General features: G+C 41.5%; 56 protein-coding genes (2 of these 56 only partly in view). 27 read left to right on the top strand and 29 right to left on the bottom strand.

All coding sequences use genetic code 11. The features are described from left to right. Positions 1-1,361: the 3' portion of a bacillithiol biosynthesis cysteine-adding enzyme BshC gene (bshC, locus tag ACXAFK_RS11950; protein ID WP_474957910.1), read on the top strand. Its footprint begins 244 nt before the window's first position; the window shows 1,361 of its 1,605 coding nt (coding positions 245-1,605); its start codon lies off the left edge, out of view; its stop codon occupies positions 1,359-1,361. A gap of 225 nt (positions 1,362-1,586) precedes the next feature. Here the strand turns inward: bshC and pgmB are convergent, their stop codons facing one another. Beyond that, positions 1,587-2,246, bottom strand: coding sequence for a beta-phosphoglucomutase (gene pgmB, locus ACXAFK_RS11945; RefSeq protein ID WP_252080115.1), 660 nt, complete (start codon positions 2,244-2,246; stop codon positions 1,587-1,589). A gap of 208 nt (positions 2,247-2,454) precedes the next feature. On the opposite strand from pgmB, the gene guaA reads away from it, so the two are divergent. Genes guaA through ACXAFK_RS11925 form a run of 4 tightly spaced genes read left to right on the top strand, consistent with a single transcriptional unit; the run spans position 2,455 to position 7,073 of the window. Next, positions 2,455-3,987 (top strand): glutamine-hydrolyzing GMP synthase, encoded by a 1,533-nt coding sequence (guaA, locus tag ACXAFK_RS11940; protein WP_224836467.1) that lies wholly within the window; start codon positions 2,455-2,457, stop codon positions 3,985-3,987. Further along, positions 3,984-6,167, top strand: coding sequence for an amino acid ABC transporter substrate-binding protein (locus tag ACXAFK_RS11935; protein ID WP_474957909.1), 2,184 nt, complete (start codon positions 3,984-3,986; stop codon positions 6,165-6,167). Before guaA ends, ACXAFK_RS11935 begins: the two co-directional genes overlap by 4 nt. Next, a complete protein-coding gene (locus tag ACXAFK_RS11930; protein WP_224836469.1) occupies positions 6,145-6,549 on the top strand; it encodes an OsmC family protein in 405 nt (134 codons plus the stop codon). The genes ACXAFK_RS11935 and ACXAFK_RS11930 overlap by 23 nt, the downstream gene beginning before the upstream one ends. Beyond that, entirely contained in the window at positions 6,537-7,073 is a 537-nt protein-coding gene (locus ACXAFK_RS11925; protein ID WP_293296004.1) for a DUF922 domain-containing protein, read from the top strand. Before ACXAFK_RS11930 ends, ACXAFK_RS11925 begins: the two co-directional genes overlap by 13 nt. Positions 7,074-7,138: 65 nt before the next feature. Here ACXAFK_RS11925 and ACXAFK_RS11920 read toward each other — a convergent pair whose 3' ends face one another. Beyond that, complete coding sequence (locus tag ACXAFK_RS11920) at positions 7,139-8,002, bottom strand: hydroxypyruvate isomerase family protein (RefSeq protein WP_474957908.1); 864 nt, start codon at positions 8,000-8,002, stop codon at positions 7,139-7,141. A 43-nt stretch (positions 8,003-8,045) separates the two neighbouring features. Here ACXAFK_RS11920 and ACXAFK_RS11915 point away from each other — a divergent pair, with 43 nt between their 5' ends. From ACXAFK_RS11915 to yidC, 3 genes are all read left to right on the top strand, one after another. Further along, on the top strand, positions 8,046-8,288 hold the full coding sequence (locus ACXAFK_RS11915; RefSeq protein WP_474957907.1) for a DUF3820 family protein: 243 nt from the start codon (positions 8,046-8,048) through the stop codon (positions 8,286-8,288). A gap of 49 nt (positions 8,289-8,337) precedes the next feature. After that, positions 8,338-9,972: a CTP synthase gene (locus ACXAFK_RS11910; RefSeq protein ID WP_474957906.1), complete on the top strand. Its 1,635-nt coding sequence runs from the start codon at positions 8,338-8,340 to the stop codon at positions 9,970-9,972. A gap of 66 nt (positions 9,973-10,038) precedes the next feature. Further along, a complete protein-coding gene (gene yidC / locus ACXAFK_RS11905; RefSeq protein WP_474957905.1) occupies positions 10,039-11,907 on the top strand; it encodes a membrane protein insertase YidC in 1,869 nt (622 codons plus the stop codon). A gap of 280 nt (positions 11,908-12,187) precedes the next feature. Here the strand turns inward: yidC and ACXAFK_RS11900 are convergent, their stop codons facing one another. Beyond that, complete coding sequence (locus tag ACXAFK_RS11900; protein ID WP_338195893.1) at positions 12,188-14,068, bottom strand: fasciclin domain-containing protein; 1,881 nt, start codon at positions 14,066-14,068, stop codon at positions 12,188-12,190. Between the two features lie 201 nt (positions 14,069-14,269). On the opposite strand from ACXAFK_RS11900, the gene mnmA reads away from it, so the two are divergent. Genes mnmA through ACXAFK_RS11885 form a run of 3 tightly spaced genes read left to right on the top strand, consistent with a single transcriptional unit; the run spans position 14,270 to position 16,978 of the window. Beyond that, positions 14,270-15,460: a tRNA 2-thiouridine(34) synthase MnmA gene (gene mnmA / locus ACXAFK_RS11895; protein ID WP_474957904.1), complete on the top strand. Its 1,191-nt coding sequence runs from the start codon at positions 14,270-14,272 to the stop codon at positions 15,458-15,460. A 50-nt stretch (positions 15,461-15,510) separates the two neighbouring features. Further along, entirely contained in the window at positions 15,511-16,452 is a 942-nt protein-coding gene (locus ACXAFK_RS11890; protein ID WP_474957903.1) for an NAD(P)H-dependent flavin oxidoreductase, read from the top strand. A gap of 49 nt (positions 16,453-16,501) precedes the next feature. Next, on the top strand, positions 16,502-16,978 hold the full coding sequence (locus ACXAFK_RS11885; protein ID WP_474957902.1) for a hypothetical protein: 477 nt from the start codon (positions 16,502-16,504) through the stop codon (positions 16,976-16,978). Here the strand turns inward: ACXAFK_RS11885 and ACXAFK_RS11880 are convergent. From ACXAFK_RS11880 to ACXAFK_RS11855, 6 genes are read right to left on the bottom strand one after another with little or no spacing between them, the layout of a single operon-like run. Further along, entirely contained in the window at positions 16,971-18,302 is a 1,332-nt protein-coding gene (locus ACXAFK_RS11880) for a DUF58 domain-containing protein (protein WP_474957901.1), read from the bottom strand. The genes ACXAFK_RS11885 and ACXAFK_RS11880 overlap by 8 nt on opposite strands. Before the next feature lie 2 nt (positions 18,303-18,304). After that, entirely contained in the window at positions 18,305-19,297 is a 993-nt protein-coding gene (locus ACXAFK_RS11875; RefSeq protein WP_474957900.1) for an AAA family ATPase, read from the bottom strand. Continuing rightward, positions 19,287-20,504, bottom strand: a complete 1,218-nt coding sequence (locus tag ACXAFK_RS11870) for a DUF4350 domain-containing protein (protein WP_474957899.1) — start codon at positions 20,502-20,504, stop codon at positions 19,287-19,289. Before ACXAFK_RS11870 ends, ACXAFK_RS11875 begins: the two co-directional genes overlap by 11 nt. Beyond that, on the bottom strand, positions 20,497-21,228 hold the full coding sequence (locus tag ACXAFK_RS11865) for a DUF4129 domain-containing protein (RefSeq protein WP_474957898.1): 732 nt from the start codon (positions 21,226-21,228) through the stop codon (positions 20,497-20,499). The genes ACXAFK_RS11870 and ACXAFK_RS11865 overlap by 8 nt, the downstream gene beginning before the upstream one ends. Further along, the gene (locus ACXAFK_RS11860; RefSeq protein WP_224836484.1) at positions 21,229-22,119 is read right to left on the bottom strand and encodes a hypothetical protein; all 891 of its coding nucleotides are present in this window, start codon (positions 22,117-22,119) and stop codon (positions 21,229-21,231) included. After that, entirely contained in the window at positions 22,103-23,074 is a 972-nt protein-coding gene (locus tag ACXAFK_RS11855) for a stage II sporulation protein M (protein ID WP_224836485.1), read from the bottom strand. The genes ACXAFK_RS11860 and ACXAFK_RS11855 overlap by 17 nt, the downstream gene beginning before the upstream one ends. Positions 23,075-23,109: 35 nt before the next feature. On the opposite strand from ACXAFK_RS11855, the gene ACXAFK_RS11850 reads away from it, so the two are divergent. The 4 genes from ACXAFK_RS11850 (at position 23,110) to ACXAFK_RS11835 (ending at position 26,232) form a co-directional block, all read left to right on the top strand. Beyond that, positions 23,110-23,826 carry an RDD family protein gene (locus ACXAFK_RS11850; protein ID WP_224836486.1) on the top strand — a complete coding sequence of 239 codons (717 nt, stop codon included), beginning with the start codon at positions 23,110-23,112 and terminating at the stop codon, positions 23,824-23,826. Between the two features lie 2 nt (positions 23,827-23,828). Further along, a complete protein-coding gene (locus tag ACXAFK_RS11845) occupies positions 23,829-24,440 on the top strand; it encodes a trimeric intracellular cation channel family protein (protein ID WP_474957897.1) in 612 nt (203 codons plus the stop codon). A 179-nt stretch (positions 24,441-24,619) separates the two neighbouring features. Then, positions 24,620-25,735 (top strand): hypothetical protein, encoded by a 1,116-nt coding sequence (locus ACXAFK_RS11840; RefSeq protein ID WP_474957896.1) that lies wholly within the window; start codon positions 24,620-24,622, stop codon positions 25,733-25,735. Positions 25,736-25,746: 11 nt separating this feature from the next. Further along, entirely contained in the window at positions 25,747-26,232 is a 486-nt protein-coding gene (locus ACXAFK_RS11835; protein WP_474957895.1) for a hypothetical protein, read from the top strand. A gap of 2 nt (positions 26,233-26,234) precedes the next feature. Here the strand turns inward: ACXAFK_RS11835 and ACXAFK_RS11830 are convergent, their stop codons facing one another. After that, positions 26,235-26,954 carry a peptidylprolyl isomerase gene (locus tag ACXAFK_RS11830; protein ID WP_474957894.1) on the bottom strand — a complete coding sequence of 240 codons (720 nt, stop codon included), beginning with the start codon at positions 26,952-26,954 and terminating at the stop codon, positions 26,235-26,237. Between ACXAFK_RS11830 and ACXAFK_RS11825 the strand changes: the two genes are divergently transcribed. Beyond that, complete coding sequence (locus ACXAFK_RS11825; protein WP_474957893.1) at positions 26,953-27,594, top strand: NUDIX hydrolase; 642 nt, start codon at positions 26,953-26,955, stop codon at positions 27,592-27,594. The two genes, ACXAFK_RS11830 and ACXAFK_RS11825, sit on opposite strands and share 2 nt — an antisense overlap. A gap of 39 nt (positions 27,595-27,633) precedes the next feature. After that, complete coding sequence (locus ACXAFK_RS11820; RefSeq protein WP_224836492.1) at positions 27,634-28,455, top strand: lysophospholipid acyltransferase family protein; 822 nt, start codon at positions 27,634-27,636, stop codon at positions 28,453-28,455. On the opposite strand, the gene ACXAFK_RS11815 is transcribed toward ACXAFK_RS11820, so the two are convergent. The 3 genes from ACXAFK_RS11815 to ACXAFK_RS11805 form a co-directional block, all read right to left on the bottom strand. Then, a complete protein-coding gene (locus ACXAFK_RS11815) occupies positions 28,452-29,096 on the bottom strand; it encodes a hypothetical protein (protein ID WP_224836493.1) in 645 nt (214 codons plus the stop codon). The genes ACXAFK_RS11820 and ACXAFK_RS11815 overlap by 4 nt on opposite strands. A 2-nt stretch (positions 29,097-29,098) precedes the next feature. Continuing rightward, positions 29,099-29,593, bottom strand: coding sequence for an RNA polymerase sigma factor (locus ACXAFK_RS11810; RefSeq protein ID WP_224836494.1), 495 nt, complete (start codon positions 29,591-29,593; stop codon positions 29,099-29,101). 74 nt (positions 29,594-29,667) lie between these two features. Next, positions 29,668-31,095, bottom strand: a complete 1,428-nt coding sequence (locus ACXAFK_RS11805; protein WP_224836495.1) for an amidohydrolase — start codon at positions 31,093-31,095, stop codon at positions 29,668-29,670. A 99-nt stretch (positions 31,096-31,194) separates the two neighbouring features. Between ACXAFK_RS11805 and ACXAFK_RS11800 the strand changes: the two genes are divergently transcribed. Next, on the top strand, positions 31,195-32,502 hold the full coding sequence (locus tag ACXAFK_RS11800; RefSeq protein WP_224837037.1) for an NAD(P)/FAD-dependent oxidoreductase: 1,308 nt from the start codon (positions 31,195-31,197) through the stop codon (positions 32,500-32,502). Here ACXAFK_RS11800 and xerD read toward each other — a convergent pair. After that, entirely contained in the window at positions 32,499-33,404 is a 906-nt protein-coding gene (gene xerD, locus ACXAFK_RS11795) for a site-specific tyrosine recombinase XerD (protein ID WP_474957892.1), read from the bottom strand. The two genes, ACXAFK_RS11800 and xerD, sit on opposite strands and share 4 nt — an antisense overlap. Before the next feature lie 232 nt (positions 33,405-33,636). Between xerD and ACXAFK_RS11790 the strand changes: the two genes are divergently transcribed. From ACXAFK_RS11790 to aroQ, 3 genes are all read left to right on the top strand, one after another. Beyond that, the gene (locus tag ACXAFK_RS11790; RefSeq protein ID WP_474957891.1) at positions 33,637-34,161 is read left to right on the top strand and encodes a hypothetical protein; all 525 of its coding nucleotides are present in this window, start codon (positions 33,637-33,639) and stop codon (positions 34,159-34,161) included. 75 nt (positions 34,162-34,236) lie between these two features. Further along, complete coding sequence (locus tag ACXAFK_RS11785) at positions 34,237-34,701, top strand: hypothetical protein (RefSeq protein WP_224836498.1); 465 nt, start codon at positions 34,237-34,239, stop codon at positions 34,699-34,701. Positions 34,702-34,772: 71 nt separating this feature from the next. After that, positions 34,773-35,189: a type II 3-dehydroquinate dehydratase gene (aroQ, locus tag ACXAFK_RS11780; protein ID WP_293295964.1), complete on the top strand. Its 417-nt coding sequence runs from the start codon at positions 34,773-34,775 to the stop codon at positions 35,187-35,189. On the opposite strand, the gene ACXAFK_RS11775 is transcribed toward aroQ, so the two are convergent. The 6 genes from ACXAFK_RS11775 to ACXAFK_RS11750 form a co-directional block, all read right to left on the bottom strand. Next, on the bottom strand, positions 35,181-35,462 hold the full coding sequence (locus ACXAFK_RS11775) for a DUF3817 domain-containing protein (RefSeq protein ID WP_252080078.1): 282 nt from the start codon (positions 35,460-35,462) through the stop codon (positions 35,181-35,183). The two genes, aroQ and ACXAFK_RS11775, sit on opposite strands and share 9 nt — an antisense overlap. A 3-nt stretch (positions 35,463-35,465) precedes the next feature. Further along, positions 35,466-36,857, bottom strand: a complete 1,392-nt coding sequence (lpdA, locus tag ACXAFK_RS11770) for a dihydrolipoyl dehydrogenase (RefSeq protein WP_293295960.1) — start codon at positions 36,855-36,857, stop codon at positions 35,466-35,468. 120 nt (positions 36,858-36,977) lie between these two features. After that, positions 36,978-37,514: a DUF1572 family protein gene (locus ACXAFK_RS11765; RefSeq protein ID WP_474957890.1), complete on the bottom strand. Its 537-nt coding sequence runs from the start codon at positions 37,512-37,514 to the stop codon at positions 36,978-36,980. After that, entirely contained in the window at positions 37,515-37,919 is a 405-nt protein-coding gene (msrB, locus tag ACXAFK_RS11760) for a peptide-methionine (R)-S-oxide reductase MsrB (protein WP_474957889.1), read from the bottom strand. A 20-nt stretch (positions 37,920-37,939) separates the two neighbouring features. Beyond that, positions 37,940-38,431, bottom strand: a complete 492-nt coding sequence (gene msrB / locus ACXAFK_RS11755; RefSeq protein ID WP_474957888.1) for a peptide-methionine (R)-S-oxide reductase MsrB — start codon at positions 38,429-38,431, stop codon at positions 37,940-37,942. Between the two features lie 107 nt (positions 38,432-38,538). Further along, positions 38,539-39,117 carry a collagen-like triple helix repeat-containing protein gene (locus ACXAFK_RS11750; protein WP_224836504.1) on the bottom strand — a complete coding sequence of 193 codons (579 nt, stop codon included), beginning with the start codon at positions 39,115-39,117 and terminating at the stop codon, positions 38,539-38,541. A 163-nt stretch (positions 39,118-39,280) separates the two neighbouring features. On the opposite strand from ACXAFK_RS11750, the gene glgB reads away from it, so the two are divergent. The 4 genes from glgB to ACXAFK_RS11730 all read left to right on the top strand — a co-directional run bounded on the left by glgB (position 39,281) and on the right by ACXAFK_RS11730 (position 45,935). After that, positions 39,281-41,176 carry a 1,4-alpha-glucan branching protein GlgB gene (gene glgB, locus ACXAFK_RS11745; RefSeq protein ID WP_474957887.1) on the top strand — a complete coding sequence of 632 codons (1,896 nt, stop codon included), beginning with the start codon at positions 39,281-39,283 and terminating at the stop codon, positions 41,174-41,176. A gap of 96 nt (positions 41,177-41,272) precedes the next feature. Beyond that, positions 41,273-43,672, top strand: a complete 2,400-nt coding sequence (locus ACXAFK_RS11740; RefSeq protein ID WP_252080073.1) for a glycoside hydrolase family 31 protein — start codon at positions 41,273-41,275, stop codon at positions 43,670-43,672. A 36-nt stretch (positions 43,673-43,708) separates the two neighbouring features. Continuing rightward, positions 43,709-44,524, top strand: a complete 816-nt coding sequence (locus ACXAFK_RS11735) for a M48 family metallopeptidase (RefSeq protein WP_224836507.1) — start codon at positions 43,709-43,711, stop codon at positions 44,522-44,524. A gap of 79 nt (positions 44,525-44,603) precedes the next feature. After that, positions 44,604-45,935, top strand: a complete 1,332-nt coding sequence (locus tag ACXAFK_RS11730; RefSeq protein WP_474957886.1) for an MFS transporter — start codon at positions 44,604-44,606, stop codon at positions 45,933-45,935. A 65-nt stretch (positions 45,936-46,000) separates the two neighbouring features. On the opposite strand, the gene ACXAFK_RS11725 is transcribed toward ACXAFK_RS11730, so the two are convergent. From ACXAFK_RS11725 to ACXAFK_RS11710, 4 genes are read right to left on the bottom strand one after another with little or no spacing between them, the layout of a single operon-like run. Further along, positions 46,001-46,726, bottom strand: coding sequence for a head GIN domain-containing protein (locus ACXAFK_RS11725; protein WP_224836510.1), 726 nt, complete (start codon positions 46,724-46,726; stop codon positions 46,001-46,003). Positions 46,727-46,758: 32 nt separating this feature from the next. Continuing rightward, positions 46,759-47,856, bottom strand: a complete 1,098-nt coding sequence (locus ACXAFK_RS11720) for a DUF4097 family beta strand repeat-containing protein (RefSeq protein WP_474958168.1) — start codon at positions 47,854-47,856, stop codon at positions 46,759-46,761. After that, entirely contained in the window at positions 47,837-48,397 is a 561-nt protein-coding gene (locus tag ACXAFK_RS11715; RefSeq protein ID WP_224836511.1) for a DUF3379 domain-containing protein, read from the bottom strand. The genes ACXAFK_RS11720 and ACXAFK_RS11715 overlap by 20 nt, the downstream gene beginning before the upstream one ends. A 2-nt stretch (positions 48,398-48,399) precedes the next feature. Then, entirely contained in the window at positions 48,400-48,957 is a 558-nt protein-coding gene (locus ACXAFK_RS11710) for an RNA polymerase sigma factor (RefSeq protein ID WP_224836512.1), read from the bottom strand. A 217-nt stretch (positions 48,958-49,174) separates the two neighbouring features. Here ACXAFK_RS11710 and lon point away from each other — a divergent pair, with 217 nt between their 5' ends. Both lon and cmk read left to right on the top strand, forming a co-directional pair. After that, the gene (gene lon, locus ACXAFK_RS11705; RefSeq protein WP_252080068.1) at positions 49,175-51,625 is read left to right on the top strand and encodes an endopeptidase La; all 2,451 of its coding nucleotides are present in this window, start codon (positions 49,175-49,177) and stop codon (positions 51,623-51,625) included. A 55-nt stretch (positions 51,626-51,680) separates the two neighbouring features. Then, the gene (gene cmk, locus ACXAFK_RS11700; RefSeq protein WP_474957885.1) at positions 51,681-52,379 is read left to right on the top strand and encodes a (d)CMP kinase; all 699 of its coding nucleotides are present in this window, start codon (positions 51,681-51,683) and stop codon (positions 52,377-52,379) included. Positions 52,380-52,467: 88 nt separating this feature from the next. Here the strand turns inward: cmk and ACXAFK_RS11695 are convergent, their stop codons facing one another. From ACXAFK_RS11695 to ACXAFK_RS11675, 5 genes are all read right to left on the bottom strand, one after another. Continuing rightward, positions 52,468-52,920, bottom strand: coding sequence for a DoxX family protein (locus tag ACXAFK_RS11695; protein ID WP_474957884.1), 453 nt, complete (start codon positions 52,918-52,920; stop codon positions 52,468-52,470). 62 nt (positions 52,921-52,982) lie between these two features. Continuing rightward, positions 52,983-53,549, bottom strand: a complete 567-nt coding sequence (locus ACXAFK_RS11690) for a Crp/Fnr family transcriptional regulator (RefSeq protein ID WP_293295942.1) — start codon at positions 53,547-53,549, stop codon at positions 52,983-52,985. A 217-nt stretch (positions 53,550-53,766) separates the two neighbouring features. Beyond that, positions 53,767-55,722, bottom strand: a complete 1,956-nt coding sequence (locus ACXAFK_RS11685; protein WP_474957883.1) for a GNAT family N-acetyltransferase — start codon at positions 55,720-55,722, stop codon at positions 53,767-53,769. A gap of 144 nt (positions 55,723-55,866) precedes the next feature. Then, positions 55,867-56,970, bottom strand: a complete 1,104-nt coding sequence (locus tag ACXAFK_RS11680; RefSeq protein ID WP_474957882.1) for a serine hydrolase domain-containing protein — start codon at positions 56,968-56,970, stop codon at positions 55,867-55,869. 233 nt (positions 56,971-57,203) lie between these two features. After that, positions 57,204-57,671, bottom strand: the 3' portion of a protein-coding gene (locus ACXAFK_RS11675; protein ID WP_474957881.1) for a porin family protein. Its footprint extends 156 nt past the window's final position; only the last 468 of its 624 coding nucleotides appear in the window; its start codon lies off the right edge, out of view — the gene reads right to left on this strand; its stop codon occupies positions 57,204-57,206.

Genomic DNA, 57,671 nt, shown 5'->3' with positions numbered 1-57,671 from the left:
TAGCTCTTGAAAAGGAAAATTCCTTTACCGTGGTAACCGGTCACCAGTTAAATTTATTTACTGGTCCTTTGTACTTCCTGTATAAAATTGTATCGACGATAAATCTGGCCAAAAAGCTAAAGGCACAGTTTCCCGATCATCAATTTGTGCCGGTGTATTGGATGGCAACGGAGGATCACGATTTTGATGAGATCAATTATTTTAATCTACACGGGAAAAAGGTGCTTTGGAACAAGAATGTTTCCGGTGGGGTAGGTAGATTGTCCACAGATGGTCTGGATGAGGTATTCGGGATATTTGCTTCCGAACTTGGTAATTTAGGTTATACGGATAAATTAAAAGAGCTATTCCAAAAGGCCTACCTCGAAAACCAAACCCTGGCCCAAGCTACAAGATACCTCGCCAATGCCTTGTTCGGAGATGAAGGTCTTGTAATTGTGGATGGTGACGATAAGCATTTGAAAAGGTTATTGGTGCCTTATGTCCAAAAGGACATTTTTCAGCATACGCCCTACAAAAAAGTTACCAAGACGATAAAAAACTTGGAGAAAATTTCAACGGACTACACAATTCAAGTAAACCCGAGGGAAATCAACTATTTTTATCTAAAGGACGATTTTCGGGAACGAATTGTTCTAAAAAAAGGGAAATACCATGTGCTCAATACCCAGTTGGATTTTACCCCAGAGGAGATTTTAAAAGAACTTGAAGAATATCCAGAGCGTTTTTCGCCCAACGTGGTCACTCGCCCATTATATCAGGAGGTTATCCTACCCAACCTTTGTTATATCGGAGGAGGGGGAGAATTGGCTTATTGGTTGGAATTTAAATCCTTTTTTGATGAACTGGGAGTGACCTTTCCTATTTTGATGCTGCGGAATTCAGCATTGTTGATAAAAGAAAAACAGTCGGACAAGATTGAAAAGATGGGACTCACGGTAGCTCATTTATTTATGAAACAGCACAGCCTTATCAACAAAAAAATACGAGATATCTCCAATATCGATGTTGATTTTTCGCCGCAAAAAAAGGTGCTAGAGGAACAATTTAAACAAATGTACGAGCTTGCCAACAAAACGGACAAGAGCTTTTTGGGAGCCGTAAAAGCACAGGAGGTAAAACAAAAAAAGGGTTTGGACAAGCTGGAAAAGCGACTTTTACGCGCCCAAAAACGAAAATTAAAAGATCACGTAACGCGATTAACGGAGTTGCAGAATGAGTTATTTCCAAATCAATCGTTGCAAGAAAGGCAGCTCAATTTTTCCGAGATCTATTTAGAAATGGGAGAGGAGCTCATTCCGATGCTACTGAATACTTTAGATCCTTTTTCTCAGAATTTTACCATAATTAAAAACAAATAATAGCCCTAAAAATCTCCCGCAGTAGAAAAAAAGCCAATCTTATTCAAAAAAAGTTTTACGGATCAGGTAGGGTATTTGTCCGGTAGGTTGTTCCTTACATATAAATAGCTATGAAAATTTAAATTTTGAGTTGGTTAACTCATATGTTTAGGTTGGTTTTGATTTTATTGAAAAGCCCCGGAGTGGTTCCCGGGGCTTTTTGCATTCTTTATGTTTGGTTCCGATTCAGAACAAATCTTTGAAATGTGATTTTACCTCAAAAAGAGTGGCCTCTTTCATGGTGTCGAATCGAACGTCCGCATGTCCGACACGCTCTTCGGGACCAATGCCAACGCTATAAAAATTACCGGCTTTTGCTGCATCGATACCCTTTTCGGCATCTTCAAAAACAATACACCTTTCCGGCGATAGGCCCATTTTTTCGGAGGCGTACAAGAAAATGTCGGGAGCTGGTTTGCTTCTGGATACACTATTGCCATCACCGATCACATCAAAATAATGGGTAGCATTTAGTTGTTTCAATACCTTTTCTGCATTTTTACTTGCACTGCCGAGGGCAACGCTAAACCCTTCGGACCTAAGGTGCGTTAAAAGTTCTTTGGCACCCGGTAGATAATCCTCGGGGGTCATGTGATCCAAACTTTGCACGTAAATATCGTTCTTTTGGGTAGCTAGTTCCACGATAGTTTCTTCTTTGAGCGAAACATTGTTGTGGTCCATGATCACTTTAATGGAATCCATTCTGGATATCCCTCTCAATTTTTCGTTGAGATCGCGATCAAATTGCCAATCCATGTCGTCCGACAATTTTTTCCAAGCGGCAAAATGCAGTTCTGCTGTATCCGTGATTACGCCATCCAAATCAAAAATGAATCCCTTAATCATAATCAGTTCTTTTTTACATCGCAAAGAAATAATGAAATCAATTAAGAAAAAAACTATATAAGACTTTGTTTTGTGCAGGGAAAAGCTGGACTGGCACTCAAAGCAGACGGGGTGTTGATAACCCGTTGGAATTACTTCTTTAAAAAACTTGTGGCAAATATCCATTAAAAGATACTTTTGCAACTAAAGCAAATTGCTATTTTTGCCCATGCATAACAACGTACTCATCCTAGACTTTGGTTCCCAGTACACACAATTGATCGCAAGACGCGTCAGGGAACTCAACATTTACTCAGAAATTAAACCGTATAACAAGGTGCCCGAAGATCTGTCGGATTACAAAGCGGTAATATTGTCCGGTTCACCGTCCTCGGTTCGCTCCGAACAGGCCCCTCATCCCGATCTATCCGGAATTAAAGGAAAAAAACCTCTTTTGGGCATTTGCTACGGCGCACAATATCTGTCCCATTTTCATGGGGGTAACGTGGCCCCTTCCGCTACCCGTGAATATGGGCGGGCCAATTTGTCCTTTATTAAATCCGACGATGATTTTTTGAAAGGAATTGAAGAAGGTAGCCAAGTATGGATGAGCCACTCGGATACCATTAAGGAACTGCCCGAGGGAGCAGTACTTTTGGCCAGCACCCACGATGTGGAAAATGCGGCTTACAAGATTGGAGGGGAGAGCACTTACGGGATACAGTTTCACCCGGAAGTGTACCATTCAACAGATGGAAAAAAGCTATTGGAAAACTTTTTGGTAAATATAGCTGGTCTAAAACAGGACTGGACTCCCGATGCCTTTGTGGAAACCACTGTGGATGAACTAAAGGAGGAAATCGGGGACGAAAAAGTAATATTGGGACTATCCGGCGGTGTGGATTCCAGTGTGGCGGCCATGTTGCTCCACAAGGCCATCGGAGATCATCTATACTGTATATTCGTGAACAATGGCCTCTTGCGTAAAAATGAGTTCGAAAGTGTTTTGGACCAGTACAAGCACATGGGCTTAAATGTAAAGGGCGTGGATGCTTCGGCACGTTTTTTGGATGCTCTTAAGGGCGAGTCGGACCCTGAAAAGAAGAGAAAGATCATCGGAAGGGTCTTTATCGAGGTCTTTGATGATGAATCCCACAAAGTGGAAAATGCAAAATGGTTGGCCCAGGGTACTATTTATCCTGACAGAATTGAATCTGTTTCGGCAAGTGGAGGCCCATCAGCTGTGATCAAAAGCCACCACAATGTTGGAGGATTGCCCGATTATATGAAATTAAAAGTAGTTGAACCCTTAAAAATGTTGTTCAAGGACGAAGTGAGAAGAGTTGGGGCGAGTATGGGAATGTCCAAAGAAATTTTGGGAAGACACCCTTTCCCAGGTCCTGGCTTGGGAATACGTATCTTGGGGGATATTACACCGGAGAAAGTGGCTATTTTACAAGAGGTCGACGCAATTTTTATCGATGGATTAAAAAAATGGGGACTTTATGACAAGGTTTGGCAGGCCGGAGCCATGCTTTTGCCCGTAGATAGTGTAGGGGTCATGGGAGATGAGCGTACCTACGAAAAATGTGTGGCGCTCAGAGCGGTGGAAAGCACCGATGGGATGACCGCCGATTGGGTAAATTTGCCCTACGAATTTTTGCAAAAGACCTCTAACGATATAATAAACAAGGTTAAAGGCGTTAATAGAGTGGTGTACGACATTAGTTCCAAACCACCTGCAACTATAGAATGGGAATGAAAAAATATATGTTACAACTGGTTTTTACCATGGTCCTTTTGTTGGCCATGGTGCCGGTTTCTGCACAAAATTATACCACGCACACTGTAAAGGATGGAGAGACTCTAAAGAGCATTTCCCAAAAATATCGGGTAACGCCCTATAGTATTTTACAGGCCAATAAAGAAATCAAGAATGCTTCCGATGTTAAGGAAAACACGATTCTTATTATACCCTTGAACGGAAAAGCGGAAGACACTAAAAACGAGGCCAAACCAGATAAGCCAAAACAAGAAGAGCTGAAGCCGATTCGATTTACACGACACAGGGTAAGAAGAAAGGAAACCCTTTTTGGTCTGACCCAAAAGTATGAGATCACCGAAGAACAATTAAAAAGATATAACACAAGGCTGTATTCGGAAACATTGGACAAGGGAATGGTGCTTCAAATTCCTGTTTTTCCAGAAGTGGACCCCAATGAGGAAAAAGAACTGGATTTCGAAATATACACCGTTCAACCTAAAGAGACACGTTGGAGCATTGCCCACAAATACGGAATTAGTGTCGATAGTTTGTTGGTCTTAAACCCGGAATTGGATAAGAACACCAATTATTTGGCAGCAGGAGAAGAGTTGAAACTGCCACGCCCCAAAGGGGATAGCCTAAAGGAACAGAAAACAGAGGTTTTTACTTCTTACACGGTACCTCCAAAAATGACACTTTATAGTCTTGGAAGGGAATATGGTATCCCAACGGATTCTATTGTACGCTTGAATCCGGAAATAATGAAAGCCGGAGGCCTAAAAGAGGGAATGGTGGTACGTTTGCCCAAAAAGAAGTCTCAGGCCGGTATAGTGAACACCGACAACTTTGTTTTTTATGAGGTAAAACCCAAACAGAATATATTTAGAATTACCCAGAACCTTAAGATTACCAGAGAAGAACTGTTCCGTTTGAACCCAGCTTTAGAAAATGGACTTAAAGCGGGAATGGTACTAAAGTTGCCTAAAGAAAAAGCAGAAGGACTAGAAGTGAAAAATGCCCTAGTGCTGGATAAGATCAATTTGGTGGACAGCATAAATGTGGAAAATAAACCACAGCTGGTTTTTATGCTTCCCTTTCGTTTGGACAAGGTAAACTTGAACGACACCCAAAGAGCGGAAGAATTGATCAAAAACCGAAGGGACCTGGCATTGAGCCTTGGTTTTTACACAGGGGCCATGGTCGCTTTGGATTCCATTAAAAAACTTGGAGTATCGGTCAACGTAAAAACTTACGATACCCAGTTGGACCAAGCTAAAGTAAAAGAAATACTTTTCCGTGAATCCTTAACAGGGGTAGATGCTGTGATAGGACCACTGGCCGCCGGACCTTTGGACGAGGTTGCCGTGCAGGCAAAAACCAAGAATATTCCCGTAGTGGCCCCTATTGCATCGGACAGTAAACTCAGTCACAGCAATGTTTTTTTCTCCGTTCCCAGAGATGCAGTCCTTAGGGATAAAATGCTGGCATATATGGAGAAAATCCATACCGATGAGAATGTGGTCATAATTGCGGATTCTACCCATCAAGTGGCACACGATTCTATTTTGAGCAAGTTTCCTGCTGCCCAAATCGCAAAAGTGATCGATAATAAATCGTTGCACTTGGATAGGTTTTTGATCCAATTGTCCAACGAAAAGGAGAACTGGGTATTTTTGGAAACCGATCAACCCAATATGGTGGCAAGTGTAACATCCATTCTAAACTCTGCCAATACCTCTTCGGTTACAGCAACAAACAACCCGCAAGAAAAGGTTAATGTACGCATGTTCACCACAAGCTTTAACGGGGCATTTGAGCACGAGGCAGTTTCCAAGACACATTTATCCAATTTAAAATTTACCTATCCATCGTTCTACAAGGAATCTGCGGATGATACCTTCACTAGGGCATATATGAAAAAATACAATGGCCTACTACCGGATAGGTATGCCATCCGAGGATTTGATGTGACCATGGACGTGTTATTGAAACTGGCTTACAAAAAGAATTTGTTTGAAACATCAAAATATATAGGGTTAACGGAATATGCAGGCAATGGATTTGATTATCTTAACGATTGGACCTCCGGGTACTTTAACCGCGCCTGTTACATTATGGAGTATGACAACCTTACCATTAAAGAAGTAGAAATCAATGACAGCAAAAGTAACCTATAACGGAAATCTTAGAACTACCTGTGTACACTTACGATCAGGTAGTGAGTATATTACCGATGCCCCTGTGGACAACAATGGCAAGGGAGAGGCTTTTTCCCCTACGGATACCGTGGCTACTGGCTTGGCGAACTGTATGATAACGATGATGGGAATAAAAGCCAGGGATTTGGAAATTGATATAGCAGGTTCTACCGCAGAGGTTACCAAGCATATGGCGGCCAATCCACGGAGAATCTCCAAGATCGAGGTAAAGTTTGATCTGCCTGCATCCATCTCTGAGAAACACCGTAAAATTTTGATGCATACGGCGAACACTTGCCCAGTACATTACAGTTTGCACCCAGATATTGAAAAAGTAATCGATTTTAATTGGATAAACTAGTTGCAATAGGATGTTTTTTTCTGTTTGGTTTTTTGGGTTTTGCACAAGAGATCGAAGAAGGCGTTCTATGGAACAGTAATATTAGGCTCACATGGGCCGATTTTAAGGGGAAGGTTCCCCCGGCAGCCGAATCGGCTGCCACCACCGCCAGTGGTATTAGTTATTCCTATTCTGCCAACTTGCTCCACCACGAGGTTAAATTGGATTATGAGGTAAATGCGTTTTTTTATCCCAACGAAAGCTGGTACAAGCCGGAGCTGTGCAATGAAAACACCTTGGCCCACGAGCAATTACATTTTGATATTACCGAACTTTTTGCCCGTAAAATGCGCGCAAAACTGCGCCGCACCTCTTTCTCTGATGATGTTAAGGGAGAAGTGCGCAAAATATACCAGGATATTTTAAAGGAACTACAAGAACACCAAGAACAATACGATTGGGAAACCAATTTTTCCCGAAACCGGGAAAAGCAATTAGAATGGAATACCAAGATTGCCTTAGCTTTAAAAGAAAGTGAATCGTAAAAAAATATTTAGGGCAGTAGCCCAAGTTCACTCAGGAACATTACATATTATTATTCTGGAAAAGACTACACATCACATCTTAGAAAAGCATCCTTCAACGCTGCAATTTTATCCTCCCATGTCACAATGAACTCTTGAGCCACGTAGCCTGTAAATCCGGTATCATGTATGGCTTTGATAATGGCCGGGTAGTAGAGTTCTTGGGTTTCATCAATTTCGTGCCTACCGGGAACACCTGCGGTATGGTAGTGACCAAAGTAAGGATGATAGTTTTGTATACTGCGGATTATATCGCCTTCTTGGATTTGCATGTGGTAGATGTCGAACAACAATTTAAAATTGTCGCTGCCCAAATGTTTGCACAGTTCTACCCCCCAAAGGGAGTTGTCACACATATAATCGGGGTGGTTCACTTGGTTAAACAGCTCCATTTGTATTACCACTCCGTGTTTTTCGGCCAAGGGCATAATCTGTGAAAGCCCATCTACACAATTTTGTAGCCCAACGTAGTCGTTCATCCCGTCTCGATTGCCGCTAAAGCAGATTAGGTTGGTATAGCCCGCTTCCGCAACTTTCGGAATCATTTCCGTGTAATTCTTAATAAGCTGTTCGTGGTATTTGGGGTTGTTCCATCCCTCCGTCAAACTTATTTCAGCACCGTTGCACATCGAACAATGAATGTCATATTTTTTTAAAATGGGCCATCTGTCCGGACCGATCAAATCAATTGCATTTACTCCAAGCTCCTTTAAGGTCTTTAAAAAATCTTCAAAGGGAATATCGCTAAAACACCATTCACAAACACTATGGTTTATATTGTGTTTTAACTTAAATGTTTGGGGCAGTACTTGGTCGGAGGTCATGGCCGAACCAGAGGCCAGACCGGCAGAGCCAACAGCTGCGGTGGCAATAAAATTTCTACGTTTCATTTTTCGGATTTGTTGAGGGAAAGATAGTATTTTAGGCCTATATATGGAAATGCGTCCCGATACAGAACAGCTTTTGGAAATGGCCCATTATAAAATGCCCTTTGGTAAGTACAAAGGGCGATATTTGGTGGATCTGCCTCTTGCCTATTTGGTATGGTTCAGGCAAAAAGGTTTTCCCAAAGGTAAACTTGGCGACTACCTTAATACCATGCTGACCATTAAGGATAACAACCTGGAACCCATCATCAGAAAACTGCAAAAAGATTTTCCTATAGAATCTACCTGATTTTTGTCCCGCAATTAGTAACTTTACGCCCCGTAATAGAATGATCAATATGTCAGAGACCAAGTACATTTTCGTTACGGGAGGCGTTACTTCTTCATTGGGAAAAGGAATTATTGCCGCATCCTTGGCCAAACTACTGCAAGCCAGGGGATACCGAACAACCATCCAAAAATTAGATCCATACATAAATGTTGATCCCGGAACATTGAATCCGTACGAACACGGTGAATGCTATGTTACCGACGATGGTGCCGAAACCGATTTGGACCTTGGGCATTATGAGCGTTTTTTGAACGTGCGCACTTCACAGGCCAATAACGTGACCACAGGAAGAATTTACCAAAGCGTAATCGAAAAAGAACGTAGAGGGGAGTTTTTGGGTAAAACGGTGCAGGTGGTCCCCCACATTACCAACGAGATCAAAGAGCGTATCCAAATTTTGGGGAACAGTGGCGACTACGATATCATTATTACCGAAATAGGAGGTACCGTAGGTGATATTGAATCCCTGCCCTATATTGAGGCAGTTAGGCAATTACTTTGGGAACTGGGAGAGCATAATGGTATAGTAATCCATCTTACTTTGGTGCCATTTTTGTCCGCCGCGGGGGAATTAAAGACCAAACCAACACAGCACTCCGTAAAAACTTTGATGGAAAGTGGAATCAAGGCTGATATATTGGTGTGCCGTACAGAGCATCATATTTCTGAAGACATCAAGGAGAAATTGGCACTTTTCTGCAATGTTAGAAAAGAGGCCGTAATCCAATCCATAGATGCATCCACTATTTACGATGTACCATTGTTGATGCAAGAAGAAGGCCTGGATACCGTAACATTGGAAAAGTTGGCCTTGCCGAACACTACAGAACCAAATCTTGATCAATGGAAGGAGTTTTTGAACAGACACAAAAATCCAAAGGATAAAGTAGTGATCGGATTGATCGGAAAGTATGTGGAACTTCCCGACTCGTACAAATCCATTCAAGAGGCCTTTATCCATGCAGCTGCCGCCAACGAAGTCAAAGTTGAGGTGAAATCCATTCATTCCGAGCATTTGTCCCCAAGCAATGTAGCTCAAAAGTTAAAAGGATTGGACGGTATTTTGGTAGCTCCAGGTTTTGGGGAACGCGGTATAGAGGGCAAGGTAAAGGCGGTAAGATATGCTAGGGAAAACAATATTCCGTTCTTGGGTATTTGTTTGGGAATGCAAATGGCCGTGATCGAATTCGCCCGAACCGTTCTTGGTCTGGAAAAAGCCAATTCAACGGAAATGAACAAGCAAACCCCCGATCCTGTGATCAGTTTAATGGAAGAACAAAAATCCATTACCGATATGGGAGGTACCATGCGTTTGGGAGCTTGGGACTGCCATTTAAAAGAAGGTAGCTTGGTGCAAAGCGTCTATGGAACTTCCGATATAGAGGAAAGGCATAGACACCGATATGAATTCAACAACCAATATAAGGAACAATTGGAAGCGGCTGGATTGGTTGCATCCGGGCTCAATCCAAAAACAGGATTGGTGGAAGTTGTGGAAATTCCAACACATCCTTGGTTTGTCGGGGTACAGTATCACCCCGAATATAAGAGTACCGTAGCCAGCCCGCACCCTTTGTTTGTTGGGTTTGTAAAAGCGGTATTGGCCCAAAAACAAAAACAAAACAATGCCAGTTTGGCATAAAACCCGGTTTTGGGCATATATTTGCCATTTGATACACGAACAAAAGATTTCTACTAAATAATATTCATGGAAGAAAAGAAGCTGGATATTAAATCCATTATTGGATTTGTACTGATATTTGGGATACTGGTTTTTATGTTTTACCAAAATCAGCCAACACCAGAAGAGTTGGAAGCACAAAAAGCGGAACAGGCAAAGATCGAAGCTGAGGCAGCCAAGGTCGAAAATGAAGCTCAAAAAGAGCCGGTGCAAAAAGCCAAGGTAATCGATCTTACCGATTCCATTGCGGTGGCGGATTATAAAAACACAGTTGGCGCATTTGGGTTTACCCAAACCGCAGAAGGCATCACTACCTTGGAGAACGAGGTTTTATTGCTGAAAATTTCCAATAAGGGAGGCCAGATCGTAGAGGCCAAAATGAAGGACTATGTGACTTTCGACTCCATACCTGTGTATTTGGTGAAGGATGGGAACGCCAATTTTGCGATAAACTTTAGCAGTTCGGATAATAGATCGCTCAGCACAGCTGATTTGTTCTTTGAGCCATCGCTTACCAAGAGCGGCGAGAACCAGGTCTTGTCCATGAAGGCCAAAGTAGCCAATAATCAATATTTGGAGTATAGGTACGAAATGAAGCCAAATGAGTATTTGGTCGATTTTACCATTAGATCGCAAGGGTTGAGCGGTGTTTTTAACACAAGTAAACCAGTTACCTTGGAATGGGACCTAAAAGGGATACGACATAATAAAAGTGTTATGTACGAGAACCGGTATACCCGATTGACGTACAATCACGATGAAGGTAGCATTAGCAAACTTTCGGAAAGCAGCGATTTTGATGAGGAAACTGAGGAGGATGTAAAATGGTTATCGTACCGCCAACACTTTTTCAGCTCTATTTTGGCAACGGACGACCATTTTACCACCGCAGCTTTAACTTCTACCAATTTGGTCGAGGAAGAAAGCAAGGAAATACTATTCACTAAAGCTTACAGTACAAAAGCGCCTTTGGAATTTAAAGGAGGGGAGTTGTCCCAGAATATGCATTGGTATTATGGGCCAACCGATGTTAAGGTCTTGGATGATTATAAGGATTTGGGACTGGCGGACTCCATACCATTTGGTTGGGGTATTTTTGGTTGGATCAACCGATATATCTTTACACCGTTCTATACTTTCTTAAGCTCGTTCCTACCGTATGGTATTGCAATTATTATCATGACCATAGTAGTGCGCTTGGCTCTATCTCCGGTGACGTACAAATCTTATTTGTCGCAAGCCAAAATGAAGGTATTGAAGCCCGAGATTTCGGAAATCAATGAGAAATATAAGGACAACGCCATGAAAAAGCAGCAAGAGACCATGAAGGTCTATAACAAGGCAGGGGTGAGTCCAATGAGTGGTTGTGTGCCCGCCTTGTTGCAGTTGCCCATTTTCTACTCCTTGTTCATGTTTTTCCCAACTTCTTTTGCATTAAGACAAAAGCCGTTTTTGTGGGCAGAAGACCTTTCTTCTTACGATACCATTTTTGAACTACCTTTTACCATACCGTTTTATGGCGATCACGTGAGTTTGTTCCCGATTTTGGCATCCGTAGCGATTTTCTTTTATATGCAGATGACTACTGGACAGAGTATGCAGATGCAACAGCAACCGGGTATGCCGAACATGAAATTTATTATGTACCTATCACCAATTATGATGTTGTTCTTCTTCAACAACTATGCGAGTGGTTTGAGTTTGTACTATTTCATTTCCAATTTGATTACCATCTTTATTATGTTGGCCATAAAAAACTACATTTTGGACGAGGAAAAGATCCATGCCCAAATTCAGGAAAACAAAAAGAAACCTAAAAAGGAGAACAAGTTTCAGCGTAAAATGCGCGAGATGATGGAACAGGCAGAGGAGCAGAAAAAAGCAGGTAGAAGATAATCCTCGGTAGTTTAGTTGACTCTCTTTTACAAATAAAAAAACTCCCTCAAGAATATCTTGGGGGAGTTTCCATTTATAGGCTTAGTTTGGAAAGATTTGGGACTCCAAAGATGCACGATTATCCACGTTATTAAAATTAAAAGTTGTCAAATAGCCGGTTTCTGTGGGCAGATAATCCTTTGTTGATGTGTCATCGATAAACGGTAAACCTTACTCGATAAAAAGCCCCCTCGATATCGTTCAAGGGGGCTTTTCAGTCAACAATTCATCAAATCAAAAACTAGTTGTTTGTATCGGGAATCAATACAGTGTCCACTGCATGGATAACGCCGTTTATGGCCTGTACATCTACTGCGATTATTCCAATGCCCGTGTTTCCGGCACCGTCGGTAACATCTGCAATATTATCACCGGTACCTGGTAGGTTTATGGTAATGTCATCTCCTTCCAAAGTAGTCGCCATAATGCCATCGGACAAATCTCCAGAACGTACATTGGCAGAGGCTACTACGTGGTGCTGCAGTACGCTGGTCAATAATCCACCATCAATATCTCCCAATTCGTTCCACATATCGTTACTGTCCAATAGAGCTTGGAAGGCATCATTGGTCGGAGCAAATACTGTGAATGGCCCAGTCCCGGATAGTGTGGCAACAAAATCAGGCTGACCCTCTGCGGTCAATGCTGCTTGTAAAGAATCAAAAGTTGGATCGGCCACAGCAAAGGTAACCACTGTTGGGAGGTCAATGACCGCGTCAACTGTATGGATCACTCCATTGCTGGCTACGATATCGGCCATTACAACATTGCTTACGCCGTTCAGGGTTACACCATCATCTGTATTGATATAAAGACTCAGGTTCTCATCGGTATCAAATTCAGCGGCAGTATTAACATAAGAGTTGGACAAACCTGACGAGAATGCAGCAGCTCCTACAATCACGTGGTTGGACAGGATTGCATTAATATCGTTGGAATTTGGATTGGTAAATGCACCAAATGCATCGTTACCTGGGGCGAATACGGTAAAATCCGTTTCTTCATCAGAAAGCAAATCTGTAAAGGTCGTGTTCCCACCTTCTGTTAGGGCCCCTACCAAAGATGAAAGTCCTGGGTTGGCCACTGCATGGTCAACAATATTTGGTATATCTATTACGGCATCTACAACGTGCACGATTCCGTTCAATGCCTTAACATCCGGCGTTACAACAGAAGATACTCCATTAAAGGTGACACCATCGGAAGTGTCGAAGAACAAACTTACATTTTGATCACCAGCTCCTGTAGCTAAAGTACTGGTATACCCGGAACCAAGTCCAGTTAGATCGGTAGAAGTAATTTCTCCACTTATCACGTGGTTTAACAATACGTTGGTGAGTACCTCTACAGGCACGTCCTCCAATGCTGCACCATCCAAGAATGTGGCAAAGGCATCATCGGTCGGGGCCAATACTGTAAATGGGCCATCCCCGCGAAGCACGGTAGGCAAATCTCCGTTGGCGGCACTTAAGGCAGCAACCAAATTCTGCAAGTTTTCGTTGCCGATCGCCAAATCTGTAATTGGCACAAGGATAATGTCTGCCAACTCATCCAGAATGGCCTGTGGCAATAGAACTTTATCAATAATGTGTACCACACCATTGGAAACTTCAACATTGGCAGTGGTTACTTCGGCGTCCACATCGGTAGCGTCACTAATAAATACACCACCAGTAGTGGATACTTGAATAGTTGAGCCTTGTAGGGTGGTTATTGTCTGCCCATCACTCAAGTCTGATGATAGAACGGCGGCATCTGCTACAACGTGATACGTAAGAATCACGGCCAACAGGTCTTGGAGTTGTTGAGAATTAAAATCGTCCAAGGAGTCGAATCCATCCAGTTGGGCCAATAAATCGCTAAAGGCTTGATTGGTCGGGGCAAATACGGTAAATGGTCCTTCACCGCTCAAAGCAGCTACTAAATCGTTGTTTGCACTTTCGTCTGCCTTTTGAAGCGCACTTACCAAAGTACTGAGGTCAGCGGTAGCTTGTGCAGCGTCAACAATGGTTACGGTCGGTTCTACTTCTGGCATTGTTCCCTCGTCGTCGTCCGAGCAGGATACAATGGTCAGCAATAAGAACAGTAAAGATAATCGTGTTAGGGTTTTTAATGCTTTCATGTCGGTGTTTTAAAAATGTTTAACGATTTAAAAGTATAGTTAAACAAAATATAAACAATATTGTTTAACATTTTTGACTAAAAATTTAACAAATTAAGTTTTGAGCTAGCCTGAGATTAGAAATGGGTCCATAGGTGTTATGAGATATTTATCATTTTAAATGACCATCAATTTGTATTTTTGTAGTCTTAAAATTGAAAAATGAAAAAGGTAGTTGTAGGACTTTCTGGAGGGGTGGATTCCAGCGTGACCGCTTACTTGCTCAAAGAGCAGGGATACGATGTTATTGGCCTGTTCATGAAAAACTGGCATGATGACTCGGTGACCATATCCGAGGAGTGTCCGTGGTTGGAGGATAGCAATGATGCATTGATCGTTGCGGAAAAGTTGGGGATTCCTTTTCAGACGGTAGATTTAAGTGTAGAATACAAGGAGCGTATTGTTGATTATATGTTCAATGAATACGAAAAGGGAAGAACTCCAAATCCAGATGTTTTGTGCAATCGTGAAATTAAATTCGATGTGTTCCTTAACATAGCATTGCAGTTGGGTGCCGATTATGTGGCAACAGGACATTATTGCCGTAAAGGCACCATTAAAAATGAAGACGGAACGGAAACCTACCAATTATTATCGGGCAAGGACCCGAACAAGGACCAATCCTACTTTCTGTGTCAGCTGTCGCAAGAGCAACTATCCAAAACGTTGTTTCCCATCGGAGATCTTTTAAAACCAGAAGTGCGAAAAATTGCTGCGGAGAACAACCTTATCACTGCAGATAAAAAAGATTCCCAAGGGTTGTGTTTTATTGGAAAGGTGCATTTGCCGGAATTTTTGCAACAAAAACTGAAACCCAAAAAAGGTGTCATTGTGGAAGTACCTGCCAATGCGGAACAATTTTCGGTCAATACGCCCGAATTTAATAACCAAAGGGATAAACTCATTTTCCAAGCCGAAAAGCCCGTCTACTCAAAAACAGATGGCAAAGTAGTCGGCGAGCACCAAGGAGCACATTACTTTACCATAGGCCAACGTAAAGGATTAAATGTAGGGGGAACAAAAGAACCATTGTTTGTAATAGACACCGATGTGGACAAGAATATAATTTACACCGGTCAGGGCAAATCTCACCCCGGCCTTTACCGAAACACGTTGTTTATTAAGGAGGACGAACTCCATTGGGTAAGGCCCGATCTAGCCCTAAAGTTAGATGAGGCCATGGAGGTAAAAGCCCGTATCCGATATCGTCAACCCCTACAGCAAGCTACACTATATAAAGTAGAGAATGGATTGTTTGTGGACTTCAAGGATAAACAATCGGCCATTACCGAAGGACAGTTTGCTGCTTGGTATTTGGAAGATGAACTAATAGGTTCTGGTGTCATTTCTTGATCGGAAGCCTAAATTTGATTATTTTGTCGGAAAACAGAATACCTGACTTCATGCAGCATAGAATCACAGAACTTTTTGGAATAGAATATCCCATTGTACAGGGCGGCATGATTTGGGCCAGCGGTTGGCGCTTGGCCTCTGCCGTATCCAATGCAGGAGGACTGGGCCTATTGGGCGCAGGGAGCATGTATCCCGAAGTGTTGGAGGAACATATCATAAAGTGCAAAAAAACGACCGATAAGCCGTTCGGGGTGAATGTGCCCATGTTGTACCCGGATATTGAAAAGTTGATGGACATTATTGTTGAGCAAGGCGTGAAAATTGTTTTTACTTCGGCGGGCAATCCAAAAACATGGACCAAGTTTCTTCAAGATAAAGGGATAACTGTTGTACATGTAGTGAGCAGTGTAAAGTTTGCTCTTAAGGCGCAAGAAGCCGGTGTGGATGCTGTTGTTGCTGAAGGTTTTGAGGCTGGAGGACACAATGGACGGGACGAAACTACTACAATGGTACTTATTCCTTCAGTGAAGGAAAAAATCACAATTCCCCTTATTGCGGCCGGCGGCATAGCTACGGGTAGGGCCATGTTGGCCGCTATGGTTTTGGGTGCCGATGGAGTACAGGTGGGAAGCAGGTTTGTAGCATCGCACGAAGCCTCGTCGCACGAAATGTTCAAACAGATGATTGTACAGGCCAAAGAGGGCGATACCCAACTTACATTAAAGGAGCTGGCACCGGTACGTTTACTAAAAAACAAATTTTATCAGGACATACAGCAGGCCTATGCCAAAGGTGTAAATATGGAGGAATTGAAGGAATTATTGGGGCGGGCCAGAGCCAAAAAAGGAATGTTCGAGGGAGATATGGATGAGGGCGAACTGGAAATAGGCCAAGTCTCCGGACTTATTCATGCAATTTCGCCTGCAGCACAGATCGTGGCGGATTTAATGGCTGAATTTAACCAAGCAAAAGCGGAAATGTGCCAGTATTAGAGTTTTAGATACATATTTATAGAAACTTTTAATACATTTATACCGCGCAATGAGAACACTAATCCCCACACTATTCCTTTTTGTGCTCGCTTTACAATGTCATGGGCAAGTGGAGCGGGACAAAGCACTCCATTTTTTGGGAGGTAACCTCTTTGGACTTGCAGGGGCAGGAATCGCCAAACAAGCTTCGGATGGTAATCGGATTTGGACCTTTGTGGGTTCCGTGGCCGGAAGTACATTAATTGGACTTGCAAAAGAAACCGTCGATGCAGGACAAAAAAATAATGGCTGGGATAACGACGATTTGGCGGCGACAATTTTAGGAGGTGTTACCGTTGGTGTAACGATCGACCTATTTTCGAAAAAGGACAATCGGAGAAGATTGCGTGGAAGATATTCACACAGGGACCTTAAAACACCAACAGGACCAATTCTTAAACCACAAACCCAATTCGTTGTTTTGGAAGGAAAACTGCCAGCATTGCAAACATTGGGTATATCCGGACAAAAACTTTCGGTTAAATAATTCCCCTGGCCTTTATTTCCAGATATTTATTGATGGTGTTCACCGTTAATTCCTCGGGCTTGGTCAAAATGGTCTGAACGCCATATTTTTGAAGCTCTTTCTGCATCAACCTTTTTTCCAAGGAAAACTTTTCTGCAATCGTTTTATGATAGATTGCTTGGATGTCTTCCGCATCTTCGGCAATAAGCGATTCCAACTCCGTATTTTCAAAGAAAATAACTACCAAAACATGCTTTTTGGCCATGGCCAATAGATATGGCAACTGCCTTTTAAGACCAGAAATATGTTCAAAATTCGTGTACAGCAAGAGCAGACTGCGTTGGTTCACTTTTCGCTTAACATGGGCATACAACATGCCAAAATCGGAATCTGAAAAATCGGTGGAAATGTTGTATAAGCTCTCCATTATTGTGTTGAGGTGGGTGAGCTTCTGCACAGCTGGGACAAAGGTCTCTATTTTTTTGGAGAAGGTGAGCAACCCTGTTTTGTCGTTCCGTTTAAGGGCGACATTGGAAAACGCCAATGAAGAATTAATGGCATAATCCAACAAGCTCAGTCCGTTAAAGGGCATTTTCATTACCCTTCCAGTGTCTATAATGGAGTAAATGGGTTGTGATCGCTCATCTTGGTACTGATTTACCATTAATTGGTTCTTTTTGGCAGTGGCTTTCCAATTAATGGTCCGTACATCGTCCCCTTTAATGTACTCTTTGATTTGCTCAAACTCTTGGGTATGGCCAATGCGTCTTATTTTTTTAAGCCCAAACTCCGTTAATCGATTACTGGTGGCCAAAAAGTCGTATTGCTGCATTTGTATGATGGATGGATAAACCGGTACCATTTGATCCTTTTGGAACACAAACTTTCTTTTAATTATCCTAAGCGGAGAGGAAGCAAACACAATAAGATTGCCAAACACATATTCTCCGCGCTCAACAGGGCGAAGTAAATATTCAAACAAATGAGGTTCTCCTTTTATTAATTCGGTTTTGTGTTCAAAATCCCTTTTTTGAAACTGAACAGGTAATTCATCGATTATAGAAACGAATGCCTTAAAAGGAAACTTGGAAGTCAGTTGAACCGCCAGTTTGTTCTGGTCGCTGTTAGATAATTTCTGCGGTAGATTTCTTTGGGCTCGAATACCATTTTTTGTAGCATACATTAAATAAAGGTCCAGAAAGAATAGAGCCATTAAAAGATATACCAACAACCACGCTATCGGGTAAAGTACAGGAACCCAAAAAGAGATTACAAAACATGCGGATAGAACGGCAATGTACCTAAAAAAGATGTTATGTATGTATAGCGACCGAAAAAATGACATGCCTATCTGGGGATTTCAACTGATTCCATGATCATGGCAATCACATTTTCAGTGGTCATTCCCTCCATTTCTCGCTCTGGGGATAAAATTACCCTATGATTAAGCACAGGGAGCAATGCTTTTTTTACATCCTCCGGGATTACAAAATCCCGGCCGGAAATAGCGGCAAAGGCCTTAGCGGCCGTTAACGTTGCAATGGAAGCTCTGGGAGAAGCGCCCAAATACAAATGTGGATGGGTTCTTGTCAGGTTTATAATGTTGGCGATATAATCCAGAATTTTTTGTTCTACGACCACCTCGTGGATGTTCTTTTTAAATTCCAACAGTTTTTTTGGCGACAAAACTGCTTTTATTTGATCTTGTGGTTTTTCGCCCTTACGTTCGTGATGGTTCTTGAGTATTGCAATTTCTTCCTCGACCGAAGGATAGCTTACTTTAATCTTAAAAAGAAAGCGGTCCAGTTGTGCTTCGGGAAGAGCGTAGGTACCCTCTTGTTCAATCGGGTTCTGAGTGGCCAGAACCATAAAAGGCTCGCTCATTTTATAGGTGGTGCCATCAACCGTAGCCTGTCTTTCCTCCATGGTCTCAAAAAGGGCGGCCTGGGTTTTGGCGGGAGCACGGTTTATCTCATCGATCAAAATAATATTCGAAAAAATGGGCCCCTTTTTAAATTCGAACTCCGTGGTCTTTGCATTGAAAACCGAGGTTCCCAGAATATCGCTGGGCATTAGATCGGGGGTAAACTGAATGCGGTTAAACTCTGTTTTGAGGGTTTTTGCAAAAAGCTTGGCGGTAACCGTTTTTGCAATGCCGGGGACACCCTCGATCAAAGCGTGCCCATCCGCCAATATGGATATGACCAGTAGTTCTATAAAATCTTTTTGCCCAACAATTATGGTGGACAACTCCTTTTTTATCTGCTCTACGGTATTCCTAAGTTCTTCCAAGGGTACCCTGCTGTTAAAGTCCAAGTCGTTTGTTTCGTTATTTTCCATCAACGTTTGCTTTAAATGCTTGTATTTTATTGTTCAGATTTTGTAATTCTATTTCGGTAATATGGTCTTTGGTTCTCAAATTTACGATCAATCCCATTAAGGACCTTACTTCCTCTTCCGTGGAATTGCCACGTATGGCCAGGTGCTTCAAAAATGTTTCATCCTCCAAATTTTGGGTGGAAACATGCAGTTTGATCCTTAAGTATTCCAAAAAGTACTCAGTTTTATGTTTTGTGATTAATTGTAACTCTCCTTTTTCAAAATACATGTCTGCAATGGTCCGTGTAAACGCCAAGGTCTGATTTTTTAGTGGGGGTACCACGGGAATGGCGCGTTGTTTCCGTTTCCCTTCAAAAACAATATAGATCAATGCGCCGATAAGTGCCAGATAGTAAGCCCATTTAAACTCTTTGGTGTTCAGAAAAAGATACATCGGAGAAGTATAGAAGGATTTACCGGATTTGTGGAAGTTGTCCATAAATATTGGCCCTTTCTTGGGAAGATAGGCCAAAAGCCCTGCGGTGTATTCCAAATTGTTATCCTTTAGGATAAAGTAATTGGTAAATGCTTTGGGAAAGGCGCTCAAAACAATTTCTCCCTTACCGAATGATTGTTTTAAGGTATTCACATATTTTTTGATGGTTTCCGTGCTATCACCTTTAGCCTGTACTTCACCTAAAATTGTGGTTCTCAAGGTATCTATTTGATCAAAACCAGTGGTATAATAATCTTTGGTGAATTTGACTTTTGGACTTTGCAATTTTGGGTTGACCAATTGATAATGAAAAATGGGCGCCAATTGTCCACTATTATATACATTTTGAATATCTAAGTTGAGGGTATCCAACAATTTTCTTTCAAAAGAGTTCGACGCCACAAATAGGTGGTTGCCCTGTTCTACCCATTCCAATAGGGCATTGAGCTCGGCTTCTTCAAAAGAAACGGATTCATTCACAAAAAAATAGGCGCCTTGTATGGAATCGGTGCGGGTCAACAGTTCAAAAGGCGGTTTTTGTACTTGCTGAATCCTATTTGGAAAGTATGTTTCCATGAGATCGTTCAGTACGTAGGTGCCGTAAGGAATTTTATGATGGGACACGAACGATGGAAACCAATTTACTTTTTTGGGTTTATTGTATTCCATCACAAAAATGATTCCTAGCGCAAGCCCACCTATTATAATATAGATCCATCCTTTTTTAGACATTGTTCAATGCATTTTTTAAGGATTTGAAAATGGTTTCGGCTTTGGTATAGCGTTCCCAGTTTAACTCAAACTCGCCGTACCATACATAATCATAAAGAACGGTGGCTCTGCCAAAATCGTCCAACAACGGACTTGTCGATAATTCCTCCAAATAATCATCGTTGGTTTTTTGTTGTTGCCAATCTATCCATTCGTGTTCAGATAATAATTGTAGGATAAACAGGTATTGATATCGAATGGCAAGGCGGTAATTTTTATCGCTCAGGGCATTTTTTATCAACTGCTCAATATCTTCATTTTTAATAATGTGTTCATCTTCCGACAATGAGACCATGTTGGGGTTCTTATTTTTTTTACCCTTGCCCTGTATGTTCGACCTTACAAAAAGGCGGATTACCAAATACAGGAATAGGGCAAGGAGCAAATAGGGGAGAATCTCCAAAAACACGGCCAAATAGCCTTCTGCATTGCCTACACCAAAGATCCACTCAAAAAATCTGCGTAAAAGATTGTAGAACCAGTTGATCACATCCGTGAACCACGTGCTTTCCGTTTTTACCTCTTCATAATTGAATTTTGAATCATTCTTATAGGTATCCAGGTCACTTTTTTGGAACTGTACAGGGGCGATATCCGATTTATCATACTTAACAAGGGTGTCGTTCTGGGCAAAAAGAATTGTCCAAGAAAAAAGTACGTATGATAAGATCAGTAATTTTTGCATCTATTCCTCCGATGATTTTCCCAGGCTTTCGATGCGTTCAAAAGTACCTGTAAAATTTTTCTTTTCGTTTAGGTTGAAAAATATCAAGGAAGTGGCCACCAAAAAAATGATGTTCATTAAGAATTGGACCAAAGTGCTCAGAATATTTAAAATGAGATAAATGGGGTCGTTAAAAACATTCATACTTTCAGCATCCATTTCTCCGGAAAACACCCCCATTTTTATCCACATATAGATTACACTGGGCAAACTAAAAGCATAGGAGGCAATCGCCACGATAATATAGATCACAAAAAGGGTCGCAAATGTGATCCACCAGTTTTCCTTGATCAGGGTAAAACTATATTGATAGGATTCCATGGCATCTTTTTTAAGAAATACCAGAATGGCAAAAGATATGGAAAGAGGAACGGCTAAATATATTCCGGGAATTACGCAAAGAAAGATGCCGACCATTACCGACAGGCCTACCAAAATCCCCAAGCCGATTAGCGACCAAAATGAGCCGTACACCCCTTTGTGGATCTCCTCAAAGTTTATGTTTCCCTTATTGTTGATGTACGATTTTATGTAATGTAACACGGTGCCTTGTGCCAGAACGTAGGCTGCAACGGAACTGAACATCAAAGCCGCTACGGCCAAAACCATAATAATGGGCGAGAATGCCGCGCTGGGGGTGCTCCCAAAGGTGCTTAAACTAAAAATATCGCCTATAGTGTACATGTAGAACCCCATGGAGATCAGCATAACCAAAATATAGGGCCCCACAATTTTTAAAATGGTCCTAAAAAATGTTTTAAACTCGTTTCTAATAAAACCGAAACAGTCCGAAAGAATTTCTCCCAGTTCCCGTTGCTTTTTAAACTCGATATATTTATTGGTTGTTTGCATGTTGGTTTTTTCTATGGATTTGATTTGGATATATAATGTAATAGAATATGATCAATGCTAACGAAGACAGTATAATTAAAATTGCCAACCAGTCCGGCATTTCGGTGTGCCGGGTTACAAACCCTTCCAAGAAGCCGGCCATAATAAAAAAAGGAACGGTGCTCACCATTATTTTAAGGCCATTTTTAACCCCTCTTTTAAACGATTCCAATCGAGTGTAAGTGCCAGGGAATAAGATTCCATTGGCCAAGACCAATCCGGCACAGCCTGCGATAACGATTACGGAAATTTCTATGGTACCGTGGATCCAAATGGTTCTTGCGGATTCCCATAACAATCCTTTTTCGTAGAAAAAGTATTGAAAACTTCCTAACATAATACCGTTCTGCATCATAATATAAAGTGTGCCCACGCCCAAAAAAATCCCAAAGGCAAATGCATATATGGCGACTTTGATGTTGTTTATGGTAATGCCCAAGAACATATTAAAAGCGCCTTGTTCCTTATACACGGCCATTGGGTCGCCTTTTTCAATATTTTCCAGGGTCATGTTTACATAGCCGTTACCTAAAATGGATCGTACAAAGTCACCTTCGTTTGCAGAGGAGAAAGCACCCACAACCGCAAAAAAGGAAAATACCAAGAATGAAATCAGCAATTCCCGATGATGGTTCTTGAACATGGTCGGAAACTCGATTTTCCAAAAATGTACAATACGGTTTCTGGATTCCCGTTTGGTCTTGTAAATTTTCTGATGTGCTTGGGAGGCAAGTGTGTTTAGATAAATCTGCGTGTTGCTGCCCGGGTAAAACGTTTTTGCGTAACTCAGATGATCGGTAATCTCAATGTAAAGATCCGAAAGCTCGTCTGGGTGAAGTTGTCCTTTGTGGAGCAGAGCATTTTCAAAAGCGGCCCATTTATCCTTATTTTGCCTTACAAAAGCGGCCTCGCGCATTAAATCTTTTGGTTTAAAAGTAAAGAAACTAATTTATGGAACAATTTCAAATAGAAACGGCCCAAAATATAACTATCAACCAAAACACGTCTCACTTGGGTGAGCGTATGCTGGCTTATATTATAGATAGCTTTATTATTATGGTGTATTTTATTTTGATGATTGTTTTTTTGGTTTCGTTGGATATCGAGATCGAAGATCAATGGGCCTTCTATTTAATACTCAGTTTACCTGCTTTTTTTTATTATTTACTTTTTGAAACCTTGATGGATGGCAAGACCATAGGTAAGAGTGCCATGAAACTAAGAGTGGTCAAGTTGGATGGCTCCAAACCTAACTTTGGAAATTACTTTGTTCGCTGGGCCCTGCGCATTATAGATGTGAGCCTAACCTCTGGAGGAGCTGCAGTACTCACTATTTTGATCAGGGGTAAAGGCCAGCGTATTGGAGATATAGCCGCGGGAACTACAGTGATCAGTGAAAAAAAGCGCATATCCCTAAAGGATACCCTATTACGTGAATTGCCCGAAGATTATAAACCCACCTTTCCGCAAGTAACGGTTTTTAAGGATCAGGAAATGCAGACCATCAAAGAATTGTATGACAAGGCCAAATTGAATGGAAACCATAATATTATTGTTTCTTTGGACCAAAGGATCAAGGAGGTGACGAAGGTGCAGACTTCGTTACAACCTATCGAATTTGTGGATGTGGTCATCAAGGATTACAACTATTACACTCAAAAAATGTAAGGATGTTATATCAAACCATTGATATTTTAGGAACCATAGCTTTTGCTATTTCTGGGGTTTTGGTGGCCATGGAAAAACGGTTGGACCTCTTCGGGGTTTTAATTATTGCATTTGTTACGGCCATTGGCGGTGGTACACTTAGGGATTTGCTGATTGGTAATACACCGGTGGGTTGGATGCAGGACCTGACCTATGTAACCACTATTTTTATCTCCGTAGTATTTGCCATTATTTTTGTGAACAAACTTAAGTATTTAAGGCGATCGTTGTTTTTGTTCGATACAATTGGTATCGGACTTTATACCATGGTCGGTGTGGAAAAAGGGTTGGAAGCAGAGTTATTGCCCATTATGTGTGTTTTTCTCGGTACTATGACAGCCTGTTTTGGTGGCGTAACCCGTGACATCCTTTGCAATGAGATTCCCGTTATTTTTAGAAAGGAGATTTATGCCACGGCCTGTATTTTAGGCGGTGCCAGCTATTTCTTGTTTTCCCAGTTCCCGATAAAGGAAAGCTACGCTTACATTGCTGCGATTTTGGTTGTGATAATTATTCGCTTGATCGCGGTTGTTTTTGGAGTTAGCTTACCGAGTATCTACAAGAAAGCAGCTTAAAAGATCGTCCCTAACTTTTTAAGAATTTGAATTAATGCTTTTTTAGCGGCGTTAACCCTGCCTTAATCTTTTTTACGTTTTTGTTAGTCTTTATCAGGGTTATATAGTTCTACATTGCTTATCGAGCAAACTAAATAACCGATTATTCAATGAGGACATCACGATCACTTAAAATTTTCATGTTCATACTGGTTTCCATTATGGGATTCCATCAATTAATGGCACAGGGATGCGTTGCCATTAGGCATTTCTCATCTTGTGTTGGAAACACTTTGGAAAACAATTTGTTAGGTCCGGGCGACATACAGGTTGGTAGTAACTATAGGTATTTTAAATCTTTTCGACACTTTAGGGGCACGGAAGAAGAACCCGATAGAGTTTCCAATGAAACAGAGGTTATCAACCATTCGCATTCCTGGGATTTCTTTTTAACCTATGGTATATCGGATAGGTGGTATGCCAGTATAACGATTCCGACCGTAATAAATACCAGATCGTCCTTGTACGAACATGGTCGAGAAGAGCGCAATACCACATTTTCCAGGGGTTTGGCGGACATTCGAGCAGGTGTGGGCTTTTGGTTGTTTGATCTCGAAAAAAATCAAAATGGAAATTTGGCATTGGGATTGGGTGTAAAGTTGCCTACCGGCAACTACAACGCATCCGATATTTTTTACAACGTGGGACCCAACGATGGGCCACAGGTGAGACCTGTTGATCAAAGTATACAGCCGGGAGATGGTGGTTTTGGAATAACGTTGGATTTTCAGTTTTATCGAAAGATCGGAGAAGGTTTTTTTGCCTATGGGGGTGGTTTTTATCTTTTAAACCCAAGAGAGACCAACGGAACAAGAACCTTTAGGGAAACTTTAAGTCCTATTCTGCAAAATGAAGCAATTATGGCTGTTCCAGATCAATTCTCTGTCCGTGCAGGGGTCAGTCATCTTATAAGTTCCTCCATTTCAGCTTCATTGGGAGCAAGGTATGAAGGCGTTCCGGTAAAAGACCTTATTGGAGGCAACGCGGGTTTTAGAAGGCCGGGAAACGTACTTTCCATTGATCCCGGTATAGCATTTATTAAAGATAACTTTTCATTGAACCTTAATGTTCCGGTCGCAGTGAGAAGAGAGCGTCCCCAAAGTGTGACCGACCTTCAAACACAAGAAGTTACAGGTGAGCTCAGAGCGGGAGATGCTGCTTTTGCGGATTATTTGATCAATGTGGGGGTGTCCTACAGATTCTCCCAAAACAGGGTAAAGGTAAATCCTGAACTAATGAATGAATTCAAGAATTAAATCCCGATCTTTTGAAAATATCGTTTAAAGAAAAATTGCTCGTTGTTTCGGTAGGTCTGATATATTGTTGGTTTGGTGGGTTAAAGTTTTTTCCAAATCTAAGTCCTGCCGAAGATTTGGCAAAGAACACCATACATCAGCTTACTTTGGGCCTAATACCGGATCAAGTCTCCATTCTGATTTTGGCCATTGGCGAGGTTACCTTGGGTATTTTATTGATTGTTGGTTTTATGCGCCAACAAGCTGTAGTTCTATCGTTGATTCATATGGCCTGTACATTTTTGCCTCTTTTCTTTTTTCCTGGGGAAGTTTTTGGTGAAGAGCCGTTATCGCTCACCTTGCTCGGTCAGTACATATTAAAAAATCTGATCATTGTGGCTGCCCTTGTTTCGGTTTATGAAAAAAAGACAACAACGACCAGAAGAATTTTGGAAAAAGAAATTCCAAAACAAAGTTTGGTGACCAAGGTATGGGTTACAATAAGCAGTTATAAATAAATTTATAATACTTCGGCTTTCAGAATATAAATGTTCTGCCAAGGCCAATCCCCATCACCGACCGGAACATTGTTAATGGCATCCACAACATCCATTCCTTCTACCACACGGCCAAATGGAGTGTAAGATCCATCAAGGTGGTAGGACCCCGGGTTTGTTACCACTATAAAAAATTCGTAGGGCGAAGCCAGTTTGTGTGGGTTGTCCCTTTCGCTACTGGGCATGGAAATTGTGCCCCTATGGTGCTTGTGCCCTTTTTTGGCATCGGGCGGTAGTAAATATCTACCGATTTTACCACGTTTTTTAGCAGTACGCTTATCGTCCGAATTGCCCCCTTGAATTATAAAGTCCTTGACCACTCTATGGAATTGTGTACTATCAAAATAATGTTGTTTGGCCAAATAGATAAAATTTGCCTTATGGTATGGAACATTGTCATACAGCTCTACAGTAAAACTTCCCATGGTCGTGGTAATCCTTACCCTGTTTTTTTTTAGGGTCTTGGCATAGTTAAAAAAGAAATCGATGGCATTTTCCTCCGTTAGTTTGAACGGTTCTTCCTCTTCTTCGACTTTTAGGGAATCCACTGGGGCCTGTGCAAGGCTATCCGTATTTGCAATATTTTCCTGAACTTTGTTGTTTTCTTTTTTTGGTGATTCTCCGCATGAAACGAATAAAAGAAATAATAAACTTGTGATTAAAGCCGATTGTCTCAACAGCATGGATTTTAATGAATTTTATCAACTTGCTCTAAAATTAAAAAATCTCCCACTTCCGGGAACGGATTCTCACAATAAAATGTCTCCGGACCTTCGGATTCAGTGGTTAAAACAGAACAAGGTGGAAGATGTAAACCCAAAAAGGGCAGGGGTTATGGCTTTGTTCTATCCGGATGTTGATCAAGAGACCAGGCTTCTTTTAATTCTTAGGAAAGTGTATAAAGGGGTACATTCCAACCAGATCGGATTCCCGGGCGGAAAAGTGGAAAAGATGGATAAAGACTTAAGGGATACCGCTCTTCGGGAAACACACGAAGAAGTGGGTGTGCCTCCAAAAGAGATAGAAGTGATCAAGGGATTAAGCGAAGTGTATATACCGCCGAGCAATTTTTTGGTAAAACCATATATTGGAGTTTACCCGCAGCCCAAGCCATTTGTAAAGGAAGAAAAAGAAGTAGAGAGTCTGGTAGAGGTCTATTTAAAGGATTTTATGGACGATTCCAACCATATTCAAGAAATATTGAGTACATCCTATGCAAAAAATATCAATGTACCGGCCTTTAAGTTAAATGGTTACACGGTTTGGGGGGCTACCGCCATGATGTTGAGCGAGATCAAAGAACTTTTACGGCAAGTGCTTTAATCGCTATTTTGTAAATTTGCAATCTAATCAACACAGCACATGGGGCTATTCAAGAAGAACCCTTTTGGACATATCTTATTTTTAAAACGATGGTTGATTCGTATCGCTGGCATGATGACGCATCAACGTTATAAAGGATTTAATACACTTGAAATCGAAGGATCACAGGTAATTCGTGAACTTCCTGAGAACAATGTACTTTTTGTAAGCAACCATCAAACATATTTTGCCGATGTGGTGGCTATGTTCCATGTTTTTAATGCCAGTTTAAAGGGCAGGGACGATTCCATTAAAAATTTGGGCTATTTATGGAACCCCAAACTCAACATTTATTATGTTGCGGCCAAGGAGACCATGAAAAAGAGTCTCTTGACCAAAATTTTGGCCTACGCAGGCTCCATTAGTATTGAAAGGACTTGGAGAGCGGATGGACAAGATGTGAACCGGCAAGTAAAATTCAGCGACATTTCCAATATCGGGAAAGCGCTGGACGACGGATGGGTAATAACCTTTCCGCAGGGGACCACTACGCCTTGGAAACCTTTGCGAAAAGGAACGGCGCATATTATTAAAAAGTACAGACCCATCGTGGTGCCCGTTGTTATAGATGGTTTTCGTAGGTCTTTTGATAAAAAAGGCCTTCGTGTTAAAAAGAAGGGGATTTTGCAGTCCATGCAAATAAAAGAACCTTTGGATATTGATTACGATAACGAATCCATTGCTTCCATTTTGGAAAAATTGGAGTACGCGATTGAGCAACACCCATCATTCCTTAAAGTAATTCCACAAAAAGAGCTTTTGGCCTACGAAGAGGAAAATCAAAAAAGACGTTACAGTTACAAGGGCAAACTGGAAAGCTAGACTTCCAAACGTTTGAGGTCGTTGTAGTTTCTGCGAAGCCTTTTTAATAAAATTCCATAGAGCAGTTTGTAAAACAGCCAGATCAAAAATAGGATTATGGCAGTAAAAACCACGGAAATACCGATTACCATGGCCCAAAATGCCATAGTATTCCCATCCTGTGAGGCAGCCTCGATAATTTTTTTGCCCTCGGGTCCATAAATAAGTACGCCGTACATATTTATGATTAGATAAGTAGTGAAAATGATGAGGTTGAACCAAACATATTGGGTAACGGTTCGTTTTACTTTTAATATGGTTTTCATCAAATTACGGGACGAATCCGTGAAGGATATCTTTTTGTAATTGTTGTAGAACTTAAGTATAAAATATAGGATTATACCGTAGTTGACCACGTTTAGAACCATAATCACCTTATGAATGTGCATGGCTTTGAGCTCCTCCATGGTCTCCGGTCCGCTAAAAATAATATTGATTCCGGCCCAGAACACAAACTCGATAATGCTGATATAGAAAATCCACTTAACTATGGAGGAGGATTTTTTCTTGATCATCGGATATATCTGCTCATAGGACAACTTGGGAAGGTTCGCTTCCCGTTTTTGCCAATCTTTTTTTAACAGCTCCAGTTCATCCAACATAACTATGGATTTAATATGGTTTTTAATTTTGTTTTCACCCTGCTCATTTTCACCCTTGCATTTACTTCGGATATACCCAGTGTTTCGGCGATCTCCGAATAATCCTTGTCCTCCAGATAAAGAAAAACCAAAGCCTTGTCGATATCGCCAAGTTGTTTTATGGCGTCGTACATCAGTTTTAATTGGCGCTCCTCGGTATCGTCGTAATCGGTAGTCTTTATCTTATAGAGTACCGAATCAAAATCCTGGGTCTTTACCCTTTTTTTGGATTTGCGGTACAACGTTATCGCTGTATTAAGGGCTACGCGGTACATCCATGTACTAAACTTGGAATCCCCTCGAAACTTTGGATATGCTTTCCACAACTGAATCGTGATTTCTTGGAACAGATCGTTGTGCGAATCTTTGTCGTTGGTATATAGACTGCATACCTTATGGACAATGTTCTGATTGTCCTCAAGTTCCGTAACAAATCGATGTTCCAGTTCTTTGTTCACTAAGCGGTTGGTAAGTTTGCTCTACTTAATAGTAGTACAAAAGTAGAATTTGTTACACTTTAAATTGAAAATTTCTATTTACGATAGTCCAAAGCGGGCGGTCTGTTGCCTAACATCGGCACATAAGTAAAGTCTTTTCCTCTTCTGTCCTGCAGTTCTTTTTTGGCAGCTTCCACTGTTTTGGTATCTTGAAAAAGGTCCATTGCGGTCAAGGATAGGGTTTTTGCGGCCACCATCATCCCTTTGTGCCCAATGCTCATACCACCTGCCGCAACAGCTTGCCAGCTATGGGCGGGAGTACCGGGCACCCAAGTGGCGGCCCCCATTCCCGCGGTGGGTACGGTAAAACTTACATCACCTACATCTGTAGAACCAAAGGCACGTGCCGTTTCGCGGTAAGGTTGCACGGTTTCTACGGTTTTTAGATCAAGACTTGGTTTGCCCAGACTTTTAGAAATTTTTTCGGCGAAGGCTATTTCCTCATCACTATAAGTAAAACCGCCAACGGTCGTTAGGTTATCATGCATTATTTTTTGTAGGGTAAGGTTGGGTAAAAGTTCATGTGTGCCCCCGATCATTTCATATTCCATGGTTGTACCTGTGCCCAAGGCAGCACCTTCTGCAGCCTTTACAATTCTATCAAAAATATCTACGACCACATCCCTTGTGTTATGTCTTGCGTAGTAATACACCTCGGCATAGTCGGGCACAACATTTGGAGCTTTGCCTCCATCTGTTATTACGTAATGTATTCTGGCTTCTTGTGGAATATGTTCCCTCATCATGTTGACCATAGCGTTCATGGCCTCCACACCGTCCAGGGCAGATCTTCCCATTTGAGGAGCTGCGGCTGCGTGGGCAGAAACACCGTAAAACCTAAATTTGGCAGATTTGTTGGCCAATGCAGCACCTGCACTTGCCGCGTTGGCAGCACTTGGGTGCCAATGTAAGGCCACATCCACATCGTTAAAAACACCTTCTCGGACCATGTAGACTTTTCCTGATCCACCCTCTTCTGCAGGGCATCCATAAAATCGAATGGTTCCTTTAATATTGTTGGCTTCCATCCAATCTTTTACAGAAATTGCGGCAGCAGTGGAGGCTGTACCAAATAGATGGTGACCACAGGCATGTCCGGCGGCACCACCTGCCGATTTTTTCTCGGGAACTGCTTCTTGGGATAATCCGGGCAAGGCATCATACTCCCCTAAAATGGCAATTACGGGATAACCGGAACCATATTCCGCCTTAAAAGCCGTTGGAATGCCTGCAATACCGGCGTCTATGGAGAAACCAGCTTCAGACAAGGTTTTCTGTAAAAGGGCCGAACTTTTTTCTTCTAAATAGCCCATTTCCGCTAGGCCCCAAATTTCGTGGGCAATTTCAATATAGGTTTCAGATTTTGATTCTAATTGGTTAATGACATCCTTTTTCTTTTTTTGAGCATGTACGGCAATTGCGACAAAAAGGAACAATACACCGAAGGGGAGTAATTTTTTCATGGTTGGAAGGTTTTTGAGTTAGCGCTTAAATATACAAAAAAACAGTCCCGAGATGGTATGTGCTGATGCGGAATACGTAAATTTGTAGGTATGTCTAGCATGAACATTCCTCAATCCAGTTTTCCCAGGGTCGTTATCATCGGCGGTGGTTTTGGTGGTATAGCATTGGCCAAAAAACTTAGTAAGAAAGAAGCACAAGTAGTGCTTTTGGATATGCACAATTATCACAACTTTCAACCCTTGCTTTACCAAGTTTCTACGGGTGGATTGGAACCCGATTCCATTGCCTATCCCATTCGAAAAGTATTGCAGGGTTATCCCAATTTCTTTTTTAGGTTGGCAAATGTTGAAGAAATAAAAACGGATACCAAAAGGGTTAAGACCAATATAGGTGAAATTTTCTACGACTATTTGGTTGTGGCGACCGGTTCCGAAACCAATTTTTTTGGGAATAAAGGTATAGAGACCAAAGGAATGGCCATGAAGACGATTCCACAGTCGTTGAACCTGAGAAGTTTGATCTTGGAGAATTTTGAGCAAGCTCTGCTTACCGATGATCTCCACGAGCGTGATGCTTTAATGAATTTTGTTATTGTGGGTGGTGGACCTACAGGAGTTGAACTGGCAGGGGCATTGGCCGAGATAAAAAAAGGGATACTGCCCAAGGATTATCCCGATCTGGATACACGTAGAGCGCAAATAAATTTGGTACAGGGCGGCGACAGGCTTTTACCGGCCATGAGCGCAAAAGCTTCACAAAAGGCCGAAAAATTCTTGGAAGAGCTAGGGGTAAATGTTTGGAAAAATATTCGGGTAACCGATTATGATGGCAAACGTGTATCCACCAATACAAAGACTATTTTTGATGCGGAAACCTTGGTTTGGGCCGCTGGGGTTAAAGCGGTTGGTCTTAAAGGTTTGGATGCCGAGGAAATGCTTTGTAGGGGAGAGCGCTTAAGGGTCAACCATTTTCATCAAATTGAGGGCTTGGAAGACGTTTTTGCCATTGGCGACGTGGCTCAAATGGAAAGTGAGGACTATCCCCATGGCCATCCCATGATGGCACAACCCGCCATTCAGCAAGGAAGGAACCTGGGTAACAATTTAGTTCGCCTGCTCGAGGGTAGGCCCATGAAACCTTTTGTGTATAAAGATAAGGGGAGTATGGCCACGGTGGGCAGGAACAAAGCAGTGGTGGATATGCCCAATTTTAAGTTTCAAGGGGTATTTGCCTGGTTTGTGTGGATGTTCGTACACTTATATTTTCTTATCGGTTTTAGGAATAGGGTGGTGGTATTTATCAACTGGGTGTACAATTATGTCCGCTTCGATCGAGAGGCCCGATTGATCATTCGCCCATTTAAAAAACAGAATAGGGTAAAGCGGGATAACTTAGTAAAAAATTAAGCGTCTTTTTTTCTTGGATGAAACTCATGGAGCACTTCCATCAAGTGTTTCCTGTTAACATGCATGTACACTTCGGTTGTGGTAATGCTCTCGTGCCCCAACATTTGCTGTATGGCCCTTAGGTCGGCGCCGTTTTCCAAAAGATGGGTGGCAAACGAATGGCGAAAGGTATGGGGGCTGATATTCTTTTTAAGCCCAATCGTTTCGGCAAGTCGCTTTATTATGGTAAAGATCATGGCGCGGGTAAGTTTTTTACCCCTGCGGTTGAGAAAAACAAAGTCTTCGTGCTCCTTTTTTATCGGCAAGTGTACACGGATCTCATTACGATAAATATCAATGTATTTTTGGTTCACCTGGCTGATCGGTACAAATCGCTGTTTGTTCCCCTTCCCCGTTACTTTAATAAAATCCTCATCAAAATACAAATCCGAAAGTCTTAGGTTGATGAGTTCCGAGACCCTTAGTCCACACCCGTAAAGGGTTTCCAATATGGCCCTGTTCCTTTCTCCCTCGGGCTTCGACAAATCGATTGCGGCTATCAGTTCATTGATTTCGTCTTCGGAGAGGGTGTCCGGCAGTTTTCTGCCAATTTTTGGTGTTTCTATCAAGTCCATCGGATTATCCTCCCGGTAATCTTCAAAAACCAAATAAATAAAGAAGCCTTTAAGGCCAGAGATAATGCGAGCCTGTGTTCTAGGCGTTACCACCTTGGCGATCTCGTAGATAAATTGTTGAATGGTATCCTTATCGATTTCGATCGCATTTTCAACTATGCCTTGCTCTTCCAGATAGCCCACAAGTTTTTGAATATCCATGGAATAATTGGAAATCGTATTTGGTGATAGTCCCCGCTCGATTTTTAAGTAGTTTTGGTAATCTTTTATCGCTTGATTCCACTTCATACATTCAAATATAAGCACATAATATCTTCAAAATTAATTCCAATTGCGCATTGGTCAATTCAGAATGCCCTTTGGTCAAACGTGGGCGTTAAAATTGTGTTGGTTTAGCTAATTTCCCAACATGGATTGTTATTGTTTGGACAAAAATAAATTTGTGTCGTTGGTCGGAAAAATGGTAAAAGAGGTACTTTTTTAGAGATGATGGCGTTCTGGTGTTAATAAAATTTTAACAATGAAGAATAAGACATATGTACTGGTGATCATCGCTCTGATTACGGTAAGCTTTTCATCTATGGCACAAAGAGTGGATCGAACAAATTTTAAAGCGGGTGTTCATGCAGGGGTGCCCTTCGGTGATATTTCCGATTTGGCAAATTTTGAAATAGGTCTGGATTTGGGTTATCATTGGGCACTTTCGGAATTAATAGATGCCGGCTTGTCCACAGGTTTTATGAACGTTTTTGTGAATAACGATACGGTAGAGTTTGGCTCGTTTGTGCTAGAAGGGGATTTTCCGAATATCCAATATTTACCGGTTGCAGCCGCATTACGGATATATCCCACTTACGATTTTAAACTGGGAGCCGATGTTGGGTATGCCGTAGGGGTTAACCAAGGGAATTCGGGAGGGCTTTATATACGTCCCATGGTGGGAGTGAATGTAGGTAGGAGCACCGAAGTAAATATATCGTACGTGAAAATTAGTGACGATTACGATTTTTCAATGGCTGCTTTGGGCATCCTGTTTTTGTTTTAATATAAAGAATTGACTGTCATAACCCCAAATCTTACAGTTAACTATATGAATATTAACCATTAATTACACTTAAAAATGAAAAAATTACTTTTTGTTATTGCATTGGTTATGATGGGCAATTTGGCAGTAAAGGCCCAAACCAATTATCGTGCTGCTTTGGGACTGGGAATCGACCTTTACGACGAAGCCACTTTTTTTGGAGCCTCCGGTAAATACTTTTTCTCCGATAACCATGTGGGACAGGCCGATTTGGGGTTCGAGGACAATGCTACCATTGCTACTTTTTTGTACTCTTACCACAAAGGATTTTTTAGGGCACCTGGCCTGCGTTGGTATGCGGGAGTGGGGCCGAGTATAATTTTCATCAAAAATTCCGATAATATATTTGCCCTGCGCCCTCATTTAGGACTCGATTTTAAGATCGATGGCGTTCCATTGGTGTTGAATTTTGATTGGCGCCCATCCGTTGTTTTGAGCGATGTAGGTGAAAATGAAGTGGCAGCTTTTGGCTTTGGTCTGCAATTTGCATTCGATAATTAAACTATTTTTGGACAAAAGATATTGAGGACGGGATCATCCCGTCCTTTTCTTTTTATTGTATTTTTGAATTTATGAAGCTAATGATCATTAACGGACCCAACTTAAACCTGTTGGGCAAGCGAGAGCCAAATGTGTATGGGAGCACTACTTTTGAAGACCACTTTGCCCAGTTACAGCAAAAATTTCCTAATGTGGAATTGGAATATTTTCAATCCAATATAGAAGGGGAGCTTATTGGTAAAATCCAAGAAGTAGGTTTCAATTATGATGGGATCATATTAAATGCCGCGGCCTATACGCACACATCCGTTGGTATTGGTGATGCCGTGAAAGCAATAAATGCTCCGGTGGTAGAGGTGCATATTTCCAATACCCATCAACGGGAGGAATATCGCCATGTTTCTTACATATCCCCTGTTGCCAAAGGAGTTATCCTAGGCTTTGGATTGCAAAGTTACGATTTGGCGGTTCGGAGCTTTTTAGGCTAACTCTTTTAAATACACCTTATCTGCGTAGAATGTACCAAAGGGTAGGAGCGAAGCAATAAAAAGCATGGTAAACCTTTTAAGGTTCCATTTTCTTTCCCTACAAAAAACTATGGCCACCACTACATATAGAATAAACAATACTCCATGAGCCATACCAACAACTTGGTTTGGTTCAGGAATATCCGCCCAATGCTTTAACGGCATGGTCATTCCGAAAAGGAGTAGATAGGAAATACCTTCTAAAATAGCAGTGGCCCTAAAGATTTTTAGCATAGCTTATAAATGGATTACTTCATCATAAGCATCTGCAACAGCTTCCATAACGGCTTCACTCATGGTCGGGTGTGGGTGTACTGCTTTCAACACTTCATGGCCTGTAGTTTCCAGTTTTCTGGCCACAACAGCTTCTGCGATCATGTCGGTAACGCCAACACCGATCATGTGGCAACCTAGCCACTCTCCATATTTGGCATCGAAAATAACTTTTACAAAACCATCTGGCGTACCAGCTGCTTTGGCCTTACCACTTGCAGAAAATGGGAATTTACCAATTTTAAGGTCGTAGCCCTGTTCCTTGGCCTGCTTTTCTGTTAAACCAACAGAAGCAATTTCTGGGATACAATACGTACAGCCTGGAATATTTCCATAATCCAAAGCTTCAACGTGCATACCGGCAATTTTTTCTACACACAGTATTCCCTCAGCGGAGGCAACGTGGGCCAAGGCCTGTCCGGGAGTAATGTCTCCAATGGCATAATACCCAGGTATATTGGTTTGGTAGTAATCGTTTACCAGAACTTTATCCCTGTCCGTAGCGATACCCACATCTTCCAAGCCAATGTTCTCTATATTTGTTTTGATTCCAACGGCGGATAGAACAATATCGGCCTCAAGGACTTCTTCGCCTTTTTTTGTTTTTACGGTGGCTTTAACGCCATCGCCAGAAGTATCCACTTTGGTTACCTCGGCAGAAGTCTTAATTTTCACCCCTGCTTTTTTGAAGCTACGCTCCAATTGTTTTGAAATGTCCTCATCCTCAACAGGAACAATGTTCGGCATGTATTCTACAACGGTAACCTCTGTACCCATAGAATGGTAGAAGTAAGCGAACTCCATTCCTATGGCGCCACTACCGACCACGATCATTTTTTTAGGCTGCTTTTTTAGGGACATTGCTTCGCGATACCCTATAACCTTTTCACCATCCTGAGGTAAACTTGGCAACTCACGGCTGCGTGCCCCGGTGGCAATAACAATATGATCTGCAGAATATTCGGCAGTTTCTCCGTTTTCTGTTTTAACCTCGATTTTTTTGCCCGGTTTTACTTTTCCGAATCCATTGATTACCTCAATTTTGTTCTTCTTCATTAGGAACTGAACACCCTTGCTCATTCCATCGGCTACACCGCGGCTTCTCTTAACAACAGCATCAAAATCGTGTCCTACTTCTTTGGCATTTAATCCGTAGTCCTCGGCATGTTTTAAATATTCGAAAACTTGAGCGGATTTTAGAAGGGCCTTGGTCGGGATACATCCCCAATTAAGACAAACGCCTCCTAAACTTTCTTTTTCTACAATAGCTGTTTTGAATCCCAATTGTGACGCTCTGATGGCTGTAACGTATCCACCCGGACCACTTCCCAAAACAATTATATCGAACTTGCTCATTAGATTTTGATTTTAGTTGTTAGATTTTGAAATCTGCCATCGATTGGCAGGTGCAAAAGTACGGAAATCAAACTCCATTTCCCAAGTTGAAAAATGTCAAATATGGGTTTGTTTGTTAAATCAAGCTTTACCGGAACCAAACATCTTTTTGTTGAAGGCTTTGGACTCCCCTTTGGGTATGGATAAGGATATCCATTCCGTACCTTTTATCATTTTTCCTAGAAAAACAATTTGCCCCACATGGCTGGCGTAATGTGCCAATTGACGATTTGTTGCCTGAACCACTGTGTGGGCTTCGCCCCGTATAAAAATGGTTTTATTAAAATTGGAAGAATCAATGCTTTCCAATGCATCAAAAATACATTGCCACCCTTCTTCCCATGCAGTAATCATCTCTTTTTTGGTCGAAAATGGTTTTTCGAACTCCATATCGCGTTCCCGCCATTCCTTTTCACCATCTTCCGAAAAGAAATTGGTCCATCTGCTCAGCATATTTCCCCACAAATGTTTCACGATATTGGCAATGGAATTATCTGTTTCTGTGTATTTCCACAGAATGTCGTCATCAGAAATTTGGGTAAAAGTTCGGTCGCCCATCAATTTATAACGCTGAAATTCGAAGGCTACAGTATTTAGGTAATCTTTTTGAAAGTCCATTTAAGTCCCGGGATCAAAATCAATACTGATGGAATTGATACAATAGCGTTGCCCGGTGGTTTCTCGAGGGCCATCGTTAAAAACATGCCCCAGATGGCTACCGCAATTGGCGCAAACGGTCTCGGTTCTGATCATGCCATGCGATGTATCCCGGATGTATTCAATGGCGCCTTCAACCGCTTGGTCAAAAGAGGGCCAACCGCATCCACTTTCAAATTTGTGTTCGCTAGTGAACAACTTGGCGTTACATGCCCTGCAGTGATAGTCCCCATTTTCAAAATGAAGGTCGAATTCACCCGTGAAAGGTCTTTCCGTACCTTTTTGTCGCAAAACATAGAATTCCTCAGGGGTAAGTTGTTGTTTCCACTCCTCTTCGGTCTTGTTTACACTGTATTTTTTGTCCATATGATTTTTAAATCCACAAGTTATTGGTTGTCCGGGATAAAATCAAGGGCCGCACCGTTAATACAATGTCTTTTTCCGGTCGTGTTCCTAGGGCCATCGTTGAACACATGGCCTAGGTGCCCTCCACAAACGGCGCAATGTTCCTCGGTGCGGGGCACTCCAATTTTATAATCTGTGTCGTAAGCAACATTACCTTCGATTTCTCGATCAAAACTGGGCCAACCAGTACCGGAATCAAATTTGTGCTCGCTCCGAAATAGGGGTGTTTGGCAACCGGCACAGACGTAGGTGCCTTTTGCCTTTATGTCCAGTAGTTCACTGGAAAAAGGGTTTTCTGTTGCCGCTTTTCTAAGTACGTAATATTCGATGTCGGTAAGTTCGTCGCGCCATTCGGCATCCGTTTTGTTGACTTTAAAAGCGGTTTCGGATTTTTCTTCTTTTTTCTCTTCTTGCGATGTACCCTTGCAACTGGTGAATACGATCAAAACGAGCAATAGCAATTTTTTTCCCATTCTTCTTTTTATTTAGTTGGACGTAAATAACTGGCTGTCCTAACAAAAAGATACAAAAAAGTCCCATGGATTGCCAATGGGACTCTTTATTCTGTAGGAATTATGATCTAGTTGATATCCATTTTCGTAATCTGTTCTTCGTTGATATTGAGGGCAGACATAACGCTTTCCATATTGGAAGCATCAAAATCAGAAGCTTCGGCATATTCGCTCGGTACAAACACAATTCTGAACAATTGGTTGTCCGTAAAGTCGGTACTCAATCCTGATAAATCGAAATTCCCATCTATAAAAAGTTCCAGATCCACAAAGGTGTGGGCAAACACATACTGAATGGTGCCTTGATCTAAGAAATAATTTTGTGGGATTTGTGTCCATGCATCTGCCGTAGAGCCATCGTTTAGGTCAATTACACCATCATGCCTGTACACCAAAACGGCGTCCGATTCAAAAACTTCAAAATTGGTCACGTCGGCAAATGTGATCAATGTGCTAAAAAGGTTGTCTTCTGGGATATAACCAAAGTCAACGCCTTCTACTTCCACAACCTGCCCTTGGATTCCGTCCAACCCATCTTGTCCGTCCAATCCATCGAGTCCGTCGAAGCCGGGAGGTCCTTGTGGTCCTTCACAAGCGGCAAAGAATAGTAAAAGAAATGCGCCTAAAATTGTACTAAATTTATTCATGATTTTTGGATTTTTGATTTGTGTTATGTTTTTACTGTTGTTGCAATAAAATCAAAAAGCGTTCCATTTTTAAAAAAATGTTGTTTATACCATCATACCCGATTTCAAAATCGTATTCTTCCGTAAAGATGCGTATTATTGTATAAGTGCAAAACCCTCATATATGTCCAAGGTAGTTCCACATAGTTTTTTTACGGATTTTGATATTGATCTTTTTAAAGGAGGCAAACATTTTCGTCTATACAACAAATTAGGGTCGCACCTGACCGAGGTAGACGGCAAAAAGGGAACTTATTTTGCGGTTTGGGCACCCACTGCAAAATCCGTGAGCGTTGTTGGTGATTTTAATCATTGGACCGTTGGTGAGCATGAACTTTTTGTGCGATGGGACAGTAGTGGAATTTGGGAAGGATTTATACCCGGGGTGGACAAGGGGACCAAGTACAAGTATAAGATTCACTCCAACAACAACGACATTTGGACCGAAAAAGCCGATCCATTTGCCCGGTATTGCGAGCAACCGCCACAAACGGCCTCGTTGGTCTGGGACGATGATTATAAATGGATGGATAACGATTGGATGGCATCCCGCGAGACCAAAAATAGTCTCGATAGTCCGTTCTCGGTTTATGAGGTGCATCTTGGCTCTTGGAAGAAGAAAAATGGTTGGGAGTCCCTGAGCTATTTGGAAATGGCGGAGCAACTGGCCGATTATGTCGAGGAAATGGGCTTTACCCATGTGGAGTTTATGCCGGTTATGGAATATCCATATGATCCGTCTTGGGGGTATCAAATTACAGGTTATTTTGCCCCAACTTCCCGTTTTGGCAAGCCAGAGGATTTTAAAGTTCTTGTGGAGGCGATGCACGAGAGAGGTATAGGTGTTATCATGGATTGGGTGCCATCCCATTTTCCAGAAGACGCCCACGGCCTTGGTTTTTTTGACGGATCCCACCTTTATGAGCACCCAGATAGGAGAAGAGGCTACCATCCCGATTGGAAAAGTTTAATTTTCAACTACGGTCGGAACGAGGTTAGGGCCTTTTTGATCAGTAATGCGATATTTTGGCTCGACCAATACCATGTGGATGCACTTCGGGTAGATGCCGTGGCATCCATGCTCTATTTGGACTATTCCCGCGAAGATGGTGAATGGGAGCCCAATATGTACGGCAACAATGAGAATCTGGAAGCGTTGTCCTTTTTAAGGGAAATGAACCAAGAAGTTTACGCAAGTTTTAAAGGAGTACAGACCATTGCCGAAGAATCCACTGCCTTTTCTGGAGTTACCAAACCGGTAAATTATGGTGGTCTAGGGTTTGGAATGAAGTGGATGATGGGGTGGATGCACGATACATTGGAGTTTTTTAAGAAAGACCCGGTCCATAGATCTTATGATCTAAATATGATCAGTTTTAGCCTAACCTATGCCTTTACGGAAAACTTTATGTTGCCCTTTTCACACGATGAGGTAGTGTATGGCAAACAATCATTGTTGTATAGGATGCCCGGCGACGAATGGCAGAGATTTGCCAATCTAAGAATGTTGTTTGGGTATATGTTTACGCACCCAGGCGGCAACCTGCTTTTTATGGGAGGAGAGTTTGGCCAATCGTCCGAGTGGAACTTTCAGGAGAGCTTGGACTGGCATTTGACCCAGTACGATTTTCATTCTGGAATCCAAGAAGCGGTAAAAGACCTGAACAAAATGTACAAAAATAATCCAGCGCTGTACGAAAAACAGTTTAGTCCCGAAGGTTTCCAATGGATCGAATACAATGATCGGGAGAACACGGTAATATCTTATATTAGAAAAGGAAACGACCCTAAGGATGACCTGATCGTAATTTGCAACTTTACTCCGGTTCCAAGGAAAAATTATAGACTTGGTGTTCCCAAGACCACTACCTTAAAACAAGTTTTTAACAGCGACGATACAAAATACTCTGGTAGTGGTATGGGCAAAAAAACAATGAAACCAACCAAAACCCCTTGGAACGGTCAACAACAATCCGTTTTGGCTACCTTACCACCCTTAAGTGTAGTGGTCTACAAGTAAATACAACACGAAAACGTTGTAGTTGATTGCTTTTTAAAACATATTTTTCATTATTCACGCAATTGTGTTTTTTTTGTGATTCTCAATCAATTATAGATGATAACCAATACAGAAATAGTAAGGACTGGAAATCAGTTCCCCAACCATATAGTAGATTTTAAACAGGAAAACGATAAGTTTTACTTTACTACCCAGAACGGCGTTATTTTACAGCTTACCATTTTAAGGGATAGCGTGGTGCGCTTCAGGTATGCAACGGAGCATGTTTTTGAGCCCGATTTTTCCTATGCCATTAGCGAAGATGTCAACCTTGGATATAATGAGCTTAAAATCCAGGACGAGGTGCCGGAGTATATCGTAATTACATCCAAAATCAAGATACATATCAACAAGACCAACCTAAAGGTAAAAATCGTTGATATGGCCGATCTGGTGATCTCGGAGGATGAACTCGGTTTTCATTGGGAAGAAAATTTCGATTATGGCGGCAATGTGGTAAAAATGAGCAAAGTTTGCCATGCTGGTGAAAGTTATTACGGAATGGGGGATAAGGCATCGCACACCAACCTTAAGGGAAAACGGGTGAACAACTGGGTTACGGATACCTATGCCTACGGAAAGGACCAAGAACCACTGTACAAATCCATTCCTTTTTACATTGGTCTTAAAGAAAGTAAAGCCTACGGAATATTTTTTGATAACTCTTTTAGTACTTATTTCGATTTCGCTGGCGAACGCAGAAATGTAACAAGCTATTGGGCCGATGGTGGTGAAATGAACTATTACTTTTTCTATGGTCCTAAAATGTGCGATGTGGTGGAATCCTATACCGATTTAACCGGATTGCCAGAACTGCCCCCACTTTGGGCATTGGGGTTTCATCAATCGAAATGGAGCTATTATCCCGAACAAAAGGTCCGGGATATCGCGTCCAACTTTAGAAAATTGAACATTCCTTGTGATGCCATTTATCTGGATATCGATTATATGGATGGTTTTAGATGTTTTACATGGGACAAAAACCACTTTCCCGACCCTAAAAAAATGATCGATGATTTGGGTGAAGATGGTTTTAAGGTGGTGACCATGATCGACCCCGGGATCAAGATAGATCGCGATTATTGGGTGTATCAACAAGCTATGGAGAAGGGATATTTTTGTCGCAGGGCAGATGGTCCGCTATTTAAGGGAAAAGTATGGCCCGGTCCCTGTAATTTTCCCGATTTTACCCATCCGGATGTTAGGGAATGGTGGGCCGACCTTTATAAAGAAATGATTGCGGACCTAGGAGTAAGCGGAGTTTGGAACGATATGAACGAACCCGCGATTATGGAGGTCCCCAGCAAAACGGCAAATTTGGACGTACGACATGATTATGATGGTCATCCTTGCAGCCACAGAAAGGCCCATAATGTCTACGGTATGCAAATGGTTCGCGCTACTTACGAAGGAATAAAAAAATATATGTTCCCCCGCAGACCGTTTGTTCTTACCCGCGCCGCTTATTCCGGAACCCAGAGATATTGCGCTACATGGACCGGCGATAATGTGGCCACTTGGGAACATTTATGGATTGCCAATGTGCAAATGCAACGCATGAGCATGAGCGGGTATTCCTTTGTTGGTTCCGATATTGGTGGATTTGCTGAGCAACCCAATGGGGAACTATTTGCCCGATGGATCCAGCTAGCCGTTTTCCACCCATTTTGCAGGGTACACTCCAGCGGCGATCACGGCGATCAAGAACCTTGGTCCTTCGGAGATGAAATCACCGATATTGTGAGAGAGTTTATTGAACTTAGGTATCAATTATTACCATACCTATATACGATGTTCTATAATTATATCAAGGAAGGTTTTCCCATGCTTCAATCCTTGGTTTTTTATGATCAAGACGATGTGCAGACTCACTTCCGGACCGATGAGTTTATTTTTGGTAAACAATTGTTGGTGTGCCCCGTACAAGAACCGAACTCTTTGGGAAGACGAATGTATTTCCCTAAAGGGAACTGGTATAATTATTGGACGGATGAGATGGTCGAAGGAGGAGTGGAGCGTTGGGTTTCCGCAGAACTAGACCGTATACCACTTTTTGTAAAAGAAGGGGCCATGATACCCAAATATCCTGTTCAACAATATGTGGGGGAAAAGGAGATAGAAAAATTGGCCATAGATGTTTATTTTAAATCGGGAACGGAAAATTCCGAAGTATACGAAGACCATCAAGAAGGCTACGATTACAAAAAGGGCCGATACAGTTTAAGACGATTTAAATTCACGGGCAAGGAGAACGAATTGATCATACAACAGTTTAAGGATGGTAATTATATTACGCCATATCATAACTTTGTAATGACGTTCCACGGATTGCCCTTTGAAATAGACAGTGTGGAACTGGATAATGAGGAAGTTGGACTGGACGAAATCAAACTCAATGGGAACAACACTATTGAAGTAAGCAAGGATTTCACGGAGCTTCATATTTTTGGAAAATAAAATTTTGTAATTTACAGAGAAAACAAGATCGATCAAATGAAAAAGATTTTTCTATTAATTCTGATATTGTTGATAGTGATGGCTTGTAAAACCAACCCGTTTACAGGAAAGAGCACACTCAACTTTTATAGTAATAGCCAAATGTTCCCCATGGCTTTTGCCCAGTATGATGAATTTTTGGGGTCGAACAAAGTGGTAAAGGGTACCTCCGAGGCAGAAATGATCACAAGGGTCGGTCAGCGTATAGCATCGGCAGCGGAACGTTGGCTCAATGCCAATGGTTACCCTGGGTATTTAAAGGATTACCAATGGGAATATAACTTGGTAGAGGACGAAACCGTGAACGCGTGGTGTATGCCGGGCGGTAAAATTGTTTTTTATACGGGAATTTTGCCCATTACCAAAAATGAAACCGGCATAGCTGTGGTAATGGGGCACGAAGTAGCACATGCACTGGCCGATCATGGTGCCCAAAGAATGAGCGCCGGTACCTTGCAGCAAGTCGGTGCCATGGGCGCGGCAATTGCGACCAGTAAAAAATCGCCAGAGGTACAAAATGCTTTTATGCAAGCTTATGGTGTTGGCAGTAATGTGCTGGGCATGTTGCCCTTTAGCCGAAACCATGAGACCGAAGCAGATAGGATTGGACTTCAGATCATGGCCATTGCAGGATACAACCCCGATGAGGCGGCCCAACTTTGGAAACGTATGAAAGAAGCATCTGGAGGTCAGGCGCCCCCCGAGTTTTTAAGTACGCACCCATCCAACGACACCAGGATCAATAATTTGACGGCATGGGCCCCGGCCGCTAAACAAGAGGCAAGAAAATTTGGGGTCACCTCGTTTAAATAATGGGCATTTATCAATTGAAGAGTTTAAAAAAGTCATTCCAAGATGCATGGGAATGACTTTTTATTTTTAAAACAGAAGTATGGCGCAAACATTGGCACTGAAAGGGAGTAAAAAACTGTTGAATGCTTGGGCGTTTTACGATTGGGCGAATTCAGTTTACAGCCTGGTAATTTCCTCGGCCATTTTTCCACTTTTTTACGGTCTGCTATTTAGGACTGCCGGCATAGAAACGGTTACAGTTTTTGGTGGAGAAATAGCTCGTGCACCCTTGATCAGTTATGTTACTTCTTTAGCCTTTGTTTTTATTGCCATAATTACCCCGCTCATTTCCGGGGTAGCCGATTATTTGGGGAACAAAAAAATATTTCTCAAATTCTTCTGCTATTTGGGTGCGGCCTCTTGTATTGGACTGTACTGGTTTTCTTTGGAGCACATTTATTTTGGCCTGGCTTGTTATTTCTTCGGACTTGTCGGTTTTTGGGTCAGTTTTGCCATCAACAATTCCTACCTGCCGGATATTGCATATCCCGAACAACAAGATAGAATCAGTGCAAAAGGATTCTCACTGGGATATATTGGCAGTGTAATTCTTCTTGTTTTTAATCTTGCCATGGTAATGAAACCGGATTTTTTTGGAATTTCCGACAACGGAGGGGAAATCGCTGAAATAAAGGCTATGAAATATTCCTTCATTTCGGTTGGTATTTGGTGGATACTCTTTAGTCAGTACACATTTGCCCATCTGCCTAAAGGTTATAAAAGAGAGGGAAAACGAGATCACATTATATTAAATGGTTTTAAGGAGTTAAAGCTGGTTTGGCATCAATTGGGAAAAAATAGGCGTTTAAAACGCTATTTGGGAGCATTCTTTGTGTATAGTATGGCTGTGCAGACCATTATGTTGATCGCCACTTATTTTGGAGAAGAAGAAATTATGTGGGGTTCGGACAATGAACGTACAACAGGCTTAATTGTAAGTATTTTGCTTATTCAAATTGTAGCCATACTTGGGGCAACGGTAACAGCATGGACATCAAAGGCTTTTGGAAATATTAGAACTCTCGTGGTGATTAATATTATTTGGGCCATGTTATGCGTGTATGCATATTTTCTTCAGACCCCGATGGATTTTTACATTGCTGCCGGATTGGTCGGTGTGGTGATGGGCGGGATTCAAGCACTTTCCCGTTCCACATACTCCAAATTTTTGCCGGAGACCACGGATACCACATCGTTTTTTAGTTTTTACGATGTCTCCGAAAAAATTGGTATTATAATCGGAACCTTAATGTATGGTATTGTGGCACAGCTTACGGGAAGCATGCGAAATAGCACCATATTTTTGGGCATTTTTTTTCTTCTAGGGATATTTTTGTTGCTTCGCGTTAATAAGGTAAGGCCTTCAAATTAACACATAAAAAAGCCTTGGTTCATTGCCAAGGCTTTTCTTTTTTGATTGATGAAATAAACTCGGTATTATCCTTTGGTAATGTCTCCGGACCCAGAAGCTTTTGATTTTATCTTTTTTGGATTTCCGCGATAATGGATATCGCCGGAACCTGATACTCTGGCGTCTATGGATTGGTTGGCGGTTACCCGTATGTCCGCAGAACCGGAAACAGTCGCTCTTACAAAATCGGCCTCAAGGTCGTAGGCTTTTATGTCTCCAGACCCTGATACGGAAACCGTAAAGTCCGTTGTACTGCCCGAAAGGTTTATATCTCCGGATCCGGATAAAGAAGCATCCACTTCATCGGCTTCTACCATAAGGCTTACATCGCCGGACCCCGACATGGCAGCACTGAAATTATTGGCTCTTATGGTAGTTTTTCCAACTAAATCTCCCGATCCAGAAAGACTAACGGCATTAATGGATTCCACAGGAACGGTAACATAAATGCCGCTCTTCCAATTGGAGGGCCTCAGGTTGACGCCTTTGGCCACTTTGATCACCAATTTACCGTTTTTAACTTCCGTCTTGATGTATTCCAAAAGGTTGGATTCCCCCTTGAGGGTTAATTCGCCTTCGTTTCCGGAAACCAATTCCACATCGAACCATCCGGCCATGGCCACCTCGTCGTAATCGCCTACGGAACGTTCTATGGTAACCACGTTGCCATTTCCTTTGATTCTTTTTCCCCATTGTGCACTGGCAGAAGAAATAATGCCCAATGCAAGTGTCAGTGTTATTAGTTTTTTCATGATTCTGTGTTTAAAGCTGTTTTGATTTGATGTTAATTTTGATAAAATGAGACGCCGCCGTATTCACTGTTTATGCTCACTCTGTTTCCTGAGTTTGCTTTGCCGTAGTGGCCGCTATAATACTTTTCTGATGATCTTTCTTTGCTGATGTTGATCTCAAAATCATCCTTACCGCTAACACCGGCGTACTCGGTCGTGATTTCAAAATCGAAATAATATCCGGGATCGTACCCAATTTTGATTCCGGTGTAATCTGAACGTATTTCCACGTTTCCGGCATCGGGTGCCAATCGGTCTATTCTGATGGAGCCATAGTCGCTGGTAATGGATACATTGCCATGCACATCGCCCAGTTTTACACCAATATAGTCTCCGTTACCGTTCACGTTTTTCACGTTTCTTACATCAATGGAGCCATAATCGCTGGAATATTCCAAATTTTCCATTTCCTCAACGGTTGCATTCGTGTAGTCTGCCTTTACGATTAGGTTTCCGGCTTTTTCAATGGTAAACCCAGAGTAATCTGCAACAATTTCGGCACTGTTGATATAATCAAAGGTAGATTTAGAGGTATAATCGAACCTTAGTTCGTTATTTCGTCCACGAAGTTCCCCAATATCCATTTTCCCATAGTCGCAGCTTATTTTTGCATGGCCATCGATCCTATCCAAGATTATGCTGCCATAGTCGTTGCTAAGGTTAACACTGTTCTTTACGGGCAACTTTATGGTGTAGTTTACCTGCACGCTAACACTTTTGCGTTTTCCCCAGCTCCATCCCCAACTGTTTTTTCTGTCTCCGAACCGGGTATAGGCGGAAACCATACTGGGGCTGTTGTCAAATTCTATATCAATCTCGTCCAAACGTTCTTTTACCCTTTCTTCGTCGTTTCCATTGGTTTTTACATGGACTTCTATTACAACCCGGTTTTCGTTCCAAGAAGTTATGTTAAGGTTCCCGTAGCTGTTGTTTACCTTGAGCAGTGCATCGGGGTTTACGCTGTATTCTTTTTTGATCGTTTTTTCTTTGGTGTACCTGCCGTTCAACTTGTCATTGTCCACATGGGCTCCCGCTACAAGGGGAATCAAAGCCAAGACGAAAAGAATGTATTTAAATGGTAAAGCTTTCATCATTTTGTGAGTTTAAATTTTTAATATTTTCTATTTGGCTCAAAACTTCTTTTAAAAGGTCGATTCTAGTTTGGAAATTGGTGATCATGGCACTAAGTATAATTTTACTGTCGCCACCGTTGATCAGGTCCTGCTGTAGGGATTTATAGTCTTTGTCCAATCGTTCCAGCTGTGTCATGGTGTCATCCACTAGTTGTGCTGTTTCGGGAGTTTTTTCGTCCTGTAGTTCCTTTACTTGTTCCTCGATAAGATTGGCAAAGTAGAACTCCGTCTGCGAAACTTCCGGTGCAATTTCTACAACTTGCTGTTTTATACTGGGGTCTGGACCAAACGTTTTATATCCCAAAACCGCTACAAGGGCGATCGATGCCGCGATGGAAAGATGTTTCCACCAGGAGGGTCTTTTTTTGTTCAGGGCAATAGTGCCCTGGCTTTGGTTCAATTTATCCAAAAACCGTTCTTGGTGCCCATTTTGTGGCTCTGCTACATCGAACTCCCCTTGGAGTCTTTCGAACAAACTATCTAAATTATCCTTCTTCATATCTAAGCATTTACGGTCAACTTTTTTCTAAGGCTCTGTTTGGCCCTGGAAATTGTGGTTCTACAATTAGCATAGCTAATGTTCATTATTTCACTGATTTCTTCGTAATCGTACCCTTCAATTAAATGTAAGGTCAAAGAAACTCTGTAATTGTCTTTCAAACTTTTCATGGTTTCCATCACTTTTTGAGCCTTCAGTTCCGTATAACCATTTTGATCCGAAGCAACTCCATCATTATCTTCGACCTTGTACATTACATCATCCAGATCCACAGCCTGTTTTTTCTGCTGCTTTTTGTAATGATAAATACTGTTATTGATCACAATCCGCTTTAACCATGCCCCAAAGGTGACGTCCCCTTTAAACGTATGCAGTTTGGTAAATGCGCTCAGGAACGATTCCTGCATCACATCTTCAGCCTCTGCCGAGTGTTTTACAATCCTAAAAGCAGTGTTGTACATTGCTTTGTAATAGCGGTTGTAAATCTCTAGCTGTGCATTTTGCTTTCCCTGCATGCACAATTTGAGCAGTGTGTCAATATGTTCATTTTGTTGGCTCAAAAAATGAATGGTTTGTCTTATAGATTACCCAATTTACCAATTGTTACACTTTTTTATTAATATTTGATTTTTAATGGCACAGGAATTGCCTTTTAAAGGATGATAATAAACCTTTAACCAGCTGTAAATATTGATTTTGAGCGGTTTGCAAGGGTTGTAGTGTTGAATAAAAATATGGGTTATTTGTCGATGCTGACAAAATGACCGAAAAGATGATATGGGAGAGATGAAAATTACCAAATTTGACAACATAGATCTACAGGGATTGGATGAGGATGCGGAATTGATACCGTTGCTTACCCCTGAGGACGAAGAACAAATGAATAGGGAGAGCTTGCCGGAAACCTTGCCGGTACTGCCTCTTAGAAATACCGTGTTGTTTCCCGGTGTGGTGATCCCGATTACCGCTGGTAGGGATAAATCCATTAATTTGATCAAAGATGCCAACAACGGTTCCAAGACCATTGGTGTCGTGTCCCAAAAGGACGAAAGTGTGGAAAACCCCGGTCCTGAGGATATCAATACCGTGGGTACCGTGGCCCGAATTTTACGTGTGCTTCAAATGCCGGATGGAAACACAACGGTGATCATACAGGGAAAGAAAAGATTTAAAATCGATGCCGTTCTAACCGAAAAGCCATATATCACGGCGAAAGTAAGTGAGGCCATGGAGCAACGGCCGGACGAAAAGAGCACGGAATTCGAGGCGATCATCGACTCTATCAAGGAACTGGCCTTTAAGATCATTAAGGACAACCCAAATATTCCCAGCGAGGCCACCTTTGCCATTAAAAATATTCAGAGTAATTCCTTCTTGATCAATTTTGTGTCTTCCAACCTTAATCTGGCTGTTAACGAAAAACAACAGCTATTGGAAATTCCCGACCTCAAGGAAAGGGCCTTGGCGACATTGAAGTACATGAACATGGAACTTCAAAAGTTGGAACTGCGCAACGATATCCAAAGCAAGGTACGTAGCGATATGGACCAACAACAACGCGAGTATTTTCTTCATCAACAAATGAAGACCATACAAGAGGAGTTGGGGGGACTGTCTTACGAGGAAGAAGTGGACGAAATGGCCGAAAAGGCCAAAAAGAAAAAATGGGGCAAAAAAGTAAAGGAGCATTTTGAAAAGGAATTGGCCAAAATGCAGCGCATGAACCCCCAAGTGGCGGAGTACTCCATTCAACGTAATTACTTGGACCTTTTGTTGGATTTGCCATGGAACGAGTTCTCCAAAGATAAGTTTGACCTAAAACGTGCCCAGCAAATTTTGGACAGAGACCACTATGGTTTGGAAGACGTTAAACGACGAATAATTGAATATTTGGCCGTTCTAAAACTTCGTAACGATATGAAATCGCCCATTCTCTGTTTGTATGGACCTCCCGGTGTTGGTAAAACTTCCCTGGGTAAATCCGTGGCGGAGGCCTTGGGTAGAGAATATGTACGCATGTCCTTGGGCGGACTGCGGGATGAAGCGGAAATTCGCGGGCACCGAAAAACCTATATCGGTGCCATGCCCGGCAGGATCATCCAGAGTTTGAAGAAGGCAGGGACATCCAATCCGGTGTTTATTTTGGACGAGATAGATAAATTGGCGAGCAGCCACCAAGGTGATCCCTCATCTGCTATGTTGGAGGTGTTGGATCCCGAACAGAATAGCGAGTTCCATGACAACTTCTTGGAAATGGGCTATGACTTGTCCAAAGTCATGTTCATTGCGACGGCAAATAATTTGTCCACCATTCAGCCTGCATTGCGCGATAGAATGGAGATCATCAACGTTACAGGTTACACTATCGAAGAAAAGGTGGAGATCGCTAAAAGACACTTATTGCCCAAACAATTGGAGGAACATGGCCTTTCCAAAAAAGATTTGAAAATCGGAAAGCGTCAATTGGAGAAGATAGTGGAGGGCTATACTCGGGAATCCGGAGTGCGCAGTTTGGAAAAACAAATAGCCAAAGTAGTGAGGTTTGCCGCAAAATCCATAGCAATGGAAGAAGAGTACAACATAACCATGACCAACGAGGACGTTGAAAAAATATTGGGCCCAGCACGATTGGAGCGTGATAAGTACGAAAACAACGATGTTGCCGGTGTGGTCACAGGGTTGGCCTGGACAAGCGTTGGCGGGGACATTCTGTTCATCGAATCCATACTTTCCAAAGGAAAGGGAGTCATGAACATTACAGGGAATTTGGGTAAAGTAATGAAGGAGTCCGCAACCATTGCCATGGAATATATTAAATCGAACGCGGAGACTTATGGTATTGACCCCACGGTTTTTGACAAGTACAATGTACATATACACGTGCCCGAGGGTGCCACCCCTAAAGATGGTCCAAGTGCCGGTATTACCATGCTAACTTCTTTGGTGTCGCTATTTACACAGCGCAAGGTAAAAAAGAGTTTGGCCATGACAGGTGAGATCACCCTAAGGGGAAAAGTGTTGCCCGTTGGTGGGATAAAAGAGAAGATTTTAGCTGCTAAAAGGGCCAAGATCAAAGAAATTATTCTTTGTGCAGACAACAAAAAGGATATAGAGGAAATTAAGGAAGACTACCTTAAAGGGCTTACATTTCACTACGTAACGGATATGAGCGAAGTGATAGACCTGGCGATCACCAAACAAAAAGTAAAGAACGCCAAGACTCTATAATTGAAAATTTAAAATAGGTAGGAACAGTACATGTATTTCTGCCTATTTTTGATGCATGGGAAAAATTACGATAGCCATAGATGGTTATTCCTCTACAGGAAAAAGCACCATCGCCAAAAGGTTGGCCGCTAGCTTGCAATATATTTATGTGGATACTGGTGCCATGTACCGCGCCGTGACCCTTTATGCCTTAAATCAAGGGCTGATCACCGAAGCAGGAGAGGTAAAACAGGCCGATTTGATTGCCCGACTATCGGAGGTAAAACTAAAATTTGTGCCCAACAGGGAAACTGGACGTTCGGATATGTTTCTGAACAATGTTAATGTTGAACAGGAAATCCGAAAAATGCGGGTTTCGGGTTTTGTAAGCCAAATAGCGGCAATTAAGGAAGTACGGGAGAAGTTGGTGAAAATGCAACAGGAAATGGGCAAGGATAAAGGAGTTGTAATGGATGGTCGTGACATTGGTACCGTTGTTTTTCCCAATGCAGAATTAAAGCTGTTCATGACAGCTTCTCCGGAGACCCGCGCCACACGCCGTTACAAGGAGCTTTTGGGAAAAGGAGAGGAAGTAACTTACGCCGAAGTACTTAAAAATGTTGAGGACCGAGACCGTATCGATTCTACACGAAGTATTTCCCCTTTGACCAAGGCCAAGGATGCCATTGAGTTTGATAATAGTGATATGGGACTGGAAGAACAATTCAATCGCATTTATGCTTATGCTCAAAGGGTGATTGCCAAGCAAGAGTAGGATAGGTGTGTATGGCTTTAAAACCTATACTTTGTTTTTAATTAGGTATGGCCACCAATGTAGTGAAGGGTTAGGTGGGTATAAAAGGTTATATTCTAACTGCACTCATATAGGTCCAAATAATAAACAGCAATTGTAAAGGAATTCGAAACCACAGATAAGTTAACCCATTACCGTCCAATGTGGCATTTTGATAGTCCACTTTGTTCAAAGCGGCAACAATATTGGCAGGCAACATCAGTATCAGAAAAATAATAAGGGCCCAACCAGATATATGCATAACACGGGGAACAAGAAGACCTATCGCTAGTATAATCTCAAATATTCCGGTTAAGTGAACAAAGATTTCTTTGTAGGGAATAAACTTGGGTATCATCATGGACATACCTTTGGTAAATGCAAAATGACCAATTGCTGTAAACACGAGCATTATGGACATCGCAATTCTACCCGATAATTTAAAATCATATGTCCTGTTTGTGATTTTGATGATCAATAAAGAGATCGTAAAGCTGAATAAAAGAACAATCAATGGTTTCATAAGAGTATAAATCAATAAAGCACAAAGGTCTGGAACACAGATGTAAAAAAAATGAACCCAAGTTAAGTAATGCGTTTTCGTATTCTGCTCAATGCCTGAGGCGTAACGCCAATGTAGGAAGCAATATATTTTAGGGGTATTTGACGTAATAACCGAGGCCTTTCCATAAATAGGTCCAGATATCTTTCCTCTGCGGATTTGCTTAGAAATGAAAGTTCTCTTTTTGATTTTATCAAAAACATATTTTCGGCCATTCTTCTTCCAATAATATTTCCGTTTTCTGTTTTATCATATACCTCTTGTAGGTCTTTGTGGGAAATCTGCCATAAAACGGACTCTGTCAACGTTTCCATTTCGTATTCGGATGGAGTTTGGGTCAAAAAGGAATCGTAAGCGGTAACAAATTCGTTTTCGAATAAAAAACCGAAAGTTACATCCGATTCCTCTGTTGGAATATAAAGGCGGATTATCCCTTTGGAGATAAATGATAAATGCTTTTCTATTTTCCCCAACTCCAATATTGTGGAATTCTTGTCAAATTGTACTTTCTTTAATTTTGAGGAGAAAAAATCCCAGTCACCTTCGTTCATTGGGGAAATATGGTCGATATACTCTCTAATTTCGGTCATTCGATTATTTTTTAATTATGCCCGCCAAGAATCGAAACTTCCTTTTAAATGGATATCGGCAACCTCGACCAGATTCGGGTTTAACATGTATGAATGAAGTTAATGTTTATTCAATCAAATGATGCAATGCTACAAAAACCATATGTTTTATTTATCAAGACTTATTTTGAACATAGGATTCGACAGGTCATCCAAAAGAGATAAATTATAAACAAGGTTATTTGATCAGGTTAATGTGCCGGATATTTTTCATTATCTCAATTCGATTGATCAGAGAATCAATGATCAATGCATAAAGTTCATCACCCAAGAGTTCATCCTCTACCCCAAAATCAATGTTCGGGTTGTCGTTTACCTCTATCACATACACTTTATTGTCCACAAATTTAAGGTCTACCCCGTACAATCCATCCCCAATTAACGAAGATGCTTTCACAGCTGTATTTAGGATCTGTTCCGGTACCTGTTCTATGGCCACGGTTTCATGGTTGCCGGACTTTTCTTCCTCTTCGCTGCTCCAATTATAAATTTGCCAATGATCTTTGGTCATAAAATACTTGCAGGCATATATTGGCTTGTTGTCCAGTACTCCTATTCTCCAATCGAAGTCCGAGTATAGAAATTCCTGTCCAATCACCATATCCGTTTTTTTAAAAAGGGACTTTAGTTGGTGTATTGCTTCGGTTTTATCGTTAACTTTTATCACCCCCAAGGAAAATGCGCTATCAGGCTGCTTTAAAACGGCCGGATAGTTCAACTGTTCCAGAATGTTATCTTCGGACATATTTTTTGTAAGGGCAATGGTCTTGGGTGTCCTAATTTTATTTTTCTTAAAGAGTTCATGCTGATAAATCTTATTCGAACACCGTAAAATGGACCAAGGGTCGTCTATTACCACCAAACCTTCGGCATAGGCCAAACGAGAAAGTTCGTAGGTATAATGGTTTACATTGGTGGTTTCGCGTATCAAAAGTGCGTCGAACTCGTTTATTTTGTTGATGTCGTTCTTGCTTATAAACTCCACATACATCCCTTTTTTGTTTGCGGTTTTGCGGAATTTTTCAAGGGCCTCCTTATTGGATGGCGGATATTCCTCAAAGGGGTTGATCAATATGGCAAGATCGTACTTGTAATTGTTCAACTTTGGAAAATGGTACCGCTTTTTATTGAAGTATTTTTGGGCGGCATGGTACACCATATCTTTCTTTTCGGTGTTTAGGTCCTTAAAAGTCAAGACCTTTATATTTTTAATGATCCATTTTTCCGCTTTAATAAAATTGATGGAGAACAATGGGACTTCAAAAACCTGAAACAATTTGGTAGCCAATGTTTTGTATGCAGAAATAGATGTTTGTCCAAAATAGACTTCCAATAGGATGCTTTCCCCTTTATCCTTGCCAAGAACACGGTTTACTTGTTCGTTGAGCTCGTATGAAAGAGATTGTACCACATTGGCCAATTGCACATCTTTAATTGTGGACGAGCTCGGAATGGCGCGCTGTCCTCTAGCCGATGCTAGTAAAGATACATAGTACCCAAAACTTTGATACTTGTACGAACTACACAAATTAAAAACCCTAAAATTCGAATTGTTCTGGTACAATGGGTTATTGATGTAATCCTTTACCGAAATCACCGTTGCCTTTATTTCGGATTTCTCCCAAGAATAAGGTCTATCGATAACGATTAGGTTTTTAGTGTCGTGGTCTGTACTGGCTGGTCCTATTCGCATACCCATTTTAAGGGCATCTTCGTTGGGTTGGTAATAATCTCTCAGTGTTTTGATCACCAAAAACCCGTTGGAGAGATACCAATCCACCAGTTTTTCATTTTTGGCCCTAACTTCCAAGGTGATGCTCGTAAAATTTTTGGACAAAGCAAATACTTTTATATGTTCTAAAATTTTGGAGCCAATGCCATAATTTCGAAATTCGGGTAAAATACTGATTGAGTACAGCCGGAGCATGTGCTTGTATTTGAACAAAATGGCCGAGCCGATCCTTTGACCTGTAATGTCTGCATCTTCCACAATTATTATTTCCTGAAAAGAACTCTTGATCCCTTTTTTTAGATTGGCCTTTGTAGTTTGCTGAAAATCAGGGAACGATTTCTTTTCGAGCATTAAAAGGAAATCTACATCATTATGGTCCGCTATGCGAAAATATAACTTCATCTAATTGGAATATGCTGATCTAGGAGCCTGTCTACTAGTACAGTTTTAAAGGTAAAGGTATAATTCATTTGAATACACTGATCAAATAAAAATTGGTGTTTACCGATTAAATGAAGTTGTTTTTTTTTGATTTAAGGTGGTAATCTAAAGAGTATCCATAAGCCCAAAACAAAGTTGGTCAATATGTATCATGGGGTCTCCGAGTGCAGAAACGTTGGATAGTACAATAACCCCATTCTTGTTTTCCGTATTCATAACCAAACAGGAGGTATAACCGCCCGTTCCTCCATTATGCCAAATCCACTTTTCGCCTAATGGTTCCGTGCGTATGTGCCAACCTAAACCAACACTGGATCTATCGTTAATGGTATGGGTCTTGATTCTGGTAAGTGCCAAAGCTCTACTCTCGTCATCAAAATGGGCCGTAACAAATTTGGAGAGATCTTCTGTGGTAGAAATAATATCCCCAGCACCGGATAGCGATGCCAAGTTCCAGTTTTTCACAGGTTTTCCTTCAGGACTTTGGCCTTCGACTAAAAAAGTGGATACATTTTCGCTCCCGATAGTGCTGTTGGGCATATCATATTTTAAAAATATTCTTTCCTGGAGCAGCTGGTTCAAGGTTTTTTTTCCAATTTTAGATAAGGTATGGCCCAATAGTCCAGCACCTAAATTGGAATATTCGTATTCACCACCTTCATCGAAAGATAATTCCATTTCGTTGACCAAATAGTATTTTAACTTTTCTGCATCGTAATCGGAAAATGGATCTTGGTTACTAATGTCAAAGTCAAGGTTGGAGGGCATGCGTGGAAGGCCCGAAGTGTGGTTCGCCAAGGCCTTGAAAGTAATGTCTTGCCCATTGTTGAACTCAAAATCATAGTAGGGGTTTATGGAATCGTCCAGCTGTACTTTGTTTTCCAGAACAAAGTCCGCAAGTAGGGTAGCATTGAAAACTTTCGTGATAGATCCAATCTCAAATGCATTTTGTTGATTTTTAATGGTAAAAATGGTGTCGTTCCTTTTTTCGACACCGTAAAATTTCACATTGCCATTTTCAATAAGAGCAAATGCAAGTTGGGTATTATCGGGAAATACTTTGCTATGTTCAAAAATCAGCTCGGATTGTGTGTCCGTTATCCTTTCATCATTCAGGGTTTGATTGTTGACTATTTTGTTTGTCTGCGAATTACCGCAACTCAAAACTAGAGGAAGGATGGTAACAAGAAGTAAAAATGAATTTTTCATGGTAAGTTTTGATGTGTGCCCAACGTTTGATTTATCTAAAAGGGATACGTTTAAATTCGGAGTCGGTTACAATGGCTGACCCTTACCTTTTTGAGTTTTATTTTTTCAAAAATCAAAAGACGCCCAAAGGGCGCCTTAAAAATAATCTTTTATGTAGGGTTCTAACTTAGATGAGAACCAATTAACAACTCTTCTCCTAATTTTGAACCTGGTTTATATAAATGTTAGAGTCCCTATAACCCAAACAGCACACCGAAGTTCAAACTGCTTCTTGTGTTTCTTACGGTTTCTCCAAGATTTTCTTCAAAAATGTCAACGAATCCAGATTGACCGTCAAACTCAAAGAACAATTGTGTATTGTTGTTTATTCTAAATTTATATCCAATGCCCAAAGCAAGACCCAAATCGGTACTTTTAAAGGCTTCTTTTACATCTATTCCCAATTCTGAATCCTTTGCACTTATCAAAAGCCCCAAGTACGGACCAAAATTCAAATACCAATTTCTATTGGAACCAAAATGCCAGTTTGCCATAATGGGAATGGACAAATAGTTTAATTTAAAATTTGTGGTGGTAAAGTTATTGTTCTCTTCATCATTAATAAAGCCATCGGCCCAACCTTTACTATCATAGATAAGCTTTCCTTTTAAACCCCATCGGTCAGAAAAGTAATATTCACCAGATATACCAGTATTAAATGA

It is taken from the genome of Flagellimonas sp. ABD4_174 (assembly GCF_056160185.1).
This window is presented reverse-complemented; position numbering and strand designations above follow the sequence as displayed.

What these genes read in the sequence shown, in the direction of transcription:
- ACXAFK_RS11840 (WP_474957896.1), top strand. Translation starts at nt 24,620, where the DNA reads ATGTTCATACTGGTTTCCATTATGGGATTCCATCAATTAATGGCACAG.
- ACXAFK_RS11900 (WP_338195893.1), bottom strand. Translation starts at nt 14,068, where the DNA reads ATGAAAGCATTAAAAACCCTAACACGATTATCTTTACTGTTCTTATTG.
- ACXAFK_RS11830 (WP_474957894.1), bottom strand. Translation starts at nt 26,954, where the DNA reads ATGCTGTTGAGACAATCGGCTTTAATCACAAGTTTATTATTTCTTTTA.
- ACXAFK_RS11695 (WP_474957884.1), bottom strand. Translation starts at nt 52,920, where the DNA reads ATGAAACCATTGATTGTTCTTTTATTCAGCTTTACGATCTCTTTATTG.
- ACXAFK_RS11725 (WP_224836510.1), bottom strand. Translation starts at nt 46,726, where the DNA reads ATGAAAAAACTAATAACACTGACACTTGCATTGGGCATTATTTCTTCT.
- xerD (WP_474957892.1), bottom strand. Translation starts at nt 33,404, where the DNA reads ATGAAGTGGAATCAAGCGATAAAAGATTACCAAAACTACTTAAAAATC.
- ACXAFK_RS11870 (WP_474957899.1), bottom strand. Translation starts at nt 20,504, where the DNA reads ATGTCTAAAAAAGGATGGATCTATATTATAATAGGTGGGCTTGCGCTA.
- ACXAFK_RS11845 (WP_474957897.1), top strand. Translation starts at nt 23,829, where the DNA reads ATGTTATATCAAACCATTGATATTTTAGGAACCATAGCTTTTGCTATT.
- ACXAFK_RS11805 (WP_224836495.1), bottom strand. Translation starts at nt 31,095, where the DNA reads ATGAAAAAATTACTCCCCTTCGGTGTATTGTTCCTTTTTGTCGCAATT.
- ACXAFK_RS11720 (WP_474958168.1), bottom strand. Translation starts at nt 47,856, where the DNA reads ATGAAAGCTTTACCATTTAAATACATTCTTTTCGTCTTGGCTTTGATT.
- ACXAFK_RS11775 (WP_252080078.1), bottom strand. Translation starts at nt 35,462, where the DNA reads ATGCTAAAAATCTTTAGGGCCACTGCTATTTTAGAAGGTATTTCCTAT.
- ACXAFK_RS11800 (WP_224837037.1), top strand. Translation starts at nt 31,195, where the DNA reads ATGAACATTCCTCAATCCAGTTTTCCCAGGGTCGTTATCATCGGCGGT.
- lpdA (WP_293295960.1), bottom strand. Translation starts at nt 36,857, where the DNA reads ATGAGCAAGTTCGATATAATTGTTTTGGGAAGTGGTCCGGGTGGATAC.
- pgmB (WP_252080115.1), bottom strand. Translation starts at nt 2,246, where the DNA reads ATGATTAAGGGATTCATTTTTGATTTGGATGGCGTAATCACGGATACA.
- ACXAFK_RS11885 (WP_474957902.1), top strand. Translation starts at nt 16,502, where the DNA reads ATGAGAACACTAATCCCCACACTATTCCTTTTTGTGCTCGCTTTACAA.
- ACXAFK_RS11930 (WP_224836469.1), top strand. Translation starts at nt 6,145, where the DNA reads ATGACAGCAAAAGTAACCTATAACGGAAATCTTAGAACTACCTGTGTA.
- ACXAFK_RS11850 (WP_224836486.1), top strand. Translation starts at nt 23,110, where the DNA reads ATGGAACAATTTCAAATAGAAACGGCCCAAAATATAACTATCAACCAA.
- glgB (WP_474957887.1), top strand. Translation starts at nt 39,281, where the DNA reads ATGTCCAAGGTAGTTCCACATAGTTTTTTTACGGATTTTGATATTGAT.
- lon (WP_252080068.1), top strand. Translation starts at nt 49,175, where the DNA reads ATGGGAGAGATGAAAATTACCAAATTTGACAACATAGATCTACAGGGA.
- ACXAFK_RS11855 (WP_224836485.1), bottom strand. Translation starts at nt 23,074, where the DNA reads ATGCGCGAGGCCGCTTTTGTAAGGCAAAATAAGGATAAATGGGCCGCT.
- cmk (WP_474957885.1), top strand. Translation starts at nt 51,681, where the DNA reads ATGGGAAAAATTACGATAGCCATAGATGGTTATTCCTCTACAGGAAAA.
- ACXAFK_RS11875 (WP_474957900.1), bottom strand. Translation starts at nt 19,297, where the DNA reads ATGGAAAATAACGAAACAAACGACTTGGACTTTAACAGCAGGGTACCC.
- ACXAFK_RS11765 (WP_474957890.1), bottom strand. Translation starts at nt 37,514, where the DNA reads ATGGACTTTCAAAAAGATTACCTAAATACTGTAGCCTTCGAATTTCAG.
- ACXAFK_RS11860 (WP_224836484.1), bottom strand. Translation starts at nt 22,119, where the DNA reads ATGCAAACAACCAATAAATATATCGAGTTTAAAAAGCAACGGGAACTG.
- ACXAFK_RS11890 (WP_474957903.1), top strand. Translation starts at nt 15,511, where the DNA reads ATGCAGCATAGAATCACAGAACTTTTTGGAATAGAATATCCCATTGTA.
- msrB (WP_474957888.1), bottom strand. Translation starts at nt 38,431, where the DNA reads ATGGGAAAAAAATTGCTATTGCTCGTTTTGATCGTATTCACCAGTTGC.
- ACXAFK_RS11880 (WP_474957901.1), bottom strand. Translation starts at nt 18,302, where the DNA reads ATGTCATTTTTTCGGTCGCTATACATACATAACATCTTTTTTAGGTAC.
- ACXAFK_RS11690 (WP_293295942.1), bottom strand. Translation starts at nt 53,549, where the DNA reads ATGACCGAAATTAGAGAGTATATCGACCATATTTCCCCAATGAACGAA.
- guaA (WP_224836467.1), top strand. Translation starts at nt 2,455, where the DNA reads ATGCATAACAACGTACTCATCCTAGACTTTGGTTCCCAGTACACACAA.
- ACXAFK_RS11715 (WP_224836511.1), bottom strand. Translation starts at nt 48,397, where the DNA reads ATGAAGAAGGATAATTTAGATAGTTTGTTCGAAAGACTCCAAGGGGAG.
- ACXAFK_RS11935 (WP_474957909.1), top strand. Translation starts at nt 3,984, where the DNA reads ATGAAAAAATATATGTTACAACTGGTTTTTACCATGGTCCTTTTGTTG.
- ACXAFK_RS11785 (WP_224836498.1), top strand. Translation starts at nt 34,237, where the DNA reads ATGAAAAAATTACTTTTTGTTATTGCATTGGTTATGATGGGCAATTTG.
- ACXAFK_RS11865 (WP_474957898.1), bottom strand. Translation starts at nt 21,228, where the DNA reads ATGCAAAAATTACTGATCTTATCATACGTACTTTTTTCTTGGACAATT.
- ACXAFK_RS11825 (WP_474957893.1), top strand. Translation starts at nt 26,953, where the DNA reads ATGGATTTTAATGAATTTTATCAACTTGCTCTAAAATTAAAAAATCTC.
- ACXAFK_RS11685 (WP_474957883.1), bottom strand. Translation starts at nt 55,722, where the DNA reads ATGAAGTTATATTTTCGCATAGCGGACCATAATGATGTAGATTTCCTT.
- msrB (WP_474957889.1), bottom strand. Translation starts at nt 37,919, where the DNA reads ATGGACAAAAAATACAGTGTAAACAAGACCGAAGAGGAGTGGAAACAA.
- mnmA (WP_474957904.1), top strand. Translation starts at nt 14,270, where the DNA reads ATGAAAAAGGTAGTTGTAGGACTTTCTGGAGGGGTGGATTCCAGCGTG.
- ACXAFK_RS11680 (WP_474957882.1), bottom strand. Translation starts at nt 56,970, where the DNA reads ATGAAAAATTCATTTTTACTTCTTGTTACCATCCTTCCTCTAGTTTTG.
- ACXAFK_RS11735 (WP_224836507.1), top strand. Translation starts at nt 43,709, where the DNA reads ATGAAAAAGATTTTTCTATTAATTCTGATATTGTTGATAGTGATGGCT.
- ACXAFK_RS11915 (WP_474957907.1), top strand. Translation starts at nt 8,046, where the DNA reads ATGGAAATGCGTCCCGATACAGAACAGCTTTTGGAAATGGCCCATTAT.
- ACXAFK_RS11730 (WP_474957886.1), top strand. Translation starts at nt 44,604, where the DNA reads ATGGCGCAAACATTGGCACTGAAAGGGAGTAAAAAACTGTTGAATGCT.
- ACXAFK_RS11820 (WP_224836492.1), top strand. Translation starts at nt 27,634, where the DNA reads ATGGGGCTATTCAAGAAGAACCCTTTTGGACATATCTTATTTTTAAAA.
- yidC (WP_474957905.1), top strand. Translation starts at nt 10,039, where the DNA reads ATGGAAGAAAAGAAGCTGGATATTAAATCCATTATTGGATTTGTACTG.
- ACXAFK_RS11740 (WP_252080073.1), top strand. Translation starts at nt 41,273, where the DNA reads ATGATAACCAATACAGAAATAGTAAGGACTGGAAATCAGTTCCCCAAC.
- ACXAFK_RS11750 (WP_224836504.1), bottom strand. Translation starts at nt 39,117, where the DNA reads ATGAATAAATTTAGTACAATTTTAGGCGCATTTCTTTTACTATTCTTT.
- ACXAFK_RS11815 (WP_224836493.1), bottom strand. Translation starts at nt 29,096, where the DNA reads ATGTTGGATGAACTGGAGCTGTTAAAAAAAGATTGGCAAAAACGGGAA.
- aroQ (WP_293295964.1), top strand. Translation starts at nt 34,773, where the DNA reads ATGAAGCTAATGATCATTAACGGACCCAACTTAAACCTGTTGGGCAAG.
- ACXAFK_RS11790 (WP_474957891.1), top strand. Translation starts at nt 33,637, where the DNA reads ATGAAGAATAAGACATATGTACTGGTGATCATCGCTCTGATTACGGTA.
- ACXAFK_RS11920 (WP_474957908.1), bottom strand. Translation starts at nt 8,002, where the DNA reads ATGAAACGTAGAAATTTTATTGCCACCGCAGCTGTTGGCTCTGCCGGT.
- ACXAFK_RS11910 (WP_474957906.1), top strand. Translation starts at nt 8,338, where the DNA reads ATGTCAGAGACCAAGTACATTTTCGTTACGGGAGGCGTTACTTCTTCA.